Source organism: Komagataeibacter xylinus NBRC 15237, from assembly GCF_001571345.1.
In the GTDB taxonomy this organism is placed as follows: domain Bacteria; phylum Pseudomonadota; class Alphaproteobacteria; order Acetobacterales; family Acetobacteraceae; genus Komagataeibacter; species Komagataeibacter xylinus.
Genome location: NZ_BCTP01000004.1, coordinates 115,344 through 168,048, shown reverse-complemented (window position 1 = coordinate 168,048; position 52,705 = coordinate 115,344). Strand labels below are relative to the sequence as shown.

Genomic DNA, 52,705 nt, shown 5'->3' with positions numbered 1-52,705 from the left:
ATAACGAACGCGCCATAACACTGGTGGCCAACAGCCCGGAAGTGCAACTGGTGGTCCTGACCGGCTACTGGTCCGCCCCCTTTGAGGCCGATGCGGGCGATGACGCCTATGTTGACCCCAAACATCCGGTCGATGATGGCGTGGTGGCGGGCATCGCGCGCATGCGCGCGGCCCTGATCCGCACCGAAACCATCCTGACACATGCAGGCAAGAAAGTGATCGTGCTGGGTGATGCGCCGCATTTCCACCTCGACCCCGCGCGTGAGGCGGTTACGGCGTTCATGCCCGTACGCTCATGGGTCGAACACCAGCTTGACCCTGCCCTGGCGCTTACCGGAGGGATCGCGCCCCTGCCCCGGGTCGTAACGCCCGCGCGTTCCATTGAAAATGCCGTGCATGCGGCCGCCACTACGGTTGGCGGCATAACCTATGCCTCGTTATATGAGCGTTTCTGCACGCTCCAGGGGTGCCGGTTCAGCCGCGGGGCCGCCTCGCTTTATGTAGACTCCCAGCACCTGTCAGGCGTGGGAGGCGAATTCGCCCTCAATGGCCTGATCAATGTCGCGCCCTCCACAATGGCGGACAAGTAAACACAACGGTTTGCCCGCGCGCTTTCCTTCACGCCCCCTGCAACCGACAGCCACGCCCGCCGTGGCTGTTCGCGTATGCATCCTCACGACCCCGATGCGGGGACGGTTGCATGAAAACATAAAATATTTCCTTTTTGATAATTGTTTAACATATTGTTTTATATGGTTTTACACTCCGGTTCTAATGACACTTGATGCACATATCACGGTTACGTTACCGTCCTCTCCCTTGCGTGAGAGGGCGCGTCTATATATCAATGAATACAGATGATTCTCCGGCTTTCCACCGGGGCATATCCAGAACTGTCCGGTTTGCAGGAAAGGCATAGACTTATGCTTTACACGACCATGAGAATGAATTTCCGAATATCTGGCATTCTGGGACATCATAAAAAGTAAAAACAAACCAAAAACGAAATATTTTTACTGTATTTTCTGCATGCCGGGCTTTCTGCACTGCGCATAATGCACTTTTGCGCCCCCGGCCTGATGAATACACCATTACCCTGAAGGAAAATCACCGTGTCAGCAGACAGCATCACGGCAGCCCCGCCGTTCAAGTCCCGTTATGGTAACTATATTGGTGGCAAATGGGTTGCCCCCGTCGATGGTCACTACCTGACCAACACCTCCCCCGTTGATGGCCGCGTGCTGTGCGAAGTGCCCGCTTCCACCGCAGCCGACGTGGAGCTGGCACTTGATGCAGCCCACAAGGCAAAGAAAGCCTGGGGCGAGATGGCGCCTGCCGACCGCGCGCTGATCCTGCTCAAGGCAGCCGATGTCATGGAAAAGAACCTCGACCTGCTCGCCCGGGCCGAGACATGGGACAACGGCAAGCCCATCCGTGAAACCCTGACCGCCGACATCCCGCTCGCGATCGACCATTTCCGCTACTTCGCTGGCTGCATCCGCGCCCAGGAAGGCACGCTGAGCGAGATCGACGCAACCACCATCGCCTACCACTTCCATGAGCCGCTCGGCGTCGTGGCGCAGATCATTCCGTGGAACTTCCCGCTGCTCATGGGCTCGTGGAAGCTGGCGCCCGCACTGGTCGCCGGTAACTGCGTGGTCATGAAGCCTGCCGAGAGCACGCCGGCCTCCATGCTGGTGCTGATGGAACTGATCGGTGACCTGTTCCCGGCCGGCACGCTGAACATTGTCAACGGCCTGGGCCGCGACGTGGGCGCCGCCCTGTCCAACAGCGACCGCATTGCCAAGATCGCCTTCACCGGTTCCACCCCTACCGGCAAGATGATCGCGCATGCTGCCGCCGAGCACCTGATCCCGGCAACGCTGGAGCTGGGCGGCAAGTCGCCGAACATCTTCTTCGCCGACATCATGGACAAGGACGACGATTACCTCGACAAGGCGGTCGAAGGCTTCACCATGTTCGCCCTCAACCAGGGCCAGATCTGCTCGTGCCCCAGCCGCGCGCTGGTGCATGAATCGATCTATGAGAAGTTCATGGAACTTGCCCTGCCCCGCATCAAGGCGATCCGCCAGGGCAACCCGCTTGACCCCAACACCATGATGGGCGCGCAGAACTCGCACGGCCACCAGGAAAAGATCCTGTCCTACATCGACATCGGCAAGGGTGAAGGCGCCCAGCTGCTGACCGGTGGCGGCCGCCCCGACCTTGGTGGCGACCTGAACAACGGGTGCTACGTGCAGCCGACCGTGTTCAAGGGCAACAACAAGATGCGCATCTTCCAGGAAGAGATCTTTGGCCCGGTTCTGGCCGTGACCACTTTCAAGACGGAAGAAGAAGCGCTGGCCATCGCCAACGACACCCCCTTCGGCCTCGGCTCGGGTGTGTGGAGCCGCGATGCCAACACCTGCTACCGCATGGGCCGCGGCCTTGAGGCCGGTCGCGTGTGGGTCAACTGCTACCACGTCTATCCGGCGCATGCGGCCTTTGGTGGCTACAAGAAGTCCGGCATCGGGCGCGAGACCCACAAGATGGTGCTCGAGCACTACCAGCAGACCAAGAACATGCTGGTCAGCTACAGCGAAAAGAAGCGCGGCTTCTTTTGATCCGCTGAGGGGGTGAAAACCCAATAGCCCCCAAGGCAGGGCGCGGCGGTCGGGCTGGTTTACCGGGTCGGCCGCCGCACCCCATTGTCCGGGCCATTCGCGTCGGGCCCGCGGCAGGACAGTTTTTGATATTTCAGGATATGCGACAGGGTTTTTCCCACGGGACCGGGACACTGTGCGGCAGAAGTAAAAAAGAGGCATAGGATGGCACAAAAGTTTCGGGTCGTAATCGTAGGCGGTGGCGTGGCGGGTCTGGCGCTGGCAACCCGGCTGGGTGACAAGATCGGCAGATCTGGCCAGGCTGAAATCACGCTGGTCGATAAAAGCTTCGCGCATGTGTGGAAGCCCATGCTGCACTGCTTTGCCGCAGGCACCGCCGCCAACGAGAATGACCGCATCAGCTTCCTGTCGCAGGCGAGCCGCCATCATTTTGAATTCTGGCCCGGTGAGATTTCGGGCATGGACCGCAAGGCCAAGACCATTACGCTTGCCCCGGTTGTCGAGCCCACGGGCGAGGTGATCCTTGATGAACGCAAGCTGGAATATGACGCGCTGGTGCTGTCGATCGGCAGCCGCGCCAATGATTTCGGCACGCCCGGCGTGGCCGAGCACTGCCTGTTCATTGACAACCTTGTCGATGCCAATGGCTTCAACGACCGCTTCCGCATGGAACTGCTCAAGGCGTTCGGCAATAACGAGCAGCTTGACATCGCCATTGTAGGCGGTGGCGCCACCGGCACGCAGCTTGCCGCCGAACTGCACAAGGCGCTTGACCTCGCCTCGCTCTACAGCTTTGGCAAGAAGCCGCCCAAGCTGAACATTACCCTGCTTGAGGCAGGGCCGCGCATCCTGCCCGCCTTCCCCGAGGCAGTATCGGCTGCGGCGCAGAAGGAGCTTGAGGCGATTGGCGTGAAGGTCCAGACCTCGGCCATGGTCAGCGGTGCGGATGAAAAAGGCTTCATGCTCAAGGACGGCACCCGCATTCCCGCCACCCTGCGCGTGTGGGCGGCTGGCGTTAAGGCTCCTGACGTGACACGCAAGTTTGGTGAACTCAAGCTGTCGCGCTCGGGCCAGCTTGAAGTGCGGCCCACGCTGCAACTCGTGGAAGATGACAGCATCTTCGCCATGGGTGACTGCGCCTTCATTGCTGAAAAACCCGTGGCCCCCACCGCACAGGCCGCCCGCCAGCAGGCCCATCACCTGGCCCGCTACATGCCTGCCTGGATTGGCGGCAAGGCGCTGCCGCCTTTCGCCTTCTACAACAAGGGCGCGGTTGTTGCGCTTGGCGACTATAACGGCTGGGGCACCTTCCCCGGCGGGCGCGTGTTTGGCGGCGGCTGGCTGCGTGGCATTACCGCGCGCATGGTGCATCTCATGCTGTATCGCCAGCACCAGTTTGAACTCTATGGCGTGTTCCGGGGCACCATGTCGTGCCTGGTGGACTGGCTGGACGTGTTCGTGCGGCCTTCCGTGCGGCTTGACTGAAGCATACAGGTTTCGGGGGGCCGTCCTTTTTCCCAAAGGCGGCCTTTCCTGAAGCTTTTTGAAAAAAGCTTCACCAAAAACTTTCTTATGATTGCCATGCCAGCAGGGCGGGAGCCATCAGGCCCCGCCCTTTCTTTTATGGTTCAGCCAGAACGGGTGCGACCCAGAGCGAGGACTGCAGCGCGTAGGTGTTCTGTAGCAGCGGCACCAGCGCCGGGCGGCCTTTCAGCCTGATCCACTCATCAAGTGCCGTGCGAAAAATGGCGATGCCACAGCGCGCCATGAGGCGGGCGGCGGTCTTGCGGTTCTTGCGCTCGGCAATGCGCCTCGCCAGACCGTCTGCCAGGCAGTCTTCCCACTTGCCGTATTTCTGCAGGCTTACGGTCTGGAGCGAGGGCGTTTTTTCAATCAGGAATACAAAGGCATAGGTATCCTGCCGGTTGGCCGCGATGCGCGGCACGAGCGAGGTGAAGGCGTGCATCATCGCATCGGCGGGGGGCATGTCGGCCGGGCAGGCCGCGAGGGCCTCGGTCAGGGTCTGGGTCATGCCGCGCGTCCAGGCCAGCACGATGTCGCCCTTGGTCTCGAACATGCGGAACAGGGTGCGGCGCGAGACTTCCGCCGCATCGGCAATCTCGTCCACCGTCGTCTCGTCATATCCCTTGGCGGAGAACAGCCGCATTGCCTCGGCAATCAGCGTATTGCGCGCCCGCGCCTGCTTGCGTTCGCGCAGGCCGGGCTTTGGCTGATCGTCAGGGGCGTCGGGCTTCATGCAATCTCCTTGTGGGCATTCCCATCATGCCGCAGGGTATTACGCATATTCAAGATGCGAGGAAGGGCAAAACGGCTTGCGGTTACGCCACAAGGAACTGGCGGTGATAGGCGTGCATGTCATCAAACAGGCAGAATTCTGGCGGGCCGAGATCGATTTCGGGCAGGCGCGCGGCCATCCGGCCCTGAAACCGCACCATCACATCCGTATATTCACGCGCTTCGCGCGCGGTAAAGCCCTCGATCCTGTAGCCGATGGTGGTGTGAAAAACATACCGGTCCAACCCGGCATCATGCATGCCCAGATGGGAGGCAAGGCTGGCGCGAAAATGGCGGAGCGCGGTAGCGCCCTCACGGTCCACCGCTTCAAGCCGGATGCGGCAGCCCTGCCTGTCGCGCAGCGGGTCCGGCCGCGCGGGGCGCATGCGCAGGGGATTGGGCAGCCTGCCGGGAAAGGCCCGGAGCCTCTCACCAACCCATGCATCGCATTGCGGCATGGGGGTATCGCAGGCCAGGTCGCGCGGCCATGTGCGCTTGCCCCGGCGGGTGTTGTTCAGCCCGTCAAAAACCGTCATGTGATAGCTTGAAGGCGGCAGAAGCGCGATTTTGGCGGCAAAATCGAACTGGCTCATCTGGTCGTGCAGATCGAGCATGGCGTGGAAAAACGCACTATCGCGGAGCAGGTGGCAGATGACCGTATTGCCGGGAAAATATCGGGGCCTGCCATCGGAATGAAATTTATTCTGATTGAACAGCACTGTTTTCTTCTCCTCCGGCGGGTCGCCACCCTTTTTCCGCACCAGTGTCAGGTTTTTACCGGCATTCTGTCGGGAAACTGCATGCTTTTACCGCAGGGGCAGGCATGCCCCGGGCCGGGCAGGCCGCCTTTATTGCCGCCTGCCGCTTTACAGCGCCGTGATGGGCTGGAAATATGAACCCGATAGGGCAAATGCCGCAACAGCTCCCGCAGCCCCCATGAAAGACTGATCCCGACATGACCCTGCCTGCCCGAATCCTTGGCACGCTCATGGCCAGCCTGTGCCTGGCCAGCCCTGCCCTGCACGCCCGCGCGGCTGAAACCCCCGCAAGCCCCGGCACGCCTGTCGGCACGGCCCCGCTGGCCCCGGCCCTGAGCCTGCCCGATGCGGGCCGTGCCCTGCGCATGACCTATCTTTCAACCGATGGCGTAACCGGCAGGGGCACGGTGCCCGTTACGGCGGAAGTCATCCTGCCGCCGGGCAAGCCGCCTGCGGGCGGGTGGCCCATCGTAGCCTGGGCGCATGGCACCGTGGGCATCGGGCAGGGCTGCACGCCCTCGCTGCACCCCTATAGCGCGCGCAACAGCACATATCTGGCCGCGTGGATGAAGCGGGGCTTCGCCGTGGTGGCCACCGACTACCAGGGGCTTGGCACGCCGGGGGTGCATCCTTACCTCGATACACGCGCCGAGGCGTATAACGTGCTTGATGGCGTGCGTGCCGCTGTCGCTGCGGTGCCGGGGCTGCGCAACACGGTCATGATCGTGGGCCAGTCGCAGGGCGGCGGGGCGGCGTTTGCGGCAGCGGCATTTGCCGCCACCTATGCGCCGGATGTGAATATCCGCGGCACGGTGGCCACCGGCGTGCCCTATTTTACGCCTGAACTCGGCGCGCAACTGACCGCCGCCGCCCACGCGGCAGGGCCTGCAAAATATGACCCGCTTGTCGTCTACATGCTCTATCTCGGCGCTTCGCTTGCCGCGCGTGACCCTGCCTTCCACCCCGAGGAAGCCTTCACGCCCCGCGCCATGGCCGCCTACCACGCCGCATCAACCACCTGCGTGGGCGACATGGAGCAGAAGATAAAGGATGAAGGGCTGACCCTGCCCAACGCCCTGCAACCCGACTTCCCCAAGGCGCTGGGCCCGGCATTTGCGGCGATGGCGTATCCCACCCTCAAGCTGGCCCAGCCCCTGTTCGTGGGCACGGGCACCGATGACCATGACGTGCCGCCCATGCTGCAGCTCTCGCTGGTCAGGGCGGCCTGTGCGGCAGGCAGCACGGTTCAGGCACATCTGTACAAAGGGCTGGACCATTCACAGACCGTCAACGCCTCGCTACCGGATTCCGCAGCCTTTACGCAGGCAGTCATGGCGGGCCAGCCGGTTACGCCGCAATGCACGCCGGTGCCGCAGTAAGGTTCTCCCTACCCTGTCACGCGCAGGAATTCCTCGACCACGCGCAGGAATTCCCATGGCTGCTCGGCATGCAGCCAGTGCCCGGCCCCTTTCAGCCGCACCAGCCGGTAATGGGGAAAAAGCTGGCGCATGAGCGGGTAATCACGGGGTTTGACATAGGGTGAAGCCCCACCCGCCACAAACAGCACCGGGCCATCATACTGCATGCCCGGTGGCAGGGTGGGCCAGCCCACCACCTGCGCCATGCCCGCCACGATCTGCCCAAGCCCGATCTGCCAGTGCGGGTTGGCGCCGAGCACGATGTTCTGCTTCATCATGTCGCGCACCGGCTTTTCGGCAATGACGGGAGCAAGCCAGGCATCGGCCTCGCTCAAGGTGAGCGTGGGCGGAAAATGCAGCCCGGCCAGCCCTGAAGCGATCGCGCCGGAATGCGCATGACCACCCTGCGCCGGCGCAATATCGGCCACAAGCAGGGCATGCACGCAGGCAGGAGATTGCAACGCCAGCATCATCGCCACCTTGCCCCCCATGGAATGCCCGATAACCGTTGCGGGCAGCGCGTCATGCGCGGCCAGCGTTTCGCGCACGTCGGCTGCCATGGCGGGGTAATCCATCGGTCCATGCGGGCTGCTGCCATGGTTGCGCAGGTCAAGGGCAAGGATGCGGCGGTTCGCTGCAAGGCGGCGCTGGAAAAACCCGAAATTGCGCGCCCGCCCGAACAGCCCATGCAGAAAGACCACGGGCGGCAGGGTGTTCGTGCCGTCCTTTGGTCCATGTTCAATCACATCAAGCAGCACGCTGGCCTGCTCCCTTATCTTTATGCGTCAGGGCTGCAAGCATAGCCTGCGCGCAGGGGCTGCGTGCTCATAATTCCGTGCCCACGCAGCCCTGCCCTGCCAGGCATCTCCCTTGAAAACCCCTATATCCCGACCGACATGTAAGTCGTTACGCCCGACGAAGACGATCGGAGCGATGTTTTTAATAAAAAACAGGACTGGAACAGACCATGAGCGCTGCTGAAACCCTCCGCAAACTCAGCCCCGAAGACGTGCAGGAAATTGCCAGGCACCTTGAGGGCACGCTGCACCAGCACAAGGCCGACCTGCACAAGCAGATTGCCGAACACCTGGCCAGCCTGAAGGGCGAGGTCACGCTGCATGAGAACAAGATCCCGACCTCGTGCAAGGTTTACGGGATGATGTTCCTGCTTGCCGCCTCGCTGGCCAGCTTCATCTTTGGCCGCAAATCGGCTGAATAAACCCCGTGGGCACGGGCAGCACAGCGTGGCTGCCCGTGTTCAGAAGCGGAAAACCAGATTCGACTGGTAATAGGTGCCGCTCGCGCCACCCGCCTCATTGAGCGCGCGCGATGTCATGAACCGCGAGACATACTGCGTCCATGACAGATGGGTATTGATCTGCCACGCGACTGACACCTGTGGCGCCATGCCCACGAACCGCCCCCGGAAATTGCCCGCGAATTTGTAGTAACCCGATGATTTGTAAACCGGGTCATTCACGCTATCGCGCCAGAACAGCGGATATTTGAACTGGATGCTGACGGACTTGAACGGTGTTATGCGCACGAGTGGCGCAAAGCTGATCAGGTTCGAGCCGGTCATGTAGGTCGTGGTGTCAAGATAATTGGTCTGCGGGTTAAAGGGCGAGAGATAGGTGCCCACCGTGCCCCCGCTTTTCGAGGCATTGCCGCCGGAATATACATCCGTCTGGATACCGGCGAAGGTATGCAGCGACTGGTCGGGCAGGCGATAGCCCACCGTGCTGTTGATGGCATAGGCGCTGACCCCGCGCGGAGCGTTGTTGCTGGCGTTACGAAACACCCCGCCCTGCCATATGCCGCCCACCGAGAATTCGATCGGGCCTGCAATGCCATGCCAGCGCATGCCGAAATTGTTGCGCGTGTCCGACCCGTTGACCGCGCCCTTCGGCCCCACGATGGCGCCAGCCGAGCCATTGAGCTTGTAGCCGATATAAAATGCATCGACAAAGGAGTAGCCCTTCTGGCCCATGAAGGTGAAATCCGGCGGTGCCCATGTGGCATTGAAGCCGTAAAGCCGGCTGGCATAATTCTCGACATCGTGGAACATGCGCCGGTCACTGTCATCGGTCTGCACGAAATCCCATGCATCGATGCGGATGCGCTGCCACACCATATAGGCGCGGAACCCATCCCATGACAGCGGCACGTTGGGCGTCTCGCGTGCATAGAGCATGTACGATGGCGCATCGAGAAACTGCTGGCGGCCGAACATGAAGCCACTTTTGGCGCCCAGCATGTTCCACTTCACCTCGACGAATGCCTGCTGGGCATCGAGCCGCTTGCGGTAGGTCGAGCCATAGCCATAACCGCCCCACCCGCCTGCATCCGCATTGACCAACTGGCCGAAAAACCGCAGGTGCTCGCCAATATGCAGGTCCGCGCCATACAGGTTGCGCACGCCAAAGCGGCCGGAATCATTGGGCTTCTGCGTGCCCAGGGCGGGACGGGTTTCAAACCAGTTGCGCAGCCGCGTCTCGCCCGAAAAGCTGATCCACACATTCCCGCTGCGGGTGAGCGGAATGTATTTCAGCGCATCGAACAGGTCATCATGCTTTTTGGGGTCACGCAGGTTGCTCCAGTCCTCGGCCCAGGGACTGACGCCATACCGCCCCACCGGCCCGAAGCCCGCGGCCTCGCCATTGCCACGGTTGAATACGCCCCAGTCATACTGATGGCCGCTGCGGCGGTTTTCCTGCCCGCCAATACGGATGGGCTGCCCCACCGGGTTGGCATGTGGAAAGGTGAGGATAGGCGGGCGCTGGGTCATGTGCACCACCATGCGCTCCGGCTGCCCCGGCGCGTTGCCGCCGGACACGGCCGGATCAGGCGCCGCCTGGGCTGCATGCGCCGCCAGCACGGATACGCACAGGGCACCCCCGCGCATATACCGGGACCCCAGTCGTGTGGCTGAATGGAGGGTGGACATCATGTTCATGCACCACATGGCATGCCGGAAGGCGGCGGCAGCGGGTTAAATACTGACAATTATCGTATTATGATAAAATAATCCGGTCAATATCGTATTTTATAATCTTGTCCCTCGCGGAGCCGTATGAAACAGCCGGACAACAGAAAGCCAAAATATAACCACTCCATTGAAAAATCATTGTTAAACCGCAAAATACAGGCACCACTCCATTGCACGAAAACGATCGTATGATGCAGGAATGACCCTGAAAAAAATAACGCATCCCTGCCCACCGCATTCACCACCCGCGCAGCCTGCCAGCCCCGTACGCCCATGCCGCCGGGCATTAATAGACATTATATATCGTATTTAATGTTGACGCACGCAGCCTCTTGTCTCTTTATGCCTGTCTGCTCCCGGCATGCCATGCGGCCCATCAGGGGCGTTGTCAAAAAGACCATCACGCCATAGTGGTGCTGCATCGTTGCCCTTCTTGCGATGTACCGATCAGGAATGCCATGAAACAGATTGCCCCCCTCACCCGTCGCGCCCTGCTCAGCCTGACTGGCGGCCTCGCCTGCCTCCCCCTGGCAACACGGGCGCGGGCAGCAGATGGCAAGCTGATCCGCATTGGCATCATGGCGGGCGAGGACGAGGATCTGTGGCGGGTGATTACCGCCAACGCCGCGAAGGAAGGGCTCAATCTCGGCATCGTGACGTTCTCCGATTACAACACACCCAACGAGGCGCTGGCCGAGCACGAGATTGATGCCAACGCCTTTCAGCACGCTCCGTTCCTCGAGGCCCAGAAAGCGGCCCGTGGTTATGATATCGTCAGCGTCTGCCCGACCTATTTCTCCCCCATCGGGCTGTATTCGGCGCGGTGGAAGGCATTGGCCGACCTGCCGGACAAGGCGGTGATCGCCGTGCCGAACGACCCGAGCAATGAAGGCCGCGCCCTGCGCCTGCTCGAAGCACTGGGGCTGATCAAACTTGATTCCGCAGCCGGCCTGCTGCCCACCCCGCTCGACGTGACCGGAAACCCCCATCACTTCTCGTTTCATGAACTCGATGCGGGCATTGTCGGTCGCACCCTGCCGGACGTGGATGCCGCCGTGATCAACACCAACTGGGCGCTGAAGGCGGGCGTGGACATACAGAAGCAGCGGATCGGCGTGGAATCGCTGCAAAACAACCCCTACGTCAACTTCGTGGCCGTCAATGCCGCGGACGTGCATGCCCCGTGGGTCGCAGCACTCGTCCGCGCCGTGCAGCAGCCCGCCACGCGCGAGGCGATTGCCACCATCTTCCACGGCGCGGTTGAACCGGCATGGACGTGAATGTCGTTGACGTACGCCATGTGAGCCGCCGCTTTGGCGGGCATGTGGCGCTTGATGATGTGTCCTTTTCGGTAGCAAAGGGTGAAATCCTTGGCGTGATCGGGCGGTCGGGGGCGGGCAAGAGTTCGCTGCTGCGCTGCCTTGGCGCGCTTGACCGGCCTGATGCGGGGCAGATCCTGATCGAAGGCCAGGACATCACCACCCTGCCGCAGGCCGGGCTTGTGGCGTTGCGGCGGCGCATCGGGTTCGTGTTCCAGCATTTCAACCTGCTCAGTTCGCGCACGGTGGCGGGCAATATCAGCCTGCCGCTTGAAATCGCGGGCGTGCCACGCGCAGACCGCCCGCAGCGCATTGCGGAACTGCTGGCGCTGGTGGGCCTCTCGGCGCATGGCGATAAATGGCCCGCCCAGCTTTCTGGCGGGCAGAAGCAGCGCGTGGGCATTGCGCGCGCGCTGGCCAATGACCCGGCCCTGCTGCTGTGCGATGAAGCCACCTCCGCCCTTGACCCCGAAACCACGACCGCCATTCTCGACCTGCTGGCCGAAATCAACCGCGAACTGGGGCTGACCATCATCCTCATCACGCATGAGATGGATGTAATCCGCCGCATTGCCACCCATCTCGTGGTGCTGGACCAGGGCCACATTGTTGAAAACGCGCCCACGCTGGCCATCATGGGGGCGGCCACGCAATCCGCCGTGACCGAAGCCCTGCTGTCGGAAACGCAGCCGCAGGTGCCCCCCGCCCTGCGCGCGCGACTGGTGGCCGAGCCTGCGCCTGATGGGTGGGCGATCATCCGCATCAGGCTGGCGGGCGAGGCCGCATGGCAACCCATGCTATCGCTGCTCGGCCAGCAATATGGCGTGGAGGCCACCGTGCTGCAGGGTGGCACCACCGAGATCGCGGGCCAGCCCTTTGCCGACCAGATCGTGTCGGTAACCGGCTATTGCGCCGAGATCCATGATTTCCTGACGCAGTTCGACCCCTCACTAAAGGTTCTTGGCCATGTCCCGGCTGATCATTGACCTGATCGCACGCGCAACGTGGGAGACGACCATCATGGTCGCCTGCTCGGGGCTGCTTGCCGTGCTCGGCGGCCTGCCGCTGGCCCTGCTCATGGTGGCGATGCGGCGCGGCGGGCTGATGCCCTGCCCGCCTGCCGCCCGCCTGCTGGGGCTGGTGGTGGACATTCTGCGCGCCATCCCGTTCATCATCCTGCTGGTCATTCTCATTCCCGTAACCCGGATGATCGTGGGCACCTCACTGGGCACGGCGGCAGCGATCGTGCCGCTTTCGCTGGCGGCCATTCCCTATTTCGCCCGTATTGCCGAGGTTTCGCTGCGCGCGGTGGACCCCAATCTGGTCGATGCCGTGCGCACCATGGGCGGCACGCGGTGGATGATCGTGCGCCATGTGCTCATACCCGAGGCCCTGCCCGGCCTGGTGGCAGGACTCACGGTCACCCTCATTACCCTGACCGGGGCCTCGGCCATGGCGGGCGCCGTAGGTGCGGGGGGACTGGGCGATCTTGCCATCCGCTACGGCTACCAGCGCTTCAACACGCAGGTCATGTCGCTTGTTGTGGTGGTGCTGATCGTGTTCGTGGCCATCATTCAAGCGGCGGGCAATGCCCTGTCGAACCACCTGCGCCACGACTGAGCGGGAGCCTGCGCCCGTGGCCCTCAGTCCAGCCGGACGGAGGGGCGCACGAACACGTCAAGCCAGTCGACAAGGCAGGAAATCGTGCCACGCACCGGCCCATACAGTTCGAACTGATGCTGGCGATAGAGCATGAGATGCACCATCCGCGCCGACAGGCCATGCAGCCAGCCGCCACCGAAAACCGTGCCGCCGGGGAACGTGCCCCAGCCATTGTAGTCGCCCAGCGCCACGACCGCCCCCTTGTTGTGGAAGGTGAAGGCAGGCATGGGCTGGCCACTCATCATCCACCCCGGCAGGTGGCGCGCCAGGTGATGGGCCTGCTGGCGGGCGGCCTGGGCGGTGGGGGCGACAGGCTTTTCAGCAATGAAGGCGCAGTCGCCCATGGCAAAAATGTTGTCATCATCAATCACCTGCAACGAGGGCCGGACCTCAAGCTGCCCCGAGCGTGACAGCTTGAGGCCGCCAAATTTGGCGGTCACGTCCGGCGCCTTGACGCCCGCGGCCCACACCCGCAGCGTGGCGGGCACGCGCGTGCCATCCTTGAGCAGGAAGCCGTTTTCATCCGCGCCGCTGACCATAGCGCCTGCGCGCACGCTCACGCCAATCGCTTCAAGCTGCTTGACCGCCGCCGCCGATACCGCCTCGGGGAAGGCTGGCAGGATGCGCGGGCCGGCCTCAAGGAGCGTGATGCGCAGCTTGGGCGGCTTGCGGCCAAAGCTGTAGAGCGAGGCGAGATCGAGCGCCTTGTGCAGTTCGGCGGCGAGCTGCGTGCCGGTGGCGCCACCACCCACGATGGCAATATCGAGTTCATTGTTATTGGCAAACGAGCGCAGCAGCTCCATGCGGAAGCGGTCGTTGAAGCCATTGGCATCGACAAGGTTGTCAATGAACAGGCAGTGCTCGGCAACACCGGGCGTGCCAAAATCATTGGCGCGACTGCCGATTGACAGCACCACCGCGTCGTAATCGAGCGTGCGGGCATCGACCACCACCTCCCCGCTCAGCGGGTCCTTGATGGGGGCGAGCGCAATGGTCTTGGCCGTGCGGTCGAGCGCCGTGATCTCGCCGGGCCAGAACTCGAAATGGTGCCGGCTGGCCTGTGACATGAAGCTGATGCGGTCATTCTCGTTGGCGGCGGTGCCTGCGGCAAAGCAGTGCAGCATCGGCTTCCACACATGCGCGAAGCTTTTATCGACCAGCGTGATTTCCGCACGGCCCGATTTGCCGACCGAATTGCCCAGCCGGGTTGCAAGCGCAAGGCCCGCAACACCACCGCCTACAATAACGATCCGAAACTTTTGTGCCATCTCGATAATGCTCCACACCCGCTCGCACGGCGCGCCGGTTTTTCGCATGGAAAACACCGCCCCGCCACATTCATAACAAACCATGTTTGGGGCGAGTATAGGTGATCCCCCCCGTGCCTGAAACATGCGCAGGCCCGAATTCTGGTGTGCCTGCGCAACGGGTGGCCTCTTTCCCTGCCGCTTGACCCCGCCAGAGCGGGAAAAACGGGCCAATCACTTCCACCTGATCAAAAGAACCCGACCAGCCTGCCCACGCGCCCTGGGCCCTGCAGGCCGGGCAACATCTTGACACCCCCTGCGTTAACCCGCCTGATGCCAGCGACAAGCAGGAGACCCCATGACAGCCACACAAACCGGACGCATTGCAGGCAAGGTCGCCATCATTACAGGTGCTGCAAGCGGCATTGGCCGCGCCACGGCGGAGCGTTTTGCCGCCGAAGGCGCACAGCTTGCCCTGACCGACCTCAACACCGATGCACTCGATGAACTGACCAGCCAGCTTGAAAAAAACGGCGTGGACGTGATCTCGGTGCCTGCCGATGTAACCAGCGAGGCCGACATTGCCCGCGTGGTGCATGAAACCATGAAGCATTTTGGCCGCATCGATATTCTCGTGGCCAATGCAGGGGTCATCCCCGAGGCCGATCTCGCCTCCGCCACGGCGGACCTGTGGGATCACACCATGGCGGTTGATGCACGCGGCATGTTCCTGTGCTGCAAGCATGCCGCAGCCGAGATGGTCCATGCCGGACAGGGCGCGATCGTGTGCCTGTCCTCCATCTCGGCCTTTGCCGGGCAGAAGGGCCAGGCGGTGTATGGCCCGGCCAAATTCGTGGCGTCAGGCATCACCAAGCACCTCGCCATCGACCTTGCCGACAAGGGCGTGCGGGTCAACGCCGTGGCGCCGGGCACCATCGACACGCCTGCGGTGGCGGGCATGGATGCGGAAGGCATTCGCAAGGTGGTCGAGATGCACCCGATGGGCCGCATGGGCAAGCCTGCGGAAATTGCCAGCGCCATCCTGTTCCTGGCCTCGGATGACGCCTCCTTCATCACAGGCGCGGTGCTGCCGGTTGATGGCGGCTATCTGGCGCAGTAAGAGACTGGCTGAAAGTTTTCGGGTGTCGCCTTTTTTCAAAAAGGCGACGTCTTGCGAAGCTTTTTATCTGCAATCAGGCGATATGCAGTTCCACGTCATGAGCACGCAGCATGGCGCAGATCTGCTCGGATGGCTGCCGGTCGGTAAAAAAGCCATGCACATGCGAAAGGTGCCCGAGCCGGCCCATGGGCCGGCGGCCGAATTTGGTCTGGTCGGCCAACAGGTAGACACGCCTTGCATTGCGCATCATGGCCTGGGCCACGCTGATTTCATCGGCATCGAAATCAAGCAGCGTGCCATCATCTTCGATGCCGCTGATGCCAATTACGGCAAAATCGGTGCGATACTGCTCGATGAAGGTGCTGGCGGTGGAGCCGGTAATGCCACCATCATAAAACCGCACCTGCCCCCCCGTCACGATCACCTGAAAATCGGTCTGGGCGGAAAGCGGGGTGGCCACATGCAGATTGTTGGTAATGACCCGCAGCGCCTTGTGCCGCCGCAAGGATTTGGCAAAGGCTTCGGTCGTGGTGCCGATGCTGACAAAAAGCGATGAATTGTCAGGGATCTGGCGGGCCGCAAGGCTGCCAATGGCTTCCTTGGCCCGCCGGTTGAGCACCTGCCGCTCGGAATAGGCGATATTCTCGACCGACGAGGCCAGACCCGCCCCGCCATGATGCCGCGCCACCAACCCGCGACGGGCAAGGAGGTTGACATCACGGCGGATGGTCTGGACCGCAACATTCAGCCTCTGGGCCAGATCCTCGTTGGAGACATAGCCCTGGGTACGCACCAGCGCGGTAATTTCCCGGTGACGTTCTTCTGCTGACACGTTGCCAGATACTCCCCCTTCACATGTGGTTTTTATACCGCGCGCGCCACGCTGCGCCCGGTGGCTCCCAGATCGGCAAATGACTGCTCAAGCCGCGCCACGATGCCCTGCTCACCCACGCGCAGCCATTTGCGCGGGTCATACAGCTTCTTGGTCGGCTTGCCGGTGGAAGGCGCGATCTGGTGGCTGAACGCTTCCGCATGCTCCTGCACGTAGTGGCCGATGCTGCTGGCAAAGGCGAACTGGATGTCGGTGTCGATGTTCATCTTGAACACGCCGTAGGATACCGCCTCGGTAATCTTGGCCTGTTCCGAGCCCGAACCGCCATGGAACACCAGTGCGAGCGGCTTTTCACCAAGGTTGGTGGCCTTGGCCACCGCCGCCTGCGAGTTGCGCAGGATCTCGGGGCGCAGCTTGACATTGCCCGGCGCATACACGCCATGCACGTTGCCAAACGAGGCCGCAATGGTCACGAACCCCAGCGGGGAAAGGGCCTCATAAGCCTTCAGCACATCCTCGGGCTGGGTGTAGAGATGCGCGTTATCGGCGCCATCATCAAGGTCATGGCCAATGCCGTCTTCCTCGCCGCCGGTCACGCCAAGCTCGATTTCAAGCCCGATACCCAGCGGCGCCATGCGGCGCAGGAAGCGGGCGCATTCGGCAATGTTGTCTTCCAGCGGTTCAGCCGAAAGGTCGATCATGTGCGAGGAGAACAGCGGGCGGCCGGTTTCCTTCACCGCCTCCTCGCTGGCATCGATCAGGCCGGAAATCCATGGCAGCAGCTTACGGTCGGCATGGTCGGTATGCAGGATCACGCACACGCCGTAAGCAGCGGCCACGGTATGGACATGACGGGCCGCAGCCACCGCACCGAGCACGCGGGCCTGTTCGGCATCCTTCATGCCTTCGCCCGCATAGAACCGCGCACCACCGTTGGAAAGCTGGATGATGACATCCGCCCGGTTGCGCGCCGCAGCCTCGAGCACCGCGTTGATGCTGTCGGTGCCCACCACGTTGACCGCCGGCAGGGCATAGCCCTCATCGCGGCAGGTCTCGACAAGGCGGCGGTAATCCGCGCCCGTCACAACGCCGGGGCGCAGGCCCAGTCGGCCCGAAGCGGTGTGTGCTGTATTGGTCATGTCGTTCCTCTATTGCCTGTTCTTGTTGTTATGCAATCGATGAAATACTGCTCACCAGGTCTTGGTCTGGTAATCGTGGTGGCCTTCCACAAAGCGGATTGTGCCGGATTTGGAGCGCATGACCAGCGAATGCGTGACCGTGCGGATGCCGTTGCGGCGGATGCCGTGGAGCAACGCCCCGCCCGTCACCCCGGTTGCGGAGAACAGCACGTCACCGCGCGCCATGTCCTCGAGCGCCAGCTTGCGCGAGGGGTCGGCACCGGGGTTCATCTTGCGCGCGCGCGCCACCTGGTCATCATCTTCAAACAGGAGGCGGCCCTGCATCTGCCCATGCACGCAGCGCACGGCGGCGGCGGCCAGCACGCCTTCCGGCGCACCGCCGGAGCCGACATAGATATCAATCTCGCTGTCATCGAGGCAGGCGGCTATGGCGGCGGCCACGTCGCCATCGCTCAGCAGGGTCACGCGCGCACCGGCAGCACGCGCGCGGGCGATCAGTTCCTCATGGCGCTCACGGTCGAGCGTGCAGAGCATGAGGTCGGACACCGCGCATTTCTTGGCCTGCGCCAGTGACTTGAGGTTGGCCTCGATGGTGCTGTCCAGATCCACCACACCTTCAGGCAGGTAGGGGCCAACCACGATCTTGTCCATGTAGATGTCGGGCGCATGCAGGAAGTTGCCGCTTTCAGCCAGCGCGACCACGGTCAGCGCATTGGGCAGGTTCTTGGCGCACAGGTTGGTGCCTTCCAGCGGGTCCACGGCAATATCCATGCCCGGGCCGCCCGAGCCGACCTTCTCGCCAATGAACAGCATCGGCGCTTCGTCCATCTCGCCTTCGCCAATCACCACGGTGCCATCAATGGCCACCGTGTCGAACGCGCGCCGCATGGCTTCCACCGCCGCGCCATCGGCTTCGTTCTTGAGGCCACGACCGGTCCAGGCCGATGCGGCGACCGCGGCCGCCTCGGTTACGCGCACGAGTTCAAGGGCGAGATTGCGATCAGTCACCTGATAGGGATTATGCCGTGTGGTGGTCATGAAACACTCTTTTCCTGTTGGTCAGTAGTCTTGATTACGCAGCAACGGTGGAACTGAGCGTGCGGCGGACTGCCACATGCCATCCGGCTACCATAGTATCGCGCTGCGCCTTGTCCATTGTCGGGCGGAACAGATGCCCGCGTGTCCAGGTGCCTTCCAGTTCGGCAATGCTTTCCCACACCCCTGTGGCCAGCCCCGCGAGGAAGGCAGCCCCGAGTGCGGTGGTCTCGACCTGCCGGGGCCGTTCCACCGGGGTCAGCAGCATATCGGCCAGGAACTGGCAGAACCAGTCATTGACCGACATGCCGCCATCAACACGCAGTGCGTTGAGCTTGCAGCCCCCATCTTCATGCATGGCGTCCATCAGGTCCATGGTCTGGTAGGCTACCGATTCCAGGGCCGCGCGCGCAATGTGCGCCGCCGTGGCATCAAGCGTGAGCCCGCAGATCAGGCCGCGGGCGTCGGGGTCCCAGTGGGGCGCGCCAAGGCCCACGAAGCCGGGCACCATATACACGCCGTGGCTGTGCGGCACGCGGGTGGCCATGTCATCGGTCTGGGAGGCATGGGTGATGAGGTTCAGCCCGTCGCGCAGCCAGCGGATGGCCGCACCTGCCACGAAAATCGAGCCTTCGAGGGCATAGGTCGTCTCCGCCCCGATGCGGTAGGCGATGGTGGTCAGCATCCGGTTTTCGGACATGACGGGCGTGGTGCCGGTGTTGAGCAGCGCGAAGCAGCCCGTGCCGTAAGTGGCCTTGGCGGTGCCGGGGCGGAAGCACGCCTGCCCCACCATGGCGGCGTTCTGGTCGCCTGCCATGCCGGCCACCTTGAGCGGGGCGCCGAACAGCTCGGGCGTTGTCTCGCCAAACACTTCGCTGTTGGTCCTGACTTCAGGCAGGATGGCGCGCGGCACCTTGAACAGGGCCAGCAATTCGTCATCCCACGCGCAGGTATGGATGTTGAACAGGAGCGTGCGCGAGGCATTGGTGGTATCGGTGGCATGCACGCGGCCACCGGTCAGCCGCCACAAAAGGAAGCTGTCGATGGTGCCGCAGGCCAGTTCGCCCTTCTCGGCCTGCGCGCGCGCACCTTCTACATTATCAAGAATCCACGCGATCTTGGTGGCCGAGAAATAGGGGTCGAGCAGCAGGCCGGTGCGCTCGCGCACGAGGGGTTCAAGCCCTTCCTCGTGCATACGCGCGCAGATGGGCGTGGTGCGCCGGTCCTGCCAGACAATGGCGCGATGGATGGGCCTGCCGGTGCTGCGCTCCCACACCACGATGGTTTCGCGCTGGTTGGTAATGCCGATACCCGCGATCACGTCGGGGCCGCCTGCCTTTTCAATGGCCTCGCGCGCGGTGGAGAGAACGTTGGACCAGATTTCCTCCGGGTCATGCTCGACCCGGCCCTGGCTGGGATAATGCTGGGCAAACTCGATGCGGGCGACCGAAATGGCAGTGATATCGCGGTCGAACACGATGCTGCGGGTCGAGGTCGTTCCCTGGTCGATGGCGAGAATTCTGTTCTTCTTGTTCATTATCTTCTCCTGCCCCAACAGGGCGGATGCGCGTTTGGGCCGCAGGCGTATGACACCTGCGGCCTGATTTTTTTATTTATGCGGAAGTAGGCGCCGTGCCCGGCTTGCGGGCCTTGAGGTAGGCCTCAAGGCGGGCCGTGTCCTCATCGGTCACATGCAGGCCAAGGCGGGAGCGACGCCACAGGATGTCCTGCGTGGTCTGCGCCCACTCGTTCGCGATCAGGTATTCCACTTCCCGCACGCTCAGGCCCGCGCCAAACAGTTCGCCCATATCCTCCATGCCATGGGCATCGCCCACGATCTCGGTGGCGCGCGAGCCGTAATTGCGCACGAGCCGCCAGCTCAACTCGTCTCCAAGGAAGGGGGCCTGCGCGCGCAGGCGGGCCAGCGCGCCCTCGAACCCGCCCTCGCCCAGGTCGCCGCCGGGCAGCACCTTGTCCGCCGTCCAGCCCGGTGCCGACAGCACGGGCAGGAAGGGCTGGAGCTTCTCGATAGCATGCTCGGCAAGGCGACGGTAAGTGGTGATCTTGCCACCGAAGATGGACAGCATGGGCGCCTGGTTGCCCTGCGTGTCCACATCGAGCACGTAATCACGCGTTACGGCGGAGGCATTCTTGGCCGCGTCATCATAAAGCGGACGCACGCCGGCGTAGCTCCACACCACATCAGCCGGGGTTACGGGCCTGGTAAAGTAGCGGCTCACGCTCTCGCACAGGTAGCTGATTTCCTCGGGCGAGATCTCGACATCGCCGGGGGCCTGCGTCCACGGCACGTCGGTCGTGCCGATCAGGGTGAATTTCTGCTCGTAGGGAATGGCGAAGACGATGCGCTTGTCCGGGTTCTGCAGGATGTAGGCCTGCGGCCCGTCAAACAGGCGCGGCACCACGATATGGCTGCCCTTGACGAGGCGCACGTTCTTGGTGGACTCCACCTGCGCGCGCTCGCGCAGCACTTCGCTCACCCACGGCCCACCGGCATTGACCAGCACGCGGGCGCGCACGGTAGTCTTGGTGCCATCGAGCATGTTCTCGATATCGGCTTCCCACACGCCACCTACGCGCCGGGCGGCAACCATGCGGGTGCGGGTGCGGATATCGGCCCCACGCGCCCTGGCATCCATGGCGTTGAGCACGACGAGGCGGCTGTCCTGCACCCAGCCATCGGAATAGGCGAAGCCACGGGCGAGCTTGCCATTGAGCGGCTGGCCCGCCGATGACGTGCGGAAGTCGAGCGACTTGCACTTGGGCAGCGTCATGTTGGGGGCGAGGTGATCGTACAGGAACAGGCCAAGGCGCAGCATCCATGCCGGGCGCGCCTGCGGCGTGTAGGGCAGCACGAAGCGCATGGGCCAGATGATGTGGGGCGCGATGCGCAGCAGCTTCTCGCGCTCGATCAGCGCCTCGCGCACCAGACGGAATTCATAATATTCCAGATAGCGCAGGCCGCCATGGATCAGCTTGGTGCTGGCCGATGATGTGTGGCTGGCCAGATCATCCTGCTCGACAAGCAGGACCGATGCGCCGCGCCCGGCGGCATCGCGCGCGATGCCCGTGCCGTTCACACCCCCGCCCACGACCAGCAGGTCGAGCAGGCCACCCGGTGCCGCGGTGGTGCGGAATGTTTCGTCCATGGACGCCATAGTCAATGTTCCTCCTGATACGTATGTTCGTAACCGAACATTCTGATCGATTCAAGAGGGCACGCGCACATTTCTGCATGCCGCACGTCTCAATAATTCTTTCTTTTTCCATGCATGATAGAGCTCGGCATTAGCCATAAATTCGCCATTCCGAGTAATTTATATGCCGGAGCGGTTTTTGTGCATGTGCGAAATCGCGCATCTCGTTCCACAACCCCATCCCTTACCTTCCATCACCACCACAACATCACCTGCCCCCGAATCCGGAATGTTGGAGAAATTTCATGAAATATAATGAAATATATGGAAAAAGGAGACACGCTTACCCCACCGATCGCACAGGCCCCTTTCCCGGCAGGTTATGTTCGTTTAAGAACATTCCCGGGCTGCAAACCGGCCACAAGGCCAACAGCCGTTTCCCATCGAATGATAATAAAAGAATAAAGTGGGTTAAAATGCTGAAAAACAGACAATTCCTGGGTGAGCTCATATCAGAGTGCATCGCGGTCATGATCATCGTGCTGATTGGTGATTCGGTGGCCGCGATGTACGCGCTCTATGACCCCAGCCCATACAAGCAGGCTTATTGGGGCGTGGCCATTGTATGGGGACTTGGGGTTACAATCGCCATCTACATTACCGGCAGCGTGTCGGGCACGCATGCCAACCCGGCCGTGTCACTCGCGCTGGCGCTCTACCGGGGCTTTTCGTGGCGCAAGGTGCCGGGTTACTGCGCAGCACAGGTGCTTGGCGGCGTGATCGGGGCAATGCTGGTCTATACGCTGTACCAGCCCGTGATCGACCACTACAACGCGGCGCATGGCCTCACCCGCGCCGCTGGCGGAGCGGCGGGCGTGTTCTTCACCCATCCGGGCGAAGGCATTACGCCGCTGCATGCCTTTGTTGATGAAATCATCCTGACCGGACTGCTGGTCTTCGGCATCTTCGCCATTACGTGCGAATACAATACCGTCGCACCCCAGGCCAATTCGGGCGCGCTGATCATCGGGCTGCTTGTTGCGAGCATTGGCGCCTCCTCGGGCTACCTCGAGGCCTGGGCCATCAACCCCGCGCGCGACTTCGGGCCGCGACTGTTCTGCCTTGTCATGGGCTGGGGAGACTCCGCCCTGCCCGGACCGGACCATTTCTGGTGGGTGCCCATTGCCGGGCCGCTGATTGGTGGCGTGGTGGGCGCCGGGTGCTACCAGTTCCTCATCCGCCCGTTCATTCCGCGCAGCGCCACGCCGTCCATCCCGCCCGCGCCATAAACCACCGCCCCTGCGACACAGTGCGCATATGATGTGGTAAAAGCTTTTGGGCGCCTTTTTCCAAAGGGGCGCCCTTGCGGCTTTATTAGAAAATGTTTGAACACAGATCATTGATTAAAAAAGATAAAAGTTTTTGGGTGCTGCCTTTTTTCAAAAAACGGCGTTCTTCGAAGCTTTTTGAAAAAAGCTTCGTCAAAAACTTCCTTATGATTCCTGAATGTTTTCCAGGCTAATTTTTCAAACAGTTTCTTATGCTGTGCGGCATTTTTGCAGGCGAATTCATGAACTGGACGGCACGACAGCATCACTTCGAATGGGATGGGGCGCCACGCGCACCATGCCGGGACAGGCTGGAGCATCTTCACCGGTTCAAATGTGTTTATTCAGACTGGATCTGCTCTAGCGCTGCACCACGGTGCGGATGGCGAAATTGCTCTGTATGCGGGCCACGCCGGGCATGCGCGAGAGTTCTTCCTTATGGATGCGCTCATAGTCAGCCGCGTCACGCGCCTCGACGCGCACGAGGTAATCGGCGTCGCCCGTCATCAGGTAGCATTCGCGCACATCGGCGCATTCGCGCACGCGGGCTTCAAAACGGCGCAGGCATTCCTCCGTCTGCCGCTCCAGCGTGATCTGCACGATCACGGTGGTCATGCCATGCACCGAGCGCTCGTCTATCAGGGCGCGATAGCCGCGTATCACCCCCTCTTTTTCCAGCATGCGCACACGGCGCAGGCACGCCGAAGGCGATAGCCCGACCCTTTGGGCCAGATCCGCGTTGCTCATGCGGCCATCATGGCGGAGGTGGCGCAGGATGGCATCTGTCAGCCGGTCGAAGGGCATGGTGAATTTTCCGCTTATTTTCGTATATAATTGCGCGTAACCGCTCATTAATCGCATGATCATGCACAAAACGACAGGACATTTTGTTACCACACGCATACGATCAGTCATGTTCCGCCCGATGGAGTAAGCACCCCATGCCTGACCTGTCCTTCCCCCCGCCCATGGCATCAGGCTGGGCGCTTGCCGGTGCGGGCGCCGCGCTGGAAATCGATCTGGATGCCATAGCCGCCAATTACCGCCTGCTCGATGCCCGCACGGGCGCTGCCACCTGTGCGGCCGTGGTCAAGGCCGATGCCTATGGCCTGGGCGCTGACAGGGTTGCCCCCGTGCTGGAACAGGCCGGGGCGCGGGTTTTCTTTGTCGCCCATCTGGAAGAAGGCATTCGCCTGCGCCCGCATGTTGCGCCCACGGCACGGATCTTTGTGCTGCACGGCCCCATGACGGGCACCGAGGCGCTGTTCACCCGCCACGCGCTGCTGCCCGTGCTCAACAGCATGGAGCAGGTTGCCAACTGGCGCGCCCATGCCACACAGGCGCAAAAGGCGCTGCCCGCCGCCCTGCAGGTTGATACCGGCATGTCGCGCTTTGGCCTGTCGGAGGCGGATGTGGCGACACTGGCCCAAACCCCCGCCGCGCTTGATGGCATCGACACGAAGCTGGTCATGAGCCACCTCGCCTGCGCCGACACGCCCCAAAACCCGGCCAACGCCATGCAGCGAGACCGGCTGCGCGCCATGGCGGCACGCCTGCCCGCGGCCCCGTGGGCGCTTTCGGCCTCATCGGGCATTTTCCTTGGGCCGGACTATCATTTCAACCTCGTGCGCCCCGGCGCGGCGTTGTACGGCCTTGCCCCCAATGCACAGACACCCAACCCGCTGCGCCCCACGGTCAGGCTGCGCGCGCGCATCGTGCAGCGCCGCGCCATTGGCGCGGGCGACGGCGTGGGCTACGGCCTGACCTGGCGCGCCACCGGGCCGCGACGGATTGCAACGCTGGGCATTGGCTATGCCGATGGCTTCCTGCGCAGCGGGGCACAGGGTGGCTGCGCGTGGCTTGGTGACTACCGGCTGCCCATCCTGGGGCGCATTTCCATGGATTCCACCACGGTGGATGTCAATGACGTGCCCGAAAGCGTGCTTGATGCCGCAACCCATGTGGACATGATCGGCCCGCGCCGCAGCGTGGACGACGTGGCGCATGATGCAGGCACAATCGGCTACGAAGTGCTGACCGCACTGGGTTCGCGTTTCCATCGCACATACCGGCAAGCTGTCGCGTGCGATGCTTCTCCCCGCCAGAACAAGGCCTCCGTGTAATGAAAATCATCGTACTGGGTAGTGGTGTCGTTGGCGTGACATCGGCATGGTATCTCGCGCAGGCGGGCCATGAGGTCACGGTTGTTGACCGCCAGCCCGAAGCCGGGCTTGAAACCAGCTTCGCCAATGCCGGGCAGGTCTCGCCGGGTTATTCATCGCCATGGGCGGGGCCGGGCGTGCCGCTCAAATCCATCAAGTGGCTGCTGATGAAGTACCGCCCCTTCGTGTTCTGGCCCATGCCCGACCCGCATCTGTGGAAGTGGCTGGTGCAGATGCTCGAGAACTGCACCACCACCGCCTATGACCGCAACAAGGGCCGCATGGTGCGCATTGCGGAATACAGCCGCGACATGATGATGGACCTGCGCGCCAACACCGCCATTACCTATGATGACCGCCAGCAGGGCACGCTGCAGGTGTTCCGCACGCAAAAGCAGCTTGACGGCATTGCAGGCGATATCCGCGTGCTTGAGCAGTATAACGTGCCCTATCAGGTGCTCACGCGTGAAGGCTGTGTCGAGGCCGAGCCGGGACTGGCCGCATCGGCGCATAAATTCGTGGGCGGCCTGCGCCTGCCGGGTGACGAGACGGGCGATGCCTTCCTGTTCACCCAGCGCCTCGCGGCCAAGGCGGCGGAAGCGGGTGTCACCTTCCATTACGATACCAGCATCCGCACCATGACATCCGATGGCGGCCGCATTACCGGCATCGAGACCAGCCGGGGCCGGATGGTGGCGGATTCCTATGTGGTGTCGCTCGGCAGCTACTCGCCCGCCATGGTGCGCCGCCTGGGTCTTGACCTGCCGATCTATCCGGTCAAGGGCTACTCGCTCACCGCCGATATCGTGAACGAGCAGCGCGCCCCGGTCTCGACCATCATGGATGAAACCTTCAAGATCGGCATCACCCGCCTTGGCAGCCGCATCCGCATTGGCGGCACGGCGGAACTCGCGGGCTTCAGCACCAGACTGCGCGCCCCGCGCCGCGAAACGCTGGAGCATTCGGTGAACGACCTGTTCCCCGGTGGCGGCAATATCCCCGCCGCAAAATTCTGGACCGGCCTGCGCCCCATGACACCCGATGGCACCCCCATCATCGGCCGCACCAGATATGACAACCTGTTCCTCAATACGGGCCACGGCACACTGGGCTGGACCATGGCCTGCGGCTCGGGCAAGGTTTTGGCCGACATCATGTCCGGCCGCATGCCCGACATCCCGCATGAAGACCTGGGCATCGTGCGCTACGGGCAGTAATCCCTCACGGGCCTGACGGAGGGGCAAACCCTTCCGGCAGGCCCTCGCCCCGTTCGCGCACCACCCGATACACCGTATTGCGCAGCCAGCGGTGCACCGGGTCGCCGTCGCGCCTTGGGTGCCATGCCTGAAAGGAATGCACCGTGGGCAGGGCGAAGGGAAATTCGAATTCGGCCAAGTGCATCAGGCGGATGGGCAGGGAATTTATGGCGATGCCCGGCAGCGGCAGGATCATGTCGGTCGTGCGCAGGGTCTCGACCATGGCGTAATAGGTGGGCACCACCATCACCACGCGGCGGCGCAGGCCAAACTGCTCCTTGAGCACCGTATCGATCGGCCCATGCAGCCTGCCCCGGCGCGATACGCTGATATGTTCATACCGCGCGATGGATTGCGGCGTGATCCCTTCGGCCAGAATGGGGTGATCGGCCCGCACGAGGGCGCGGAACGCAGTGGGGAAGATGCTCTGGCGGCGTATCTCGGGCCGCATGTCATCCGATGCGCCGAGATACAGGTCGATATGGCCTTCGCGCAGGTCGTTGCTGGGTTCGTCATCCGTTTCGGGCACGAAAGTCAGGGTGCAGCCGGGGCAGTCATGGCGCAGGGCGGCAAGAATGGCCGCGCCAAAGGCGCCCACGATCAGGTCATTGGCACGCAGCATGAAATGCGGCGACAGGCTGGCAATATCGGGCGTGTCCTGTTCTTCGAGCAATGAATCGGCGCCATCGACAATGGCGCGCAGCCGCTCGCGCAGGCCGAGGGCAAAGGTGGTGACCACCATGCGCCGCCCCGATGCCACCAGAATGGGGTCATTGAACACCACGCGCAGCTTGGCAAGGCTGCGGCTCATGGCGGCCTCGCTCATCTGGAGCCTGCGCGCCGCGTGCGAGACGCCTTCCTCCTCGATCAGGGCCTGAAGGCTGCGGAGCAGGTCGAGATCATAGCGTTTTCTCATGCTCCGTGCGTTTCCCCCTTGCCAGACCGGACCGGATGCGTTGCGATTATCCTAAAAAACCGGATTTGACCAATCCGTAACCTGATCAGAACCAGTGAAAAGTTTTTGGGTGCCGCCTTTTTTCAAAAAGGCGGCGTGCTCTGAAGCGTTTTGAAAAAATTCACCAAACACTTTTGCCAGTTGTCATTCCACTCCGGCTTCCATCGCGCTCAGGCAGGCCGTGGCCGTGCGGGCAATGCCATCAAGGCAGGCCAGTACCTCAAGCAGCCTGCCATTGCCGGGGTCGGCTTTTTCCAGCCGGGCCAGCCGCCTGCGCGCCGCCCGCACCACGGCCACCCCGCGCGGGCTGATGGGCCGGTAGCGCACCAGCGCGCGCAGCAGGGTGGTGATAATGTCGGTTGCGCCGTCGCGTCGCTGCCGCTTGAGTTCGCGCAGCAGCAGGATGTTCAGCCCCACGGAGGAAAACATGAGCATGAGCCGGATGCCGCCACCCGCCGTATGATCGCCCGCCTGTGCCGCATGGCGCACCATGCGCCCGATCCGGTCAACACTCGTGCCAATCCACCATTGGGGCGAGGGCGGCAACGGCACGAGGCACAGCCGCCGCAACTCGCCGCGCATATGCGCGCCAAAGCGCAGCCGTTCGGCCCGTGCCCTGAACGGCAGCACCAGCCGGAACACCAGCACGCTCAACCCGACAGCCAGCACAGTGTGCAACGCGTTGTTGAGGAAGGCGATCTCATCCACCCGGCTCTGGTTGCCGGTCATGAGCAGGTTGGGCATGAGCAGCCCGTAGGCCGCCGCCGCCCCCGCCGTGCCCCGGTTGCACTTGGCAAGCCCGCCCACGAACAGGAAGAGGCCGAGCACGAAGGCCAGTTCCTCGTAATTACTTAGATACGGGATCAGCCACAGGCTGAGGCACCCCGCCGCCACGGCCGACCACACCGCGCCGGACAGGAAGCGCGTCGTGGCCACCACCGGGTTCTCGCGTGTGGCGAACAGCCCGCACACCAGCGTGGTAATGGCAATGAACCCCATGCCGCCGGGCCAGGCCGTGCATTCATACACAAGGGCGGCGAGCATGATGGCCACAGCCCCCCGCAGCCCGTTATGGAATGCGAGGCGGATATCGCGGTGCCCGCCAAGGTGAAAGCGAAAGCGGTCATGCGCTGGCGGGTTGAAAATGGCATGGGCGTGGTCAAGCGCGGTCTGCAGATCCTCCATGGTGGCGGCCAGCACGCCGTGGGTCACGCGGGCCATCTCGTGCGCGCCCCGCGCGGCACGCTGCTCAAACAGGGCGTGCAGATGCGTGACCTGCGCGTACAGATCATCCAGCGCGCCTGACTCAAGGCGGCAGGTGGCCAGCCGGTCGCATAGATGCAGCAATTGCCCGCGCGTATCGGCCAGCGCCGCGTCATCGGCCAGCATGGCCCGCTCCGTGCCGCCAGACAGGCCGACAAGGCGGGTGACAAGGATTGAAACCTCGGCCAGCACCGCGCGGGCATGATCGCCCGCATGCACCTGCCGCCCCATCTCGATGGCCGGGAACTCCAGCCCCTGATGCACCGATACCAGCATGTCGGAAAACTCACCGGCATGAACCAGAGTATCACGCTCATGCAGCACGATCTCGCGCAGCAGGCCACCGAGCCGGTGCAGCACGTCTTCCACCTGCCCCACCATGGTGGCCTGCGCGCGCGTGGCCAGGTTGAAGGTGAACAGCACCCCCATCGCCGCCTCGCACACCACGCCCAGCACGATATAGCTGGCGCGCGACATGGCGATGAAAAACACGTTATCGGGCTCGGATGCCGCCGCCACCGCAATGATGGAGCACGTATAGCCCGACAGCACGAACGCATAGGAACGGAAGTTGAGACAGAACGTGGCCAGAAAGCTGCACAGGCCGATCCACGTCGCAACGGCAGGGAAAAACAGCCATGACTGCTGCGGAAACGCCCCGATGAACACTACGGCAGCCACCGCGCCGACCAGCGTGCCCACGATGCGCCACCGCGCCTTGGACATGCTCTCCCCACGCCGCACCTGGGCGACCGACCACACGGTGGCCACCGCCCATTGCGGGCTGTCGAGTTCCATCCACAACGCAATGGCAAGGGCTATGAGCGAGGCCGCCGTGTTGCGCAGCGCAAAGCCCATGGCCTGTGGCGTGGGGCAGACCAGCCAGCGCAGCCAGTCCACCCCGATGGGCCAGCGCAGGCGGCCGACCGGATTGGGCATGATGAGCCGGGATAGATCCATCTAGGCCGCCCTGCCCCGGTGCGGCTGATCGCAGCCCCTCCCCACGCGGGGCGCTTTGACGCGCCTGCATGGCGCACTCAGAACGCGGCTCCGCATCGGGCTGGAGCGCGTGGCCGGGGCAGTGTCACGGCAGGCATGGCCCTTGGGCAAAACCTGCCCGTGCAATCGCCTGCGCGGCACGGGAACGTCGCGCCAATGCTTTTGACACAACGGCGCTGCAGAACGCCGCATTCGTGAAAAAAGGCGACATAGATGGCCTTTCATCATCTGGCATCAAAACGTTGGCTGCACACACTTCCATCCGGCAATACCGGAATTCAGGCTTTTTCGTACGGGCGATAGCGGGCGATCCACACCGCATCGCGCAGGGCGGTCTCGACATCGTGGCCTGCTGCCTGCGGGGCGACGCCTTCCTTCTGCCCCTGCGCAATCACGGCACGGGCCACGGCTGTCGCCACAAGCCGCAGTTCCGAGACCGGTGGCAGCAGCGGCGCAGTGGTGGGGTCGGCAGCCCCTGCCGCGGGCGAGAGGGCGGCAAGCGCATGGGCCGCGGCCAAAAACATGCCATCGGTCATGCGCGTGATGCCACCGGCCACCACTGCCAGCCCCACGCCGGGAAAGACGTAGGAATTGTTGATCTGGTCAACCGGGCGCAGGCGACCGGCATATTCCACCGGCGCAAACGGGCCGCCCGTGCCGATGATGGCGCGCCCCTGCGTCCAGGCCAGCAGGTCGGCGGGCGTGGCCTCGATATTGGCGGTCGGGTTGGACAGCGCGAAGATGATGGGCCGCGCCGCCTGCTGCGCCATGGGGGCCACGATCTCGCGCGTGAATGCCCCGCCCTGCCCTGATGTGCCGATCAGCATGGTGGGCTGCACATGGGCCATGACCTCGGCAAGGGTAATATGGGCGGCATCATCCACCCGCCAGCCCGATGCCACATCGGCAGGCTGGGCGAAGGGCTGCTGGCCCTCGGTAACGCCCGGCATGCCCTCGCGCACAAGGCCGTTGATATCAACCATGAAGAAGCGGCGGCTGGCCTCCTGCGCCGTCATGCCGCCTGCCACCATCATCTGCGCCAGCAGGTCGGCAATGCCGCACCCCGCGCCACCCGCGCCAAAAATGACGATCTTCTGGGCATCCAGCGGCGCGCCACCGGCCCTGATGGCCGCGAGCAGCGCCCCGGCGGTCACACCCGCCGTGCCCTGGATGTCATCATTATAGGTACACATGCCATCGCGATAGCGGCGCAGGATGCGCAGCGCGTCGGCACCTGAAAGATCCTCCCAATGCAGGGCGATATTGGGCCAGCGCGTATTCACGGCCTGCACGAATTCGGCAATGAAGGCATCATATTCCGCGCCGCGCACGCGGGCATGCCGCCAGCCGATATATTCGGGGTCGGCCAGCAGGGTCTCGTTATCGGTGCCCACATCGAGCAGGACGGGCAGCGCACGGGCGGGGTCGAGGCCGCCACACGCGGTATAGAGCGAGAGCTTGCCAATGGGGATGCCCATGCCGTTGGCCCCCTGGTCGCCAATGCCAAGAATGCTGCCGCCATCGCTCGCCACGATCACCCGCACATCATCAAATTGCGGGTTGGCCAGGATCTCGGCAATGCGGCCACGGTGGTCGGCATAGCTCAGGAACAGGCCGCGCGGGCGGGTCCAGATATGGCTGAACTCACGGCATGCCCAACCGATGGCAGGGGTGTAGATGATAGGCAGCCAAGCTTCGAGCGCCTCGTCGATAATGGCGTAGAAAAGCGTTTCGTTCCGGTCCTGGATTTCGCGTAGCGCAATATGTCGCGCAAAATTGTCCGGTAGGGCGGCGAGGCGGGCGCGGGCCAGATCGGCCTGCTCGGCCAGGGTGGCGACGGAAGCGGGCAGCAGGCCATGCAGTCCGAACAGGTCACGTTCACGCCTGTCGAATGCATTTCCCTTGTTCAGCACAGGGCAATCCAGAAGTTCCCTGCCAGACAAAGCCGTTTTGAGGGAAGAGGAAAGCATGGCCCGCACTGTGTCCGACATAATGACCCGATATTGTGATAACGATTGAAAGAGCCGCAGGATACGGATCTGCACATCTTCGTGTAGGGCATGGGCATGCACGCCAACCGTACGCCAAACGCAATCATGGAGCCGGCAGTTGCCCGACGAGATCAGTGACCTGAGATTTTTCTGCATCCTGGCCGCGGCGGGCAGCATTGCGGGGTGCGCGCGCGCCATGGGCCTCTCGCCCGCCGCCATGAGCCGCAGGCTGAGCACCATGGAGGCCCGGCTGGGCACGCGGCTGGTCACGCGCACCTCGCGCCATTTCGCGCTCACGGCAGAAGGGCAGCGCCTGCACGAGCATGCCGTGCGTATCATGCAGGAAGTGGAGGAAGCGGAAGCCGAACTGACCGCGCGCGCGGGCATTCCGCGCGGGCTGCTGCGCGTGGGCGTGCCATCGGAGATCGGGCGCAAGATGCTGGCGGGCGTGGTGGCCGCCTTCGTGGAGCAGTACCCCGAGGTGACGGTGCAGCTTACCCTGTCCGATGCCGGGCTGGACGTGATTGATGACGGGCTGGACATCGCCATCCGCCCCGGCATGCCGCCCGATCAGGAGGTGATGACCACCAGCCTGATCAACAGCCGCCGCGTGGTCTGTGCCTCACCCGAATACCGTGACCGCAAGGGCCTGCCCGCCACGCCGCACGACCTGCTCAAGCATGACTGCATCTGCCTGATCCGCCGCCAGCGCATCTTTAACGAATGGGTGTATTTTGATGGCAAGACCCGCAAGGAAGTGCATGTCACGCCCCGCCTCGCCACATCAAGCAGCGAGGTGGTGCATGACTGGGCGGTGAGCGGGCGCGGCATTGCGCTCAAGGTGCTGTGGGACATTGCCGATGACCTGAAATGCGGCAGGCTGATCGAATGCCTCAGCACCTACAGGTGGGAGGACGTGACCCTGTGCGCGGTCTACCCCTCGCGCACGCACCTGCCCTCGCGCACGCGGCTGTTCCTTGATTTCGTGCGCAAGGAACTGCGGCAGGCCTATTTCGGCACATAGGCCCGGTCAGCCGTGCTGGGTGAGGGACGCACGATAGACACACATATCCGCTCTCCACCGCCGCAACCGGGCCTGCCGCCTGCACGTGCCATTCGTATCGCAACGCCCGCCGCCAGATGCCGCATACCGGTTCGGTCTGGATCAGGAAGAGTGCTTCCAAATCATCCTGGCCCGGCGGCATAAAAAGTGCCTATCAGATCAGGCAATCAGCGGGGGCAGGCTGGTGGATGCTGACCGAGGCGATATTGGCCACGCTTTCCTGCCTGATCGCCCTTTCCAGTCGCTTTATGCTCATGTCGCGGCATCTTTCATCATGAGTGTCCTGACACGCAAGATAGCGGCTTTAAAAACAGTCAGGATCGATAATTACACGGTATTCGCGCTACCCGGCAGCCACACCGTGCAGCAGGTGCCCTGCCCCGGCGCGCTGGTGATGTCGAGCCGCCCGCCATGGCGGTCAACGATATGGCGCACGATGGCCAGCCCAAGCCCCGTGCCCTGCTCTCCGTTCGCCCCCGGCGTGGGCGAGACACGGTAGAAGCGCTCGGTCAGGCGCGGCAGGTGCTGTGGCGCGATGCCCGGCCCGTTATCGCGCACCGAGAGCAGCAGGCCACCATTATCCTGCCACTGCGCCGCGATTTCGATGCGCGGCTCGACAGGCGGCCGCGGCCTGCCATAACGCAGGGCGTTCTCGCTCAGGTTGACGAGCACCTGCAATATCTGGTCCGCATCGCCGCGCAACGTGCCCGCGGGGGCAGGATGCAGCACCAGGGCCGCGCGATCCGCCTCGGGCTTGCCCTGCACCTCATCATTGAAGCGGGCAAACAGGTCGCTCACCGCAATCATGCCCTGCGGGCGCTGGTGCTCGAGCATCTGCACGCGCGACAGATAAAGCAGCCGGTCGATCAGGCGCTGCATGCGGCTGGCCTGCCGGGCCATGATGGCAAGGAATTTGTGCCGCGCCGTGGCATCATTGGCAGCCGGGCCCTGCAGGGTCTCGATAAAGCCGATCAGGGCGGCAAGCGGGGTGCGCAACTCATGGCTGGCATGGGCCACGAAGTCGCTGCGCGCGCGATCAAGCGCGTCACGCGCCGTGGCATCGAGCAGCACCACAACGCAGGCAGGCTGTCCGTGCCATATCCCGGCCCTGACAAAGGCCTGCACCACGCGGCGCACCGGCACATCGGCCTCGATGGTGACCTCCGTCACCCCGCCGGGGCGCAGTTCGGCCACGGCGCGCTGCAATGCGGGGTGGCGCACGAACATGCCCAGCCCTTCGGCAAATTCCACCTGCGCGCGGGCGCCGGCATGCAAAAGCCGCCCGCCGCGTGCCAGCACCAGCAGCGACACGGGCAGGTCATCGACCGGCACCGTATCTTCATCCGCGCCCACGGGTTCGGCCTGCAGGCGCACCGGGTAGCCCGAAAGCCGCCCCAGCGCGCCATAACGCCACGCGCCATACCCCCCGAGCAGCGCCCCGGCCACGAAACCCATCACCACAAGCACAAGCGCCGACACACCTTTCTCCTCTTCGCGAGCCTGCCCCACGGCACTACAGGCGCGATACCATGAATGGGAGAACAGCGGAAACCAGAATGAGGCACGAAATAAAATTACAATTTGTTCGGCGCAAAATTAACATAGTTATTTTCTGTTTGATAATTTTATAATTTTAGTCTATCTTGCCTGAAGATCGAAGATTGTCTGAAAAAGCCTGCCCACAAAGCGCCCGCAGGCGGCATGGCGGCCGGAGAAAGTTTTTTACGAAAGCGTTGCCACAACACCGCCTTAAAAAAAGACGCGGCCTGAAAACTTTTATTCCTACCGACGGTTTATTTCAGACAATCTTCAAAAAAAACAAGAACAATGGTGCCTCAAATCATGATCCACTCCCGCCCGCGCAACAGCGCGCCTGTCGTTTTTCCCGCCACGTTCGTGGGCCGGTCTCCCGGCTGAGGCCCGCATCCCTTTTTCCCGGCATCCCTGCCCCGTCCCGTGATGGACCGGGCCGCGAGAAAATCGACAGACATGACAAGACATATCTCCCCACACGCCAATGGGCGTGCGTGCGCGCCGTTCCCTCCCGGCTGGGGATGGCTGCTGGCCGTAGGCGCCACCGCGCTGGTCCCGGCCCAGCACGCCCATGCCCAGGCGGCAGTTGACCCCGGCATGAAGCCAGTGCCCTCCATCATGGCGCCCGGCGCGGTCTCGGCCATGCCCTCGACCGGCATGACGCAGGAGGAACAGATCAGCATGCGCCTCGATGCCGAGCGGCTTGGCCCCCAGCCGCAGGCCATCCGCAGGCCGCCCAACACGCCCATCCCGCCCAGCGGCGTGCCGGCCTTTCCGTCCGCGGGCCTTGCCACCATGAGCGTGGCCCCAGTCAGCAGCCCCGGTGACAACAAGGCTTTCCACCAGATCGAACTTGATGCGCTGAGCCACCATGAAGGCCCCTCCGGGCTGCTGCCCGGCTGGATCGACGCCCAACATGACACCGATCTGGAGGACCCGTACTACGTGCCCACCGCAGGCAGCGGCCACCTCGTGCCACTGCTCGACCCGCTGCGCAGGCGCCTGCGCGACCACGGCGTGAGCTTTGCCTTTACCTACAAGGGCGAGGCGATGGGCGTGATTGATGGCGGCGTGCAGCGTGGCATGAGCTACGTGCATGAACTGACCGCGCAGGTGAACTTCGATCTGGAGAAAATGGCCGGAATCAAGGGCTGGTCGGTCCATACGCTGGTGATGGAACGCGCAGGCCGCGCCGTGAGCCATGACCGGGTGGGCGAATATTACGTCAACCTGCAGGAAGTGTATGGCCTGTCGGGCAACGTGGTGGCGCATCTGGTTGATTTCTATGCCGAAAAGAAATTGCTCAACAACCATCTCGACATCAGCTTCGGCCGCATGGCGCTCACCCATGTGTTTGCCACCTCGCCGCTGCTGTGCTCGTTCATGGTCACCTGCTCGGCTCCCGTGGCGCTCAAGCTCGACTCCGGCTTTTCGGTCTATCCCAAGGCCACATGGGGCAGCCGCCTGCGCCTGCGCCCCACACGTGACACGGCCATCCAGTTCGGCGCCTATTCCGTCAATGCGCTGAGCGACAACCCCAGCGGCTGGGCGTGGGGCAGCGAGAAGGCGACGGGCGTGATGCTGCCGGTCGAGTTCACGTGGCAGCCCTTCCTGACCCGCAACCGCCTGCCGGGGCATTACATACTGGGCTATGCGCATGACACCACGCGCTACCCCGACGAGATCGGCATCGGCCTGCCCGCGGCCCTGCGCACGGCGGCAGGCCACCAGCGCTCGGCGCCGATGGACATGTTCTGGTTTGAAGGCGACCAGATGGTCTACCGCCGGGGCGGACGCAACCAGATGGCCGGTGGCTACCTGATGGCGGGCTACATCCACAACACGCCGCATGTCACATCCATCTCGGATGAAGCCTATGGCGGCCTGTCCTTCGCGGGTGTCATTCCATCCCGCGTGACCGACCGGCTGGGCATCATGTATTCATGGTACCATGTCAGCCACCGCAAGGAGGAAGGCCAGATCCTGCGTTACGAGGCCGGTTATTCGCTCGGCGCCACCGTGCGCGCGCCACAGACGGACTCCCACATCATCGAAGCCTATTACGCCATTGACGCCATGCCCGGCATACTGGTGCAGCCGGAATTCGAGTACATGATCCGCCCGGGCGAGACCAGGCACATCCCCAACGCGGCCCTCGTGGGGCTGAAGGTCATCGCGAACCTCTAGCCATGTGGTGGCCCCTGCCCCGCGCCCCGAACGGTGCGGGGTTTTTCATGCACCGTTAATGAGAATGCGAATTTGTTGCAATCATGTGACACAGAATGACAAACCCCGCACGGGTATATTGCGACTAATTATCAGAATTGATATTGCAACCTTCTGCAATTAAGAGGCTGTTGCAATATGACCGAAAAGACCATCCGCCAGAAACTCAGGCCATTCTCCCTGCTCACCGCCTCCATGGCGCTGGCCTGCGCCACCACCAGTGCGCATGCCGCACAGGACACGGTGCCCGCAACCGATACGCAGGCCACCACGCCTTCGGGTGATGCCAAGGCAAACAACACCAAAAAGCAGGATGCCTATAACCATGAGGCGGAGCACGGATTTGACGTAACCCACGTCACGGCCTCGCCCATGAACGTTCTGCATGAATCCATCGGCCTGAGCCGCATGCCGCAGGACGCCATGCACACGCCCCAGAACGTGAACGTGGTGCCGCAGGTGCTCATGCAACAGCAGAATGTCAAATCGCTTGATGAGGCGCTGAAGAACGTGCCCGGCATCACCGCATCGGTGGGTGAAGGCGAAGGCGGCATGGCGGGCGATCAGTTCCTGATCCGTGGTTTCGCGGCCCAGAACGACATTTATGAAAACGGCCTGCGGGATTTTGGCGTCTATGCGCGCGACAGCTTCTATTATGACCATGTCTCGGTCATCAAGGGCCCGTCATCGGAGGTGTTCGGCAATGGCACCACGGGTGGCGCCATCAACATCGTGACCAAGACGCCGCATCTGGGCAACAGCTACCAGGCCAGTTTCTCGGGGGGGAGCGGGTCGTATTACCGTGGCACGCTGGATGTGAACTACCAGATCAACAGCACCACCGCCTTCCGCCTGACCGGCATGGGCAACGAGAACAACGTGGTGGGGCGTGACTATATCTATTCCCATCGCTGGGGCATTGCGCCCTCCATCGCGTTCGGGCTGGGCAAGAAAGTGTCATTCGTTCTGGAATACTTCCACCAGAATGACAACCGCATCCCCGATTACGGCGTGCCGGTTGTCACCCCCACCGGCGGCATCGGCTACCCGGTGACCGAAAGGGGCGTGAAGCGCACCAACTGGTATGGCACCACCTACGATCAGGACAATACCAGTGATGACATGATCACCGGTCGCCTGACTGCCAAGGTCAGCCCCATTCTCACGCTGTATAACGACATGCGCGGCGGCATCTTCCACCGTTATTTCTCGGCTTCGCAGGAGGCGTGCTCCAACTTCAGCAGTGGCGCGACACTCACCAACAACACGTTCAACGGCGTGGCCCCCTCCTCGACCTGCCAGTCGGATTACCTGTCCGGCAACGCGGCGAGCGCGCAGGTGGCACGTAACGGTGGCGTGGGCGGCCCCGAGCCTTACCGGCAGAGCGACTGGTCGATCCAGGATGTGTTCTCAGGTGTGGCGCACCTCAAAACCGGACATATCCGCCACGAAATCATTGGCGGGTTCGACATCGAATACGTGACCGATCACCGCCAGAACTACGCCTATGGCTCGAACCGCGCCAGCACCAGCCTGCTCGATCCCTCGCCCTACGTGCCGGGCCTGACACTGGGCGACTGCAGCCAGTACCCCAACCGGCTGGTCAATATCGGCAACGGCGTGGGCCGCAAGTGCTACAAGGACAGTTCGGCGCTTGATGTAGGCTTCTTCCTGTCCGATCAGGTGTGGCTGACCAAAAACCTGTCGGTCAAGGCGGGCTTTCGGTGGGATCACTGGAACAGCACCTACAGTGCAACCGGCGGCAGCACGGCCACCCCCGATGTGAGCTATGGCCAGAACGAGACCACCATAAACCCGTCGGTCAGCCTCATGTACACCCCGCGCAGCAACCTGATGGTGTATTTCAACTGGTCGGAATCCACCACGCCGCTCAGCCTGTACGTGACCAACAGCTCCGAGCCGATGACCGCCAAGAGCCAGAGCGCCGCCCCCGAGCGCAGCAGGCTGTATGAGGTGGGGGCCAAATACAGCGCCTTCCATGACCGTATCGGCTTTACGGCAGCCCTGTTCCGGCTCGAGAAGAACAACTCCACCCAGACCGACCCCACCACGGGCGATGTGAGTGCAACGAGCGACCAGGAGCGCAACCAGGGGCTTGAACTCAGCGTATCAGGCACGCTGCTGCGCAACTGGATGTTCTATGGCACCTACGCACTGTATGACCCCACCATTACCAAGGCGGGTTCCACCTCATCCAAGCAAGGTGGGCAGATCCAGTACGTGCCCCATAATCAGGCCACTGCCTGGACCAGCTACGAGATCGCGCCGCGCAAGCCGTGGAACATGACCATTGGCGGCGGCATAACCTGGCGGCAGGGCGTTTGGCTCGACCAGCTCAATACCAACCGCGCGCCCGCCACGGTGGAGTTCGACGCCATGGTCGCCCACCACTTCAACAACAACTGGAAAGTGGCCATGAACGCCTATAACCTTGATAACCGGCTCAATTATGGCAGTCTGTTCACCAATCGCGTCACCCCTTCCGTAGGGCGGTCGTTCCTGTTCAACATCTCGGCGCAGTACTGATCCGCTCTCCTCAACCAAGGCCACGCTTATGCTGCTGCACATCCCCGCCCTGCTCAACGCCGATGAACTCGCCCACTGCCGCGCCCGCCTTCGCGATGCGCAATGGATCGATGGCCGCGAAACGGCGGGCGTGCAGTCAGCAAAAACCAAGAACAACCTGCAACTGCCCCGCGATTCCGAGGCGTGCCGCGAGCTTGGCAAGATCGTGCTGCACGCGCTCGGGCGCAATGCCCTCTTCAACAGCGCGGTGCTGCCCTACCGGGTCAGCCCGCCACTGTTCAACCGCTACGAAGGCGGCATGCACTTTGGCGCGCATGTCGATAACGCGATACGCGGCATCCTGGCGGGTGGCATCCACACGCGCATCCGCACCGATGTGTCCTCCACGCTGTTCTTCTCCGACCCCGATGAATATGACGGCGGGGAACTGACCATCCTCGCCAATGGCAACGAGCAGGCCATAAGGCTGCCCGCGGGTGACATGATTCTCTACCCCACCACGGTGCTGCACAGTGTCACGCCGGTCACGCGCGGGTGCAGGCTGGCGGCTTTTTTCTGGTCGCAGTCGATGATTGCGGAGGAGAGCCGCAGGCAGATCATGTTCGACCTCGACATGCAGGTCACATCACTGCGCGAACGGCTGGGGGATGCCGATCCTGCCGTGCTGTCACTGACCAATATCTACCACAACATGATGCGCCAGTGGTGCCTGCTGTGAGCAATTATCCGATGGGGTAAAGGAAATATTTCCGATTTTTTGAATATTTTACGTGCTATTTCCGGATAACCTCTATAGGAAGGTCCTCACGGCTGGACTTTTCAGCTACGGACAAGATTTCAGAGCAGCTACACCAAGCGGCCTTATGGCATCCCCGATAAAACGAAAAGTCTCGATCCCGTGCATGTTCGCGTGGGGTGCCGGTTATTCTAAGGAGGCCAAATTATGGCCGCAGGAACAGTTAAATGGTTCAACGCCCAGAAGGGCTTTGGATTTATCCAGCCTGATGACGGAAGCGCCGATGCTTTCGTGCACATCTCTGCCGTTGAGCAGGCTGGCCAGCAGACCCTGTCCGAAGGGCAGGCCGTGACGTATGACCTCGAGAGGGGCCGTAACGGCAAGTCTTCTGCAGTCAATCTCAAGATTGGCTGATAAACGCGGCAGGAACTTCGGTTTCTGCCGTTTTTATTTCTACCCCTTTTTTCGCCTCATGCGCGCCTTCCGGCTGATTGTGACAGCCCTGCTCTGCCTGCCCGCCCCTGTGGCCCGGGCGCAGATGCCCCAGCCCGGTGGCTGGAACGGGAGCGTGACCCTGCCTGCCGCCCCCATGGCGCCAGCCTACGCCCCACCCTCACTGAACCATTTCGCCCCTTTGCCCCACGCAGGCATGCCGCCTTCGCGCAGCCTCACGACCGGGTCGGATGCCCCTTACGCGGGTGATTCATCACCTTCCCCCCCAGCCCGACCGCTATGAGCAGGACTGGGCGGCGTTCGCGCGATCCGAACGCGCCATTGCCCGGCAGATGGGCCGCAAATAGCACCACCATGCCCTGACGCCAGCCAACCCTCTGGCACAGGCCCGTTATGGATGGTGTTTACTGCATAAAAGCAGCACCCGGAAAACATCCGGAAATCATAAGAAAGTTTTTGGTGAAGCTTTTTTCAAAAAGCTTCAAAGAACGCCGCCTTCTTGAAAAAAAGTGGCACCCAGAAACTTTTATCATTTTGTATCAACGGGTTGTTTTTAAAAAGTGTCTCAGCGCCTGTGCGGGAGGCTTGTCTGTATGCCGCTTCGCTCCTGTAGCGCAGCAACCGGACGCGTGCTGGCCAGAGCGGGCAGTTCAAGCAGGTTGATCGCAGCGCCCTTGGCCTGCATGCCGCGCGCCATGTCGCGTATGCTGTCGTGATGGGTGAACAGCAGCACCTGCGTGGTGCGGGCAAATTCGGCCAGCACGTTCAGCGTGCTATGGCTGCGGGCATCATCAAACTGCACCAGCAGGTCATCGGCGATAAACGGCAGCGGTTCGGTCGTGCGGCAATAGGTCTCCACGCTGGCCAGGCGGAAAGCCAGGAAAAGCTGGTCGCGCGTGCCAGCACTCATCTCGCTCACCGCCACCGTGCTGCCATCGGGGCGCACACCGCGCACCACGGGTTCGTTGCTGGCATCGAGTTCCGTCTGTATGCCGCTGAAAGCACCATCGGTCGCCTGCGCCATGAATGCGCCTGCCTGCCGCACCAGCGGATCCTGCACCTGCGCGCGCACCCGGTCCATGGCCGCTGCAATGAGGTTACGCGCCAGGGTCAGTTCAGCATATTCCTCCACAATGCGGTGCAGGCTGGTTATGGCCGCTTCGCGCCGGGCGGCGGCCTGGGGGGCCTCGGTATTGTGCTCAAAGGCGGCAAGGGCGCTTTCGGCATGCTGCTCCGTGCGTACGGCGTCGTCACGGGCGGCTGCGAGTTGCTCCTGCCGGGCCTGCATCGCCGCGATTTCCGCCTGGAGTTCCGGCCCGTCACGTCCTGCAAGGGCTGCATGAAGCTGGTCGGGAGACTGGCCATCGGTCATGCAGGACAGGGTATGCAGCGCCTGAGCGTGGACCGCTGCCATGCTGTCGCGCTGTTCCAGCCGGGTGGCAAGCTGGCGCAGCGCCTCATTGCCCTGCGCATGGGTGCGGGCCTGAAGCGCCTCGATCACGGCGGTGGCCGCCTGCACGTCCGCTTCGCCCTGGGCTACCATATGGTTGGCCTTGTCACGTTCGGGTTGCAGGGCTTCACGCTGGTGGCGGGCCTTCTCGGCCTCGCGCCAGTGCTGTTCCAGTTCATGGGCGGCCAGTGCCGCGTCAGTGGGCAGGCTTAAGGCAAGATCGGGGCGCAGCCCGTCAAGCCCGCATGCCAGTTCGGCTTCATGTGCTGCGGCCCGCGCCGTGGCTTCATCGAGTTCGGCCAGTTGGGCAATGGCGGCGGGCGCTGCCGCCCATTCATCGGCCAGGTCGCGGCCGGTCACCGGCAGGGCATCGGCGTTCAGGCCAATGGCCTGCATGGCGGGTGCCCAGCGGGCGGCCCATTGCTGCCGTTCGGCTTCAAGCACTGCGGTTTGCTGGCCAAGCTGGACGCGCTGGGGCAGCAGGTCATCATGTTCACGCCGCAGGCGGTCATATTCCTCATATGCGCTGGCATGCAGGCGCAGGGCGCGGGTCACGCCCTCCACGCAGGCGGCGGGCGGCAGGTCAGGGTCCACGCCCATCATGCGGGCCAGATGCGCAAGCCCGTCACGCTGCACGGCCAGCCTGATGCGCTCGTGTTCAAGGGCCGCGCGCTCGGTGGCGACCTGTTCGGCCTCGGCCAGCACGTCGCCGCGCTGCTGCACGAATGCCCCGAGTGCTGCTGGCGTGGCCGCATGGGCCATGATGGCGGAAAACGGCGTAATGAATTCCTGCCACTGCCGGGCAATCTGCTGTGCCGTATCAGTCAGGTTACGCTCGTGGCAGGCAATTTTGTCGGTACACTGGGCCATGTCATGGCGCAGCGCCTCGATGCGGGCAAGCCGGTCAGCCTGTGCGAGCAACTGGCGTGACAGGCTATCCGCCTGCGCTATGGCACGCTCCAGCATCGTGGCATTGTGCTGGCGCGTGGAGGGTGGCGTCGTGGTGTCGGCACCCAGATAGGCGTCGCGGATTTCATGCCAGGCGCTATCGCGCTGCGCGCGGGCGGCGTGCAGCATGTCGGGCGTAATGGTGTTGCCCGCATGTTCGAGCCGCGCAAGGGCCGGGCGCAGGCTGGCCAGCCGTTCGCGCTCGGTGGCAAGGGCCTGGGTAATGCGCTCATTGTGGATGTGCAGCCGCTGCTGCCCCTCGCCTGCCGCGCGCACGGCCTGCGCATCAGGGCACGGCAGGGCCTGCAGGGCTGCCGCCGTGGCCACCCCCAGCGCCCCGAGCCGCGCATCAAGCTTTTCCTCGAATGCGGCAAGGCTGTTCCTGCGCACCTCAAGGCGCTTGATCTCGGCAGGCAGGGCGGCAAAGACGGAGGCATCCGCATCCACGGGCCGGTCGTATCCCTGCGCCCGCAGGGTGTCGAGGCGGGCCGCCTTGCGGGCAAGGGCAAGATCGGTCTGGGCTATCTGCTGCTCGAGCGCCGCAACCGTGTTGCGCCACTGCATCTGGGCATCGGCCATCTGGCGTATTTCTTCAAGCACCACGCGCGCGGGCATGAACTGGCGCAGATCCGCATCCGGCCCCTTATTGAGCCACTGGCGCAGGCTGGCCAGGCTGAGGTTGATCTGCTGGCGTTTGGCGTCGCGTTCGGGCTGGGCCGCGCGATCGCGACGGACCACCTGCCCCAGCGCGATCACATGCGCCACGCGCGCGCCCTGTGCCATGAGCCGGGCCTGCGCGGGGGGCACGTCTGTCTGGCGTTGCAGGCGCTGCGCCTGCGCGCGGGCCGTTTCATGGCGGGCCTGGGCGGCAGCACTGGCCTCAAGGGCTGCGGTAATCTCCGCCCCCATGCCGGTGGGCAATGGGGCGAGGTCGGCCAGGGTTGCGCGTTCGGCCTCCAGCCGGGTCAGGGCATGAAGCTGGGGCAAGGCCTTTGCCAGTTGTTCGAGCCGTGCATGCAGGCGGCGCAGATCAGCCTGTTCACGGTCAAAATCGGCCCGGTGCTGGCGGGATTCGTCACGCTGCTGGCAATGGCTGGTATAGGCCTCATGTGTCAGCGAGGCCTCCCTCAGGCTATCCTGTGCCGCGCGGAAGGCATCGGATGCCTTGTAGAAAGCCCGCTCCGCCGCACGACGGGGCGCAAACAGGGCCGCGCGCCGTTCATCAATCTCGGCCAGGCGTGTCATGAGGGCACGCAGGCCGCCACCTGCCTCCACGATCAGTCGCCCGATATCGCCATTCGCCCTGAGCAGGGCCGCCCCCCCGCTGCGCAGGGTTTCGTCATTGAGGCCGAACAGGGCGGTAAAGCGCTCGCGCGTCATGCCGCCAAGGGCCGGGGCCAGCACGTCATCGCTGACCGGCTGGCCATCGAGGCTGGCCAGCGTGCGGGTGCGGCCCTTGCGGCGGCGCAGGTCGAGCATGGTGCCGTTGGCCAGCATGAGGCTGGCCTCGAGCCGGATCTGGTCATTACCGAACACCGCACCCGCATCGGACTGGTTGGGAATGCCAAACAGAAAATCGGTCATGGCGGAAAGCGTAGTGCTTTTGCCCGCCTCGTTCGGGCCATGAATGACATGCAGGCCGGGGACCGCGCCAAAATCCAGTTCCATATCCGCAATGGCGCCATAGCGGATGATGCGCAGGTTACGAATGTGCATCGCGGCTTTCTTCTGGGTTTTCCACCAATGACAGGGCAAGGTCCACCGCGCGGGCGGGTATGTCGGCGGCAAGGCCCGCGCGCAGGGCATCGGTGCGGGTGTGGGCGGGCATGCGGTCGATCACGGCGGCGAGGATGGCATCGAGTTCCGCACGCAGGGCCTCCGGCGTTGCGCTGGCGCGGATATCGGCGGCAATACGCCCGCCGGTGGACGTATCAAGCACGGGCGCGCGCTGGGGTGCGCGGGTCTGGACCTTGAGGCGTTCGAGCCAGATTTCATCGGAGATGCTGGCCAGAACGGTCTCGACTTCAAGCGTCAGGTCACGGGCATTGCGGATCAGCTCGGCATGCAGCCCGGTTGCCCCCGCCAGTTCCAGCCGCAGGGCGATGGGGCGGCCATCCGCCTCGCGCACCACGCCCTCGACCGCGTGGCGGATCAGGCTGCTCATCGCGCCGCGCGTGGTGGCGGTGGACAGGTCAACCCGCACGCTGGCCCAGCGCACCACGTCGAGCACCTGCGGGGCTACATCCACCACACTACCCGCGCGCACGCTCACCAGCGAGGCCCCCTTCGGCCCGGCCTCGCGCGCGTGGCGGCCCTGCAGGTTGCCCGCATAGACCACATAGGGGTCGCGATGCAGGATCTCGCGGGTATGCACGTGGCCCAGCGCCCAGTACTGGTAGCCATGATTGACCAGTTGCTCGACCGTGCAGGGCGCGTAAGGCTCATGCCCCTCGCGCCCCTGGCAGGCGGTGTGCAGGATGCCGATATTGAACAGGCCGGGCATGGGGGGCGGGTAGTGCCGGGCAATATTGTCGGTCACGTCGCGGCGGCCGAAGCTGCGGCCATGCACGGCAACCCCCAGATCCTGCATCACCTGTGTGTCGGCCTTGCGGGTATCGAACAGGTGTACGTTGTCGGTTACGTGCAGGTGACGGACAAAGCGGTTTTCGGCATCATGATTGCCCAGAATCATGAACACGCGGATGCCCGCCTGCTTCAGCCGCGCCATGCCGTTGACAAAAAACAGCCCGCACTGCGCATCACGCAGGTCGCCATCAAACACGTCGCCCGCCAGCACCACGAAACGGCATTCACTGCTGATGGCACGGTCGATCATGTCCGTAAAGGCCCGGCGCGAGGCATCGGCAATCAGGCGGGCATAGTCATCCGACCGCGCGCCCAGGCCGCGTAGCGGGCTGTCGAGATGCAGGTCGGCGGCATGAAGAAAGCGGAATTCGTTCATGCCGCCATCGTACTCCATTGAAAGCGGATGTAAATGTAATCAGGCGCCGGGATCGGTGATGTCGGTGCAGACGTATTTCATCTCCTGGTATTCATCCATGCCATAGCGCGACCCCTCGCGCCCCATGCCCGACTGCTTGATGCCGCCAAAGGGGGCAACCTCGTTGGAGATCAGGCCGGTGTTATGGCCCACCATGCCGTATTCCAGCTCTTCCGCCACGCGGCAGGCGCGGGCGTGGTCGCGGGTGAAGAAATAGGCGGCAAGGCCATATTCCGTGTCATTGGCCATGGCGATGGCTTCCGCCTCGGTGCCAAAGCGCATGAGCGGGGCCACGGGGCCGAAGATTTCCTCATGGGCAATGCGCATGGCGGGTGTTACCTCGCGCAGCACGGTGGGGCGGTAGAACAGCGCGCCCGCCCTGTCGCGCGTGCCCCCGCACAGCACGCCCGCCCCCTTGGTCACGGCATCACGCACGAGGGTTTCCACCTTGTCGCGCGCGCCAGCACTGATCAGCGGGCCGATGACGGAATTGGGCGCGTTGCCCGGCCCCACATGCAGCCTGTCCACCACGCGGGCGAAGCGGGTGGCGAAATCATCATAGATGCTGTCATGCACCAGAAAGCGGTTGGCGCACACGCAGGTCTGGCCGGCGTTGCGGAATTTGGCGGCGACAGCGCTTTTGATGGCCTGTTCGATATGCGCATCCTCGAACACGATGAAGGGCGCATTGCCGCCCAGTTCAAGCGACAGGCGCTTGAGCGTGGGGGCCGACTGCGCCATGAGAATGCGCCCGACCTGCGTCGAGCCGGTAAAGGACAGCTTGCGGATGGCGGGGCTTGCGCACAGCGCCTTGCCCAGCCGCACGCCATCACCGGGCAGCACCTGCACCAGCCCTGCGGGCACGCCTGCCTGATGGGCGAGTTCGGCCAGCGCCAGGGCGGTGAGCGGGGTCAGTTCCGATGGCTTGATGATCATGGCGCAACCCGCGGCAAGCGCCGGGGCGGCCTTGCGGGTGATCATGGCGGCGGGAAAATTCCACGGCGTGATGGCAGCACACACCCCCACGGGCTGGCGGATTACGCTCAGCCGGGTGGCGGGGTTGGTGGGAGGGATCACATCGCCGTAGCCACGCATGGCCTCGGCTGCAAACCACAGCAGGAAGCTTGCGGCGTAACGGATCTCGCCCGCCGCTTCCGCGCGGGGCTTGCCCTGCTCGGTCACGATCAGCGTGGCGAGGTCATCAAGGTTGTCCATGACCAGATCATGCCAGCGCGCCAGGATCACCTGCCGCTGGGCGCCGGTGCGGTTGCGCCACTGTGCCTGCGCCGCCACGGCTGCCTCGATGGCGCGCGCCACATCATCCGCCCCGCATTCCGCCACTTCCGCCACTTCCGCGCCGGTGGCCGGGTTGTGTACTGCCCGGCGCGCGCCATTGAGGGCGGGGGTCCATTCGCCATGGATGAACGCATCCTTGCGAAAAAGCGATGTATTGGCGAGAGGCACGGTCATGTCAGGCTCCGATCGGGCGCGGTGGCGGGTTAAATAATGCTTATGCCTTCATCAAGGATCATATCCGATATCGTCAATGCCGCATGGGGCCGGAACGAGAAACAGCCTGTGGTTGTGCACCCGTTTCGCCCGCACGGGCGCGGATCGTGGCGACCATGCCGCCATAACAGGCGTGCCATGCACACCACGAATACCCTTTCCGCCAACCACCCGCAGGCCGGTGCACAGGGCGCATGGGCGCGGGCAGTGGTGCGCGACGTTATTGTCAGATAAGGATGAGGCCGTTTTTATCAGGATGGATGTGGCGTGTTTCTGCGGCAGTTGACCTATCTCATAGCGCTTGATCGCTACCGGCATTTCTCCCGCGCCGCGGAAAGCTGCGGCGTGTCGCAGCCTGCGCTCTCCTCGGCCATACGCCAGCTCGAGACCGAACTGGGCATTACCATCATTCGCCGCACCCGCCGCTTCAATGGCCTGACCGATGAGGGGCAGCGCGTGCTCGACTGGGCACGCCAGACACTGGCAGCCCTTGATGGCCTGCGGCAGGAAGCCGCCTTCGCGCAGGCGGTGGCAGGCGGCTCGCTGTCGATTGGCGTCATGCCGCCAGCGCTCCAGGCATCACCCGTGCTGCTGGAAAGCTTCCGCACCGCCATTCCCGGCCTGCACCTGCAGGTGCGCCTTGGTCCCTGTGCCGATACCATCCACCGCCTGCGCCAGCAGCAGCTTGACCTGGGGCTGGTCTATCTTGACCAGATCCCCCCCGATGGCCCCTTTGAAGTCCTGCCGCTCTATACCGAGCAGCATGTGCTGGTAGCCGCCGAGCCGTTCGTGCTGCCCGCGGGCCGGCGCGAATGGCACACGCTGGCCGACCTGCCGCTGTGCCTGCTCAGCACGGAAATGCGCACCCGGCAGATCGTGGATGCGGCCTTTCGCGGGGCGGGCGTGACGCCTGCCATTGTCATGGAAACCAATTCGCTCGAAGTGCTGTATGCCGAGTTGCTGGCCGGGCGGCTGGCCAGCATCCTGCCTGTTGCGGCCCTGCCCACCCATACGGGGCATGGGCGCCTGCAGGTGCGCCCGCTGGGGCCATGCGCAACCCCCGAAGTGGGGCTGGCGCGGCTGACGCAGTCCCTGCCCACCGCACTGACCGTGCGGGTGTGGGAGATCGCGGCAAACATGGACATGCGCGACATCTTCGCTCTTGGGTAAGAGAGTGTTTGAAAACAACCCGTTGATAAAAAATTCTGGGTGCCGCCTTTTTTCAAAGAGACAGCATTCTTCGAAGCTTTTTGAAAAAAGCTTCGCCAAAAACTTCCTTATGAGTGCTGGATGTTTTCTGGGCTAACTTTTCCAGCAGCCTCCAGGGCCGCGGGCGAGGCGCCGCGATAAAGACCCCGGCTTTACGCCACGGCCCGGGCCGTGTTTATCGGCCCCATCCCTGACCGAACTGCTGCATCTGCTGCTGCTGTTGCATCTGCATCTGCTGGCGCTGCTGGCCAAGCTGATCCTCCTGCTGGCGGAACTGCTGGTCCATCTGCTGCCCCTGCTGGTCGCGCTGCTGGCGGATCTGCTCGCGCTGGCGCTCGATCTGCTCACGCCCGCCGGGCTGGTTGCCCATCTGTCGGGCCTGGTGGTCAAGCTGCATGTTCTGCTGGCGGAACTGCTGATCCATCTGCTGGCGCTGCTGGTCACGCTGCATGCGCATCTGCTCGTGCTGCTGGTCAAGCTGCATCTGCTGCTGGCGGAACTGCTGGTCCATCTGCTGGCGCTGCTGGTCGCGCTGCATGTACATCTGCTCGTTCTGCTGCTCACGTTGCATGCGCTGCTGCATGTCGGGCTGGGCATGGGCCATGCCTGCGCCCATCAGGCAGGCTGCGAAAGCAGATGCCGCAAAGCGGTGGGGATATCGGACGGAAAGACGGGCCATGACGGTTTCCTTCTGTTACAAACCCCTTCCTTCCTACAGGATCAGGGCTGGTAATCCAGCCCGATATCCATGACGCGCACGGTATGCGTGAGCCAGCCCAGCGAGATCAGGTCCACCCCGGCCTTTGCCACGGCGGTGACCGTATCGGGCGTAATCCCGCCCGAGGCCTCGGTTATGGCGCGGCCATCCACCAGTTTCACGGCTTCGCGCAGCGTGTCGGGCGGCATGTTGTCGAGCAGGAATACATCCACGCCGCCGGTTTCCAGCCCTTCACGCAACTGGTCCAGCGTGTCCACCTCAAGTTCGATGCGCACCAGATGGCCCGCCGCCGCCCGCGCGCGTTCAACCGCAGGCCTGACGCCACCGGCAAAGGCGAGGTGGTTGTCCTTGATCAGGATCGCATCATCAAGGCCGAAACGGTGGTTGCTGCCGCCCCCTGCCCGCACGGCGTATTTCTGGATGGCGCGCAGGCCGGGCATGGTCTTGCGCGTGCAGGTGATGCGGGCGCGGTAAGGCCGCACAAGATCAACCACCGCAGCCGTGGCGGTGGCGATGCCACTCAGATGCGACAGGAAGTTCAGGCCCACCCGCTCGCCCGACAGGATGCCGCGTGCCGGGCCTTCCACCGTGGCCAGCACGTCACCCGGCGCGACCCTGCCGCCATCGCGCAGCTTTGGGGTAAACGTAATGCGCCGGTCCATCAGGGCAAAGGACAGGCGTGCCATGTCCAGCCCCGCGATCACGCCTTGCTGCCGCGCCACGAAGGCGGCACGGACAATCGTATCACCCTCCCCGATCACGGCATCGGTGGTGAGATCGCCCGCGCGGCCCAGATCCTCGAGCAGGCCCGCGCGCACGAGGGGTTCGAGCATGATGTCGGGCAAGGGATGGAGCATGGGGGCGTTTCTTTCCTTCATGGGGGCGTGGTGGCCACGGGCGTGTCCATCTGCGCGCTCAGGTGGGCAATATCTGCCAGTGTCAGGCGCGAGGCATGGGCCGTGGGCGCTACGTGCGGATAATCGCTGCGAAAATGCCCGCCCCGGCTCTCGGTGCGCAGCAGGGCGGCATGCATGATGGCGGCACAGACCAGCCGGGCATCGCTTTCAGGCTGGGCCAGAACCTGCGCCAGCCCGGCCTCAAGCTCCGCCCCGCTGCGGATGACACCGGCATAACGGCTCATGAGCCGCCGCAGGCCGACCGGGGGCTGCGTCCATTGTAGACCCGGAGCGGCCAGACCGGGCACGGGCCGGACCGGGCGGTCATGGCCATCAAGCGCCTGCCCGATCCATGTGCCGAACGACACGGCCTCAAGCAGTGAATTGCTGGCCAGTCGGTTGGCGCCGTGCAGGCCGGTGCAGGCGACCTCGCCCGAAGCCCACAGGCCCGGCACGCCGGTGCGCCCGGCGGGGTCAACTACCACGCCGCCCATATGGTAGTGGGCTGCGGGCCGCACGGGTATGGGCTGCGTGAGCGGATCAATGCCATGCGCCGCGCACAGCGCCGAAATGGCGGGAAAATGCTGCGTAAAGGCGGCCCCGATGGCCTTGCGGGCATCAAGATAGACCGTGTGGCCCGCCATCATGTGCCGCCACACCGCGCGCGATACGGTATCACGCGTGGCGAGTTCCTCGGTAAAGCGGGCGCCGGTCTCGTCAATCAGCGTGGCGCCTTCGCCCCGCACGGCTTCGCTGACAAGGCACAGGCGCTGGCCATCCGCCCCGGCGGAAAGGGCGGTGGGGTGAAACTGCACGAACTCCATGTTGCCCAGCACGGCGCCCGCGCGCGCGGCAATGGCCAGCCCGCTGCCCGTGGCGCCCGCCGGGTTGGTGGTATCGGCAAACAGGCCGCCCACGCCGCCCGTGGCCAGCACGATGGCGGTGGCGGGCATGGTCACCTGCGTGCCTGCAATGACCGCCCGCAACCCTGCCACCGCGCCATCATGCAGCACAAGGTCACGCGCATGGGCGTGCTCGATGACCGTAATGCGTGGGGTGCGCCGCACGCGGGCGGCGAGCGCGCGCATGATGACCGCCCCCGTGGCGTCCTCGCCCGCATGCACGATGCGGCGGCGCGCATGGGCGGCCTCCAGCCCGCGTTGCAGGCTGCCATCGGGGTTGCGATCCCATGCCACGCCCAGGCCAGCAAGACGCCCGACCACGGCGGGGCCATCATCAGTCACCCGCCTGACGATGTCGGGGTCGCACAGGCCTGCCCCTGCCGCCAGCGTGTCAGCCGCGTGCAGGGCGGGCGTGTCATCCACGCCAACGGCAGCCGCCAGACCGCCCTGCGCCAGCCAGCTTGCGGCATGGGGCGGGCGTATTTCATCCAGCCGGCCCGCGCATAGCAGCACGCATGGCCGCGTGGTGGAGAGCGCGGTCATGACCCCCGCCAGCCCCGCCCCCACGATGAGCGGCTGCCCCACGAGTGACGGCAGGGCCGGGCGGGCGGTCATATCGCCAGCATGCGCTCGACGGCACGGCGGGCACGGCTGGCCATTGCCGGGTCGAGCGTGACCTCATGCGTCATGTTTTCGAGCGACTGGCGGATATTGGCCAGCGTGATGCGCTTCATGTGCGGGCACATGTTGCATGGGCGGATGAACTGGGTCTGCGGATAGCGCACGGCCAGGTTGTCGCTCATGGAGCACTCGGTCACGAGCAGGATGCGGCCGCCCTTATGGTCGCGCACGTAATCATCCATCATGGCGGTGGAGCCGCTGAAATCCGATACCGCCACGACCTCGGGCGGGCATTCGGGGTGGGCGAGCACCACGAGGCCGGGATGGTCGGCGCGCATGCGCTCGATCTCGCCGGGCGTAAAGCGCTCATGCACCTCGCAGTGGCCGGCCCAGGTGATCATCTTGATGCCGGTCTCGGCCTCGATGTTGCGGGCAAGGTATTCATCGGGGATCATGATGACCCGGTCCGTGCCCAGGCTTTCCACCACGCGCTTCGCATTGCCCGAGGTGCAGCAGATATCGCTCTCGGCCTTCACCTCGGCTGAGGTGTTCACGTAGGTCACCACCGGCACGCCGGGGTAGCGCTGGCGCAGCAGGCGCACATCGGCCCCCGTGATGGAATCGGCGAGCGAGCAGCCTGCCTTGAGGTCAGGGATCAGCACGGTGCTGCGCGGGTTGAGCATCTTGGCGGTCTCGGCCATGAAATGCACGCCCGCCATCACGATCACATCGGCATCCGTATTCTGCGCCTCGCGCGCAAGGGCGAGGCTGTCGCCACGGATGTCGGACACGCAATGGAAGATTTCCGGCGTCTGGTAGTTATGCGCCAGAATGACGGCGTTGCGCTCGCGCTTGAGGGTCTCGATCGCGCGGATGTCCTCGACAAAGGTCTCCCATTCCATTTCAGGGACCAGATGACGCACCCGGTCATACAGCCCGTCCGTTTTGCCACGTGGCGCAATCTGGTTCATGCCTGTTCTCCCTTCCCATTCCCGCATGCCATTTATGCTCATATTGAGTATAAGTCAGGCCGCAGGGACCGGCCCCACACTTCCAGAGGGAAACCGCCCGCTTGTCAATCAGGATTTTCGTGAGGTGTGCTTCGCCCGCTCAGGGCTGCACCAGCGGGATCTTGGTGCCAACGAACTGCCGCGCCTGCCGCACTTCCCCACAGAAGCGGAACAGGCGGGCGGGGCGACCGCCGGTATTTTCCTCGATTTCGCCAGTTTCTTCAACCAGTTGCTGCTGCATGATCAGGCGGCGGAAATTCTGCTTGTGCACATGCACGCCCGACAGGCTTTCCATCACGCGCTGGAGATGAAGCAGGGTGAAAGACTCTGGCATCA

The 52,705-nt window shown here is 63.5% G+C and carries 44 protein-coding genes (1 of these 44 running past the window's edge); 20 read left to right on the top strand and 24 right to left on the bottom strand.

Annotation, left to right across the window (positions count from 1 at the left end; all coding sequences use genetic code 11):
• The 3 genes from GXY01S_RS18480 to GXY01S_RS03090 form a co-directional block, all read left to right on the top strand.
• Positions 1 to 590 (top strand): SGNH hydrolase domain-containing protein (locus GXY01S_RS18480; protein ID WP_303620907.1); only part of this gene is annotated, 590 nt, incomplete at its 5' end.
• A gap of 522 nt (positions 591 to 1,112) precedes the next feature.
• Positions 1,113 to 2,624, top strand: a complete 1,512-nt coding sequence (locus GXY01S_RS03095) for an aldehyde dehydrogenase family protein (protein WP_061271905.1) — start codon at positions 1,113 to 1,115, stop codon at positions 2,622 to 2,624.
• Between the two features lie 204 nt (positions 2,625 to 2,828).
• Positions 2,829 to 4,109 carry an NAD(P)/FAD-dependent oxidoreductase gene (locus tag GXY01S_RS03090; RefSeq protein WP_061271904.1) on the top strand — a complete coding sequence of 427 codons (1,281 nt, stop codon included), beginning with the start codon at positions 2,829 to 2,831 and terminating at the stop codon, positions 4,107 to 4,109.
• 136 nt (positions 4,110 to 4,245) lie between these two features.
• Here GXY01S_RS03090 and GXY01S_RS03085 read toward each other — a convergent pair whose 3' ends face one another.
• Together GXY01S_RS03085 and GXY01S_RS03080 are read right to left on the bottom strand one after the other, a co-directional pair.
• Positions 4,246 to 4,881 (bottom strand): TetR/AcrR family transcriptional regulator, encoded by a 636-nt coding sequence (locus GXY01S_RS03085; protein ID WP_061271903.1) that lies wholly within the window; start codon positions 4,879 to 4,881, stop codon positions 4,246 to 4,248.
• Between the two features lie 82 nt (positions 4,882 to 4,963).
• The gene (locus GXY01S_RS03080) at positions 4,964 to 5,638 is read right to left on the bottom strand and encodes a DUF1868 domain-containing protein (RefSeq protein WP_165165606.1); all 675 of its coding nucleotides are present in this window, start codon (positions 5,636 to 5,638) and stop codon (positions 4,964 to 4,966) included.
• Between GXY01S_RS03080 and GXY01S_RS18475 the strand changes: the two genes are divergently transcribed.
• Together GXY01S_RS18475 and GXY01S_RS03075 are read left to right on the top strand one after the other, a co-directional pair.
• On the top strand, positions 5,519 to 5,815 hold the full coding sequence (locus tag GXY01S_RS18475; RefSeq protein WP_169797725.1) for a hypothetical protein: 297 nt from the start codon (positions 5,519 to 5,521) through the stop codon (positions 5,813 to 5,815). The two genes, GXY01S_RS03080 and GXY01S_RS18475, sit on opposite strands and share 120 nt — an antisense overlap.
• 59 nt (positions 5,816 to 5,874) lie before the next feature.
• A complete protein-coding gene (locus tag GXY01S_RS03075) occupies positions 5,875 to 7,056 on the top strand; it encodes a lipase family protein (protein WP_061271901.1) in 1,182 nt (393 codons plus the stop codon).
• Positions 7,057 to 7,064: 8 nt separating this feature from the next.
• Here GXY01S_RS03075 and GXY01S_RS03070 read toward each other — a convergent pair whose 3' ends face one another.
• Positions 7,065 to 7,853, bottom strand: a complete 789-nt coding sequence (locus tag GXY01S_RS03070; protein ID WP_061271900.1) for an alpha/beta fold hydrolase — start codon at positions 7,851 to 7,853, stop codon at positions 7,065 to 7,067.
• Between the two features lie 209 nt (positions 7,854 to 8,062).
• Between GXY01S_RS03070 and GXY01S_RS03065 the strand changes: the two genes are divergently transcribed.
• Positions 8,063 to 8,314 (top strand): hypothetical protein, encoded by a 252-nt coding sequence (locus GXY01S_RS03065; protein WP_061271899.1) that lies wholly within the window; start codon positions 8,063 to 8,065, stop codon positions 8,312 to 8,314.
• A 39-nt stretch (positions 8,315 to 8,353) separates the two neighbouring features.
• On the opposite strand, the gene GXY01S_RS03060 is transcribed toward GXY01S_RS03065, so the two are convergent.
• On the bottom strand, positions 8,354 to 10,000 hold the full coding sequence (locus tag GXY01S_RS03060) for an alginate export family protein (RefSeq protein WP_110570343.1): 1,647 nt from the start codon (positions 9,998 to 10,000) through the stop codon (positions 8,354 to 8,356).
• Positions 10,001 to 10,542: 542 nt separating this feature from the next.
• On the opposite strand from GXY01S_RS03060, the gene GXY01S_RS03055 reads away from it, so the two are divergent.
• From GXY01S_RS03055 to GXY01S_RS03045, 3 genes are read left to right on the top strand one after another with little or no spacing between them, the layout of a single operon-like run.
• Positions 10,543 to 11,364, top strand: a complete 822-nt coding sequence (locus GXY01S_RS03055; RefSeq protein ID WP_061271898.1) for a MetQ/NlpA family ABC transporter substrate-binding protein — start codon at positions 10,543 to 10,545, stop codon at positions 11,362 to 11,364.
• The gene (locus GXY01S_RS03050) at positions 11,355 to 12,389 is read left to right on the top strand and encodes a methionine ABC transporter ATP-binding protein (RefSeq protein WP_061271897.1); all 1,035 of its coding nucleotides are present in this window, start codon (positions 11,355 to 11,357) and stop codon (positions 12,387 to 12,389) included. The genes GXY01S_RS03055 and GXY01S_RS03050 overlap by 10 nt, the downstream gene beginning before the upstream one ends.
• Positions 12,370 to 13,023, top strand: a complete 654-nt coding sequence (locus tag GXY01S_RS03045; RefSeq protein ID WP_061271896.1) for a methionine ABC transporter permease — start codon at positions 12,370 to 12,372, stop codon at positions 13,021 to 13,023. Before GXY01S_RS03050 ends, GXY01S_RS03045 begins: the two co-directional genes overlap by 20 nt.
• Positions 13,024 to 13,046: 23 nt before the next feature.
• On the opposite strand, the gene GXY01S_RS03040 is transcribed toward GXY01S_RS03045, so the two are convergent.
• Positions 13,047 to 14,333 (bottom strand): NAD(P)/FAD-dependent oxidoreductase, encoded by a 1,287-nt coding sequence (locus GXY01S_RS03040; protein ID WP_061271931.1) that lies wholly within the window; start codon positions 14,331 to 14,333, stop codon positions 13,047 to 13,049.
• 337 nt (positions 14,334 to 14,670) lie between these two features.
• Between GXY01S_RS03040 and GXY01S_RS03035 the strand changes: the two genes are divergently transcribed.
• Positions 14,671 to 15,432, top strand: coding sequence for an SDR family NAD(P)-dependent oxidoreductase (locus GXY01S_RS03035; RefSeq protein ID WP_061271895.1), 762 nt, complete (start codon positions 14,671 to 14,673; stop codon positions 15,430 to 15,432).
• A gap of 73 nt (positions 15,433 to 15,505) precedes the next feature.
• Here the strand turns inward: GXY01S_RS03035 and GXY01S_RS03030 are convergent, their stop codons facing one another.
• The 5 genes from GXY01S_RS03030 to glpD all read right to left on the bottom strand — a co-directional run bounded on the left by GXY01S_RS03030 (position 15,506) and on the right by glpD (position 21,614).
• Entirely contained in the window at positions 15,506 to 16,264 is a 759-nt protein-coding gene (locus GXY01S_RS03030; protein WP_061271894.1) for a DeoR/GlpR family DNA-binding transcription regulator, read from the bottom strand.
• 32 nt (positions 16,265 to 16,296) lie between these two features.
• Positions 16,297 to 17,403 carry a class II fructose-bisphosphate aldolase gene (fbaA, locus tag GXY01S_RS03025; RefSeq protein WP_061271893.1) on the bottom strand — a complete coding sequence of 369 codons (1,107 nt, stop codon included), beginning with the start codon at positions 17,401 to 17,403 and terminating at the stop codon, positions 16,297 to 16,299.
• 51 nt (positions 17,404 to 17,454) lie between these two features.
• A complete protein-coding gene (gene glpX, locus GXY01S_RS03020) occupies positions 17,455 to 18,441 on the bottom strand; it encodes a class II fructose-bisphosphatase (RefSeq protein WP_061271892.1) in 987 nt (328 codons plus the stop codon).
• Positions 18,442 to 18,475: 34 nt separating this feature from the next.
• Positions 18,476 to 19,975, bottom strand: coding sequence for a glycerol kinase GlpK (glpK, locus tag GXY01S_RS03015; protein WP_061271891.1), 1,500 nt, complete (start codon positions 19,973 to 19,975; stop codon positions 18,476 to 18,478).
• Between the two features lie 76 nt (positions 19,976 to 20,051).
• On the bottom strand, positions 20,052 to 21,614 hold the full coding sequence (glpD, locus tag GXY01S_RS03010; RefSeq protein ID WP_061271890.1) for a glycerol-3-phosphate dehydrogenase: 1,563 nt from the start codon (positions 21,612 to 21,614) through the stop codon (positions 20,052 to 20,054).
• 455 nt (positions 21,615 to 22,069) lie between these two features.
• On the opposite strand from glpD, the gene GXY01S_RS03005 reads away from it, so the two are divergent.
• The gene (locus GXY01S_RS03005; protein ID WP_061271889.1) at positions 22,070 to 22,882 is read left to right on the top strand and encodes an MIP/aquaporin family protein; all 813 of its coding nucleotides are present in this window, start codon (positions 22,070 to 22,072) and stop codon (positions 22,880 to 22,882) included.
• A gap of 107 nt (positions 22,883 to 22,989) precedes the next feature.
• Here the strand turns inward: GXY01S_RS03005 and GXY01S_RS17910 are convergent, their stop codons facing one another.
• Together GXY01S_RS17910 and GXY01S_RS03000 are read right to left on the bottom strand one after the other, a co-directional pair.
• Positions 22,990 to 23,241, bottom strand: a complete 252-nt coding sequence (locus tag GXY01S_RS17910; protein ID WP_129551193.1) for a hypothetical protein — start codon at positions 23,239 to 23,241, stop codon at positions 22,990 to 22,992.
• 40 nt (positions 23,242 to 23,281) lie between these two features.
• Positions 23,282 to 23,725, bottom strand: coding sequence for an Lrp/AsnC family transcriptional regulator (locus GXY01S_RS03000; protein ID WP_061271930.1), 444 nt, complete (start codon positions 23,723 to 23,725; stop codon positions 23,282 to 23,284).
• A gap of 137 nt (positions 23,726 to 23,862) precedes the next feature.
• On the opposite strand from GXY01S_RS03000, the gene alr reads away from it, so the two are divergent.
• The gene (gene alr / locus GXY01S_RS02995; protein ID WP_061271888.1) at positions 23,863 to 25,044 is read left to right on the top strand and encodes an alanine racemase; all 1,182 of its coding nucleotides are present in this window, start codon (positions 23,863 to 23,865) and stop codon (positions 25,042 to 25,044) included.
• Positions 25,044 to 26,300, top strand: a complete 1,257-nt coding sequence (locus GXY01S_RS02990) for a D-amino acid dehydrogenase (RefSeq protein WP_061271887.1) — start codon at positions 25,044 to 25,046, stop codon at positions 26,298 to 26,300. Before alr ends, GXY01S_RS02990 begins: the two co-directional genes overlap by 1 nt.
• A gap of 4 nt (positions 26,301 to 26,304) precedes the next feature.
• Here GXY01S_RS02990 and GXY01S_RS02985 read toward each other — a convergent pair whose 3' ends face one another.
• The 3 genes from GXY01S_RS02985 to GXY01S_RS02975 all read right to left on the bottom strand — a co-directional run bounded on the left by GXY01S_RS02985 (position 26,305) and on the right by GXY01S_RS02975 (position 31,547).
• Positions 26,305 to 27,255 (bottom strand): LysR family transcriptional regulator, encoded by a 951-nt coding sequence (locus GXY01S_RS02985; RefSeq protein WP_061271886.1) that lies wholly within the window; start codon positions 27,253 to 27,255, stop codon positions 26,305 to 26,307.
• 183 nt (positions 27,256 to 27,438) lie between these two features.
• Positions 27,439 to 29,517, bottom strand: coding sequence for an FUSC family protein (locus GXY01S_RS02980; protein WP_061271885.1), 2,079 nt, complete (start codon positions 29,515 to 29,517; stop codon positions 27,439 to 27,441).
• A gap of 317 nt (positions 29,518 to 29,834) precedes the next feature.
• On the bottom strand, positions 29,835 to 31,547 hold the full coding sequence (locus GXY01S_RS02975; protein WP_061271884.1) for an NAD-dependent malic enzyme: 1,713 nt from the start codon (positions 31,545 to 31,547) through the stop codon (positions 29,835 to 29,837).
• A gap of 118 nt (positions 31,548 to 31,665) precedes the next feature.
• Between GXY01S_RS02975 and GXY01S_RS02970 the strand changes: the two genes are divergently transcribed.
• Positions 31,666 to 32,571, top strand: a complete 906-nt coding sequence (locus tag GXY01S_RS02970; RefSeq protein WP_061271883.1) for a LysR family transcriptional regulator — start codon at positions 31,666 to 31,668, stop codon at positions 32,569 to 32,571.
• A gap of 366 nt (positions 32,572 to 32,937) precedes the next feature.
• Here GXY01S_RS02970 and GXY01S_RS02965 read toward each other — a convergent pair whose 3' ends face one another.
• Positions 32,938 to 34,089 (bottom strand): sensor histidine kinase, encoded by a 1,152-nt coding sequence (locus GXY01S_RS02965; protein WP_370664419.1) that lies wholly within the window; start codon positions 34,087 to 34,089, stop codon positions 32,938 to 32,940.
• A 510-nt stretch (positions 34,090 to 34,599) separates the two neighbouring features.
• Here GXY01S_RS02965 and GXY01S_RS02960 point away from each other — a divergent pair.
• The 5 genes from GXY01S_RS02960 (at position 34,600) to GXY01S_RS17905 (ending at position 40,388) form a co-directional block, all read left to right on the top strand.
• A complete protein-coding gene (locus GXY01S_RS02960; RefSeq protein WP_061271882.1) occupies positions 34,600 to 36,330 on the top strand; it encodes a carbohydrate porin in 1,731 nt (576 codons plus the stop codon).
• A 177-nt stretch (positions 36,331 to 36,507) separates the two neighbouring features.
• Positions 36,508 to 38,916: a TonB-dependent receptor gene (locus GXY01S_RS02955; RefSeq protein WP_061271881.1), complete on the top strand. Its 2,409-nt coding sequence runs from the start codon at positions 36,508 to 36,510 to the stop codon at positions 38,914 to 38,916.
• A 28-nt stretch (positions 38,917 to 38,944) separates the two neighbouring features.
• Positions 38,945 to 39,634, top strand: a complete 690-nt coding sequence (locus GXY01S_RS02950; RefSeq protein ID WP_061271880.1) for a Fe2+-dependent dioxygenase — start codon at positions 38,945 to 38,947, stop codon at positions 39,632 to 39,634.
• Positions 39,635 to 39,859: 225 nt separating this feature from the next.
• A complete protein-coding gene (locus GXY01S_RS02945) occupies positions 39,860 to 40,066 on the top strand; it encodes a cold-shock protein (protein ID WP_061271879.1) in 207 nt (68 codons plus the stop codon).
• Positions 40,059 to 40,388 carry a hypothetical protein gene (locus GXY01S_RS17905; protein ID WP_146222739.1) on the top strand — a complete coding sequence of 110 codons (330 nt, stop codon included), beginning with the start codon at positions 40,059 to 40,061 and terminating at the stop codon, positions 40,386 to 40,388. Before GXY01S_RS02945 ends, GXY01S_RS17905 begins: the two co-directional genes overlap by 8 nt.
• A 282-nt stretch (positions 40,389 to 40,670) precedes the next feature.
• Here GXY01S_RS17905 and GXY01S_RS02940 read toward each other — a convergent pair whose 3' ends face one another.
• Genes GXY01S_RS02940 through GXY01S_RS02930 form a run of 3 tightly spaced genes read right to left on the bottom strand, consistent with a single transcriptional unit; the run spans position 40,671 to position 46,974 of the window.
• On the bottom strand, positions 40,671 to 44,219 hold the full coding sequence (locus tag GXY01S_RS02940) for a YhaN family protein (RefSeq protein WP_061271878.1): 3,549 nt from the start codon (positions 44,217 to 44,219) through the stop codon (positions 40,671 to 40,673).
• Positions 44,206 to 45,465 carry a metallophosphoesterase family protein gene (locus tag GXY01S_RS02935; RefSeq protein WP_242501282.1) on the bottom strand — a complete coding sequence of 420 codons (1,260 nt, stop codon included), beginning with the start codon at positions 45,463 to 45,465 and terminating at the stop codon, positions 44,206 to 44,208. Before GXY01S_RS02935 ends, GXY01S_RS02940 begins: the two co-directional genes overlap by 14 nt.
• 39 nt (positions 45,466 to 45,504) lie before the next feature.
• Positions 45,505 to 46,974 carry an NAD-dependent succinate-semialdehyde dehydrogenase gene (locus GXY01S_RS02930; protein WP_061271876.1) on the bottom strand — a complete coding sequence of 490 codons (1,470 nt, stop codon included), beginning with the start codon at positions 46,972 to 46,974 and terminating at the stop codon, positions 45,505 to 45,507.
• A gap of 306 nt (positions 46,975 to 47,280) precedes the next feature.
• Here GXY01S_RS02930 and GXY01S_RS02925 point away from each other — a divergent pair, with 306 nt between their 5' ends.
• Complete coding sequence (locus GXY01S_RS02925) at positions 47,281 to 48,183, top strand: LysR family transcriptional regulator (protein ID WP_061271875.1); 903 nt, start codon at positions 47,281 to 47,283, stop codon at positions 48,181 to 48,183.
• A gap of 214 nt (positions 48,184 to 48,397) precedes the next feature.
• Here GXY01S_RS02925 and GXY01S_RS16915 read toward each other — a convergent pair whose 3' ends face one another.
• From GXY01S_RS16915 to GXY01S_RS02900, 5 genes are all read right to left on the bottom strand, one after another.
• Positions 48,398 to 48,901, bottom strand: a complete 504-nt coding sequence (locus GXY01S_RS16915) for a hypothetical protein (RefSeq protein ID WP_082770687.1) — start codon at positions 48,899 to 48,901, stop codon at positions 48,398 to 48,400.
• 41 nt (positions 48,902 to 48,942) lie between these two features.
• Positions 48,943 to 49,797: a carboxylating nicotinate-nucleotide diphosphorylase gene (gene nadC, locus GXY01S_RS02915; protein ID WP_061271873.1), complete on the bottom strand. Its 855-nt coding sequence runs from the start codon at positions 49,795 to 49,797 to the stop codon at positions 48,943 to 48,945.
• A 17-nt stretch (positions 49,798 to 49,814) separates the two neighbouring features.
• Positions 49,815 to 51,353 (bottom strand): L-aspartate oxidase, encoded by a 1,539-nt coding sequence (locus GXY01S_RS02910; RefSeq protein WP_061271872.1) that lies wholly within the window; start codon positions 51,351 to 51,353, stop codon positions 49,815 to 49,817.
• Positions 51,350 to 52,330, bottom strand: a complete 981-nt coding sequence (nadA, locus tag GXY01S_RS02905; RefSeq protein ID WP_061271928.1) for a quinolinate synthase NadA — start codon at positions 52,328 to 52,330, stop codon at positions 51,350 to 51,352. The genes GXY01S_RS02910 and nadA overlap by 4 nt, the downstream gene beginning before the upstream one ends.
• 139 nt (positions 52,331 to 52,469) lie before the next feature.
• Positions 52,470 to 52,705, bottom strand: the 3' portion of a protein-coding gene (locus GXY01S_RS02900) for an NUDIX hydrolase (protein WP_061271927.1). It continues 655 nt past the right edge of the window; the window shows 236 of its 891 coding nt (coding positions 656-891); the start codon falls outside the window, past its right edge; the stop codon is at positions 52,470 to 52,472.

What these genes read in the sequence shown, in the direction of transcription:
- glpD (WP_061271890.1), bottom strand. Translation starts at nt 21,614, where the DNA reads ATGGCGTCCATGGACGAAACATTCCGCACCACCGCGGCACCGGGTGGC.
- GXY01S_RS03005 (WP_061271889.1), top strand. Translation starts at nt 22,070, where the DNA reads ATGCTGAAAAACAGACAATTCCTGGGTGAGCTCATATCAGAGTGCATC.
- nadA (WP_061271928.1), bottom strand. Translation starts at nt 52,330, where the DNA reads ATGAACCAGATTGCGCCACGTGGCAAAACGGACGGGCTGTATGACCGG.
- GXY01S_RS03045 (WP_061271896.1), top strand. Translation starts at nt 12,370, where the DNA reads ATGTCCCGGCTGATCATTGACCTGATCGCACGCGCAACGTGGGAGACG.
- GXY01S_RS03090 (WP_061271904.1), top strand. Translation starts at nt 2,829, where the DNA reads ATGGCACAAAAGTTTCGGGTCGTAATCGTAGGCGGTGGCGTGGCGGGT.
- GXY01S_RS02910 (WP_061271872.1), bottom strand. Translation starts at nt 51,353, where the DNA reads ATGACCGCCCGCCCGGCCCTGCCGTCACTCGTGGGGCAGCCGCTCATC.
- fbaA (WP_061271893.1), bottom strand. Translation starts at nt 17,403, where the DNA reads ATGACCAATACAGCACACACCGCTTCGGGCCGACTGGGCCTGCGCCCC.
- GXY01S_RS03000 (WP_061271930.1), bottom strand. Translation starts at nt 23,725, where the DNA reads ATGCCCTTCGACCGGCTGACAGATGCCATCCTGCGCCACCTCCGCCAT.
- GXY01S_RS03065 (WP_061271899.1), top strand. Translation starts at nt 8,063, where the DNA reads ATGAGCGCTGCTGAAACCCTCCGCAAACTCAGCCCCGAAGACGTGCAG.
- GXY01S_RS16915 (WP_082770687.1), bottom strand. Translation starts at nt 48,901, where the DNA reads ATGGCCCGTCTTTCCGTCCGATATCCCCACCGCTTTGCGGCATCTGCT.
- GXY01S_RS02985 (WP_061271886.1), bottom strand. Translation starts at nt 27,255, where the DNA reads ATGAGAAAACGCTATGATCTCGACCTGCTCCGCAGCCTTCAGGCCCTG.
- alr (WP_061271888.1), top strand. Translation starts at nt 23,863, where the DNA reads ATGCCTGACCTGTCCTTCCCCCCGCCCATGGCATCAGGCTGGGCGCTT.
- GXY01S_RS17910 (WP_129551193.1), bottom strand. Translation starts at nt 23,241, where the DNA reads ATGCTCCAGCCTGTCCCGGCATGGTGCGCGTGGCGCCCCATCCCATTC.
- GXY01S_RS03035 (WP_061271895.1), top strand. Translation starts at nt 14,671, where the DNA reads ATGACAGCCACACAAACCGGACGCATTGCAGGCAAGGTCGCCATCATT.
- GXY01S_RS03060 (WP_110570343.1), bottom strand. Translation starts at nt 10,000, where the DNA reads ATGCGCGGGGGTGCCCTGTGCGTATCCGTGCTGGCGGCGCATGCAGCC.
- GXY01S_RS03075 (WP_061271901.1), top strand. Translation starts at nt 5,875, where the DNA reads ATGACCCTGCCTGCCCGAATCCTTGGCACGCTCATGGCCAGCCTGTGC.
- glpX (WP_061271892.1), bottom strand. Translation starts at nt 18,441, where the DNA reads ATGACCACCACACGGCATAATCCCTATCAGGTGACTGATCGCAATCTC.
- GXY01S_RS02930 (WP_061271876.1), bottom strand. Translation starts at nt 46,974, where the DNA reads ATGACCGTGCCTCTCGCCAATACATCGCTTTTTCGCAAGGATGCGTTC.
- glpK (WP_061271891.1), bottom strand. Translation starts at nt 19,975, where the DNA reads ATGAACAAGAAGAACAGAATTCTCGCCATCGACCAGGGAACGACCTCG.
- GXY01S_RS02960 (WP_061271882.1), top strand. Translation starts at nt 34,600, where the DNA reads ATGACAAGACATATCTCCCCACACGCCAATGGGCGTGCGTGCGCGCCG.
- GXY01S_RS02990 (WP_061271887.1), top strand. Translation starts at nt 25,044, where the DNA reads ATGAAAATCATCGTACTGGGTAGTGGTGTCGTTGGCGTGACATCGGCA.
- nadC (WP_061271873.1), bottom strand. Translation starts at nt 49,797, where the DNA reads ATGCTCCATCCCTTGCCCGACATCATGCTCGAACCCCTCGTGCGCGCG.
- GXY01S_RS02980 (WP_061271885.1), bottom strand. Translation starts at nt 29,517, where the DNA reads ATGGATCTATCCCGGCTCATCATGCCCAATCCGGTCGGCCGCCTGCGC.
- GXY01S_RS03050 (WP_061271897.1), top strand. Translation starts at nt 11,355, where the DNA reads ATGGACGTGAATGTCGTTGACGTACGCCATGTGAGCCGCCGCTTTGGC.
- GXY01S_RS02940 (WP_061271878.1), bottom strand. Translation starts at nt 44,219, where the DNA reads ATGCACATTCGTAACCTGCGCATCATCCGCTATGGCGCCATTGCGGAT.
- GXY01S_RS03055 (WP_061271898.1), top strand. Translation starts at nt 10,543, where the DNA reads ATGAAACAGATTGCCCCCCTCACCCGTCGCGCCCTGCTCAGCCTGACT.
- GXY01S_RS02950 (WP_061271880.1), top strand. Translation starts at nt 38,945, where the DNA reads ATGCTGCTGCACATCCCCGCCCTGCTCAACGCCGATGAACTCGCCCAC.
- GXY01S_RS02945 (WP_061271879.1), top strand. Translation starts at nt 39,860, where the DNA reads ATGGCCGCAGGAACAGTTAAATGGTTCAACGCCCAGAAGGGCTTTGGA.
- GXY01S_RS03040 (WP_061271931.1), bottom strand. Translation starts at nt 14,333, where the DNA reads ATGGCACAAAAGTTTCGGATCGTTATTGTAGGCGGTGGTGTTGCGGGC.
- GXY01S_RS02955 (WP_061271881.1), top strand. Translation starts at nt 36,508, where the DNA reads ATGACCGAAAAGACCATCCGCCAGAAACTCAGGCCATTCTCCCTGCTC.
- GXY01S_RS03085 (WP_061271903.1), bottom strand. Translation starts at nt 4,881, where the DNA reads ATGAAGCCCGACGCCCCTGACGATCAGCCAAAGCCCGGCCTGCGCGAA.
- GXY01S_RS02935 (WP_242501282.1), bottom strand. Translation starts at nt 45,465, where the DNA reads ATGAACGAATTCCGCTTTCTTCATGCCGCCGACCTGCATCTCGACAGC.
- GXY01S_RS02975 (WP_061271884.1), bottom strand. Translation starts at nt 31,547, where the DNA reads ATGTCGGACACAGTGCGGGCCATGCTTTCCTCTTCCCTCAAAACGGCT.